The following is a 56546-nucleotide window of genomic DNA, read 5'->3' as shown; positions in this document are numbered from 1 at the left end:
GTCTCCCATTTCTCTTTCGGCCGTTGCACCGCGCGTTACTTCGACCTCTGAGTACAATCCGACACTCGGGTCGACAATTCCATCTGGTACGACTTCGCCTTGTAGGTCGTACAGCGCTGTAGCGCCGTCGGCTTGCTTGGGGATGTAGATGGCTGGGGCCGGCGAAATAACGGTGGAGACCGGGGAGGGGGATTCGGCCTGGCCCAATTGCGTCAGCACCGGATCCGTTCCGTCAAGATCGTGGTGCTGCCCTTCCAGGCCGTACGCACGCAACATGTATTCCGCACTGCCGACCGGAGCAGCCCAGTAATTGAGCGCTCGGAGAAGCTCGGCGACGCGCGAGGGCTCTGCGATTTTGATCCCGGAGAACTGGAATGGCGCTGTCGACACGAAGTTCTTGGCCGTGCCCGCTCCATCCCATGCCGGCAGTCTTGGCGAGGCGATCTCTGCGTCCGGATATTGACGTCCGAGGAATCCCCACACTGCATAGCTGCTGTGCTGGAGCACGATATTTCCTGCCGCGAACCAAGCCTGCGGATCTCCCCCCGTCAATGTTTCAGGGTGGAAGACACCGTCTTCGGTGTACATCTGCATTACAATTTCCAAGGCAGCTGCGTACTCGTCTGTCTCAGACTCGTGAGTGAAGCCGCCAGCGTCGTCCACGCGCCATCCGTTTGGCCCGCCCTGCATCTGTGCAACCACACGCACCCAGATCCTGTCCAGATTTTGTGCCATTGCCCAGCGATTGGCTGCAGGATCGGTCACGTCTCGGCACGCCTGTCGGAAGGAATCACCGTCCGACCAATCGAGGGATACACCGGCTTGGGAGAAGATGTCCGAGCGCGCGATCGGGATTGCTCCGAGTTTTCCGCGAACGATGGGAACCGTACGGATTCGCCCGCCATAGATACATCCCTCCCAGGCCCACGTTGGGAGCGCAGCCAGATTCGGGTAGTCCAACACGGCGTCGCCAGCCAGATGGTCAGTCAGGTCGGCGAATTTTGCCTCAAGGACTTGGGGCAGCTGCGGGATGGTATTCAGTTGGACGATGTCCGTGAGGTCGTCTCCCGCCAGCATGGTTTGCAACTTCTGGAGCTGATCTTCTCCGTTTGGGGCCACGATGAAGTCGAGTTCAGCGCCGCCCATGTCGGCGGCAACTGCCTGCCATAGGTCGTTATTGGACAGGGGGACGGCTGGTGCACCCTGTGTCCCGAACACCGAGACCGCCGTTCCTGCGGCCAATGGCGGATCGGAGACAGTACGCGGGGGCTCAGCTGGGTAGGACAGGAAGGCGGGCATCAAGTCGCTGGAGCCCTCGAGGTCGGCCACGACCGTTTCCGACGGCCTGAACGTCGGCATTGTGAACGCAGCGCCCGGCTGGCTGGACCCTCCGGCGCCTTGGGGAGATGGTTCATCCGCACGGCAGGCAGCGAGACCAAATGCACTCCCCATCGCGATCCCACCACCGGCAAGCAGCCCACGCCGCGAGATCGGTCGCTGTGAGAGCGTCCTGTACGTGTGAGCTTCCTGTGATTCGGTCATAAGAGCCTCCTTTTGATCTTGTTGAACGCGTCCGTCTGGCGCACCTTCGAGCGACGGCGCTGTTTCCTCGCACTTCGTTACTCCCCTCAGCTCCTAGCGCCCGCACGTGCCGGATCCACTTGCTCAGGAGGTGCTCGCACACGATCAGTTGACTTCAGCCGATCCCGCCACGAGATGCTCGAGAAGCAGAAACTAGCACCGCGACTGCACGATGTCTAGCCTCAATACCGTTCAGTTAAGGTGACAGCGGTGTAGTTCGGTGGCATGCCGCGTGCGGGACAGAGGAATCCGGAGACCGAGCGACGGGGTCTGCTGCACGGGTAGGTCACACCTGATCTGTGGTGCCGAGAGGCGCCGCGGGAGAGGATGTGCATCGTGCCCAAGCCCTACCCCGAGGAGTTTCCGCGAGGACGTGGTCCGCGTGGCTCGCAACCGTGAACCTGGTGTGCTGCTGAAGCAGGTCGCCGCCGACTTCGGGATCAGCGAGTCCTGTCTGACGAACTGGCTCTCGAGTGCCGATGCCGATGACGGTGGCCGACCGGTGGCGGCCGGGTCCGAGAACGCTGAGGTTCGTGATCTCAAGCGCCGGAACCGGCTGTTGGAGCAGGAGAACGAGGTGCTGCGCCACGCGGCCGCCTACTTGTCGCAGGCGAACCTGCCGGGAAAATGATGTACCCGCTCGTCCGCGAGCTAGCCGCGGCCGATGCCCCGATCAGGGTGCCGGTCGCGGTGACGTGTCGGGTACTGGGGCTGGCCCGCCAGCCGCCCTACAGGTGGCTGTCCCGCCCGGTCGGCGACGCCGAGCTCGAGCAGGCGTATCGCGCCAATGCGCTGTTCGACGCCCACGCCGATGACCCGGAGTTCGGCTACCGGTACCGGGGCCAGGAGGCCCGCGATGCCGGGCAGGTGATGGCGGAGCGGACCGCGTGGCGGATCTGCTCTGACAACGGCTGGTGGTCGGCTTTCGGCAAGAAGCGCGGCAAGAACAGCAAGAAGCCCGGCCCGCCGGTGCACGATGACCTCTGCGCCCGTCTCCGACGAGCACGGTGTGATCCGTCACGAGTTCAGCGCCCAGGCCCCCAACGAGCTGTGCATGTCGGACATCACCGAGCACCCCACCCGCGAGGGCAAGCTCTACCTGTGCGCGGTCAAGGCTGCCTACTCCAACCGGATCATGGGCTACTGCATCGACTCCAGGATGAAGTCGCGGATCGCGGTCAACGCGCTCAACATGGCCGTCACCCGCCGCGGCGAGGTCGCCGGCTGCATCCTGCACACCGACCACTGGTCGCAGTTCCGCAGCCGGTAGCTGGTCCACGCTCTGGGCCGGCACGACATGGTCGGCTCCATGGGCCGGGTCGGCGCAGCCGGCGACAACGCCGCCATGGAGAGCTTCTTCAGCCTGCTCCAGAAGAAGGTCCTCGACCGCCGCGCCTGGCCCACCCGCCAGGAACTCCGAATCGCGATCGTGACCTGGATCGAGAGGACCTACCACTGACGCCGCCGACAGACAGCCCTCGGCCGATTGACCCCCATCGAGTTCGAGACCATCATGACCACACCAGCCCGTCAGGCTGCGTGACCCACCGTGTCACCTACCCGTGCAGCAGACCCACCCCCACCTATACTTCATCGCGTAGAGCGCAGATGTACGAGAGGAGTCGCGCGTGACTCGACGCCGCGCCGCGTTGGCTCGGAGACGAGCTCTGGCTGATCACCTCAGGACACTCTGCGCGAGCGGCGATCTCCGCCCGGGCGACCCACTTCCAACGATGCGTGAACTCCAGGAGCTGTTCCACCTCTCTCCGACCTCTGTCGAAGCCGAACTCGCGCACCTCGCTGCGGAAGGTCTTTTGCGGACCGTGCCTCGCGTTGGGATATTCGTAAACGAGCCTGTCGCCCAACGTGGACTCGCATTCTTAATGGTGACGCCGCCACCGCGGCTCCGCACTCGGTACTGGGAACGGGTTCGCCTCGGATTCGAGGAGCGAATCACCCACGTTGGTGGCTCGAGTCTCGTCGGTGAATACTCGGTGATTCTTCATCAAGCCTCGCAGGGAATGCTACCACCGCTCGCTGGAGCGTTCCTAGTGACATCAGATCCAGCGATGAATCCCACCGCGCTCAAAATGGATGACCTCCCAGTCGTGCGCCTCTCACCGGAAGCGACGGTAGCATCGCCCTCTGAACCAATCGTCGATACGGTGTATATGGATGACGTCGACGGAGGCCGACGTGCGGCCCGATGGTTGGCCCAACAAGGACACCGCCGGATTGCATTCCTCGGATTGCACACATCGCGCGAACTGGGACTTGCCTATCGGTGGTCGGCACTTCGCGAACAGGGATGGCGGCAAGCGATGTCGGAGCTGGGGGAGCCGGTCGCTGGCCTCGTGTTCCTTCCACGCAAGTTGCCTGAAACATTCTCCCGCGAGATGGAGACCGCAGCGGCCGCGGCGAAGTCTATACTCGGACGCGCGGATATTACTGCCGTCGTTTGCGCCAATGACGACACTGCCATGGGTCTGCGCAACGTCTTGGAGGAGTCGGGTGTGCCACCAGCCAACCGTCCGTCGCTGATCGGCTTCGACGACGCGGCTTCTGCGGATGGCGGAACCCTCACTTCGATGCGATTGCCTTGGGAAGACATCGGCCGCAAGGCTGCTGAATTACTCTTCGGACGCGCGAGCGGGCGATTGATTGGGCCGCCGCAACACCATGAACTGCCGATGACGCTGGTCTCGAGGATCATGATCGGGTGATTTCTGCAATAGTCTTCAAATCCCAATCTGCGCGCCGGCACCCCGAGCTCGGGACCGATCCAGTCTTGACCACGGCGTTCTTCACGCCGCTTGGTCACGATGGCTTCCTCGACCTCGACTGGGGTCTGCGACGGGCAGTGGTACGGGCGGGAGGAGCGGTCGCGCAGACCAGCCTCGCCTTCTTCGCGGAACCGGTTGATCCAGCGGTGGGCGCACTGCCGAGAGGCACCCTGGGCCTTCGCAGCATGGGCGACTGCCCAGCCCTGCTCGCAGACCCGCTCGGCGAGAAGTTGCCGACCACGCACATTCGGCCGGGCATTACGGTGGGACACGAGGGCCTCCGGACGGTAGGCGACTTAGACATCACCCACCGCACCCGGAGGTCGTCCCTACGTCAACAACCCGGCGGGTGTGTCACCAACGTCCCGGCCCGAGTACAGCTAGCCGCTGCCGAGCCACCGCCTTCAGCAGCTCCAGCTCGACATCGTCGTGGGGGGAGCCGATGTGCTCGATGTCTCGCGATCCCTTTCGGTTGGAGTGCACGATCTGCACCGCCCGCGCCCCGGAGGCGGTCTTGACGGTGCGGATATGGGCCACCGCGCCACCCTAGAGCCCGGAACTAGTACACAAACTCAGCCGCCTGTACCGGCAACACCGCAGGTCAGCGCGTCGGCGCCCGCGTCACACCGAAATCTTGGCCCAAGTCAGGCGCACGCAGTTGTCCACAGGCGGGCTGCTCGTCCGCGCATCGTGTCGGCACCAGGTGACACGGTGGCCTCACCAACGCAGAATAGGCGAGTGATCACCGTGACCGAACCGCAAGTTTGGACCCTGATCGGCGTGCTCGCCGCAGCGTTCGCGGGCATGATCGCCGTCACCACCCCACTGGTCATGCGCACGATCACGGCGCAGGTCCAGGGGGTCGGCACACAGGTCGAAGGGCTGCGCACGGAGATGGTGCTGCGGTTCGAGCGGGTGGACCAACGGTTCGAGCGGGTGGACGAACGGTTCGAGCAAGTGGACCAGCAGTTCGAGCGGGTCGACAAGCGGCTCGGCACCGTCGAGACCCGCCTCGATGGCCTCGACCGCAACGTACAAGCACTCACGCGACGTGTCATGCCCGAGTGAGCACAGCCGCTACCCCATGCTCTTCGCCCCGTCCAGGGACTCCCGGATGATGTCGGCGTGCCCGGCGTGCTGGGCCGTCTCGGCGATGATGTGGCCGAAGGCCCGCCGGTTCGACCATGCCGTGTCAGTGAACCACGGCGCCTGCGGGAGCTCCTGCACGAGGTCGAGGTCGGCCTCGGCGAGCACTTCGTCGGTGCGTGCGGCGATCTCGGCGTAACGGTCCAGCACGCCGGCGAGCGTCTCGGTGGGCAGCAGCCGGAACTCGCCGGCCCAGTCCTCGAACGCCTCGGGCGGGAGGGACTCGAAATCAATCCCGTCCCACGGCATCGCGGACCGGCCCTGCAGAACGAACTCGCGCCAGTTCTGCTCGGCCGCGCTCACGTGCTTGATCAGCCCGCCGATCGTCAGCTCGCTCACGGTCGTGCGGGTGCGAGCCTGCTCGTCGGTGAGGTCGCGGGCGGTGAAACGCAGGAAGTGCCGGGCGTTTGCCAGGACCTGCAGCAGGTCGCCGCGCTCCCCGGTCAGCTCGGTGGTGACGGTGGCCATCGTGGATTCGCTCATGGTTCTTTCCCTTCCTCCGGCGGCCCTTGGCCGCCTCTCGTGGCTGGTATCTCCACGCTAGGGAGTATTAGTGTCAGTTCTTGACCTGAATCGGCGAGAGGGTGGGAGTCATGAGCACGAGCTCGCGCACCCTCCGCCTGTTGTCCCTGCTGCAGACCCATCGCTACTGGTCCGGGGACGAGCTGGCAGACCGGCTGGAGGTCTCGATCCGCACCCTGCGCCGGGACGTGGATCGGCTCCGTGACCTCGGCTACCCGGTGCAGGCCGATCGTGGTGTGGGTGGTGGCTACCAGCTCACCCCAGGAGCGGCGATGCCGCCGCTGGTGCTCGACGACGAGGAGGCGGTGGCCCTGGTGGTGGGCCTGCAATCCGCAACCACCTCGAGCCTGGCCGGCGTGGCGGACGCCTCGGTGCGGGCGCTGGCCACGGTGGTGCCGGTGCTGCCGAAGCGGCTGCGCCGCCGGGTGGAGGCGATCGGTGCGGCCACGGTGACGCTCGGACCGGAGGGCCCGATCCGGGACCTGACCGACCCGGGCACGTTGGTGGTGCTTGCGCAGGCGTGCCGGGATGCCGAGCGGGTGCGTTTCGGCTACACGAGTGCTCGTGGGGACTCCACGCACCGCTCGGTGGAGCCGGTCCGGTTGGTGACGATCGGCCGGCGCTACTACCTGCTCGGGTTCGACCTCGATCGCGCGGACTGGCGCAGCTTCCGGCTGGACCGGCTCAGCGATCCGGAGCCCACCGGGCACCGCTTCCGGCCCCGCGAGGTGCCTGGAGGTGACGCTGCCGCGTATATCCGCCGCGGCCTGCGCCGGTCCGACCAGGGACCGCAGGTCAGTGCCGTGCTGGCCGCGGACGCCGACCGGGTGCGCGAGCAGATCGGGCGCTGGTGCGAGGTCACCGAGCTGGGGCCGGGGCGTTGCCGGGTGCGGGCCGAGAGTGCGCACCCGGAGTGGATGGCGTTCGCGCTGGCACACACCGGCGCCGAGATCTCCGCGGTAGAACCGGAGTCACTCCGTGCGGTGATGCGCACCTGGGCGAGCCGGTTCACCCAGGCCGTTGGGCCGCCGTCGGGCCGATCAGGCTGAGCCGATCAGAGCCTCGAACGCGCGGAACGCCTCCGGCGGCTGCGGCGAGGTCCACATCCTGTTGGTGAGCAGGATCCCGGTGCGGCCGGTCACCGGATCGGTGAACCAGCGTGAGCCGAGGCCGCCATCCCAGCCATAACTACCCGCCGAGAGCCCGGACGGCGCCGGCCGGACGAGCACACCGCACCCGTATCCCCAACCGGACCCGCCGTCCGGGGCGGGGCCGCCGCGGGCAAGCACGTCGACGGCGAGCTGGTTCGTGGTCATCGCCTGCACCAGGTCCTCACGCACCAGGCGTCGATCGCCGACGGCGCCCCCTCCGTGCACGAGGTCGGCGAAGCGTACGTAGTCGCTCACCGTGGAGACGAGACCGGCGTCCCCGCCGTCGGCCGGGGGGTGCTGGGCCCACTGCCCGTCGGCCGAGTCGTAGACGTCCTCGCCAACGGCAAAACACGCGCCGAACCGGTCGACCCCGTGGGCGGGCACCCGGAAAGCGGTGTCGTGCATGCCCAGGGGCTCGAAGATGCGCTCGGCCATCACCTCACCGAGCCGGGCGCCGGCGACGCGTTCGATCAGCATCCCGGTCAGCAGCGAGGAGGTGTTGTAGAGCCAGCGCTGACCCGGCTGGGCCTGCAGCGGCAGGTCGCTCGCGGCGGCCAGCCACGCATCGGTGGGGAGCGCTCCCGCGGGAGCGGGCGGGCCGGGGGCGGTGCCCCGCTCGGCCCACGCCTGACTGAGCGGCGTGGGCGAGAAGTCGGTGAAGTCCATCCCCCAGCCGGAGGTGTTGGTGAGCAGGTCGGTCACGGTGATGGGCCGGTCGGCCGGGACGGTGTCGTCGAGCTCGGCGTGCGGGTGGCGCAGCACCCGGCGTTCTGCCAGCTCGGGCAGGTAGGTGTCCACCGGCTCGGTGAGCTGGAGGGCGCCGTCGGTGACCAGGATCAGCGCGGTCAGCGCAGTGACCGGTTTGGTCATCGAGGAGATCCGGAAGATCTCGTCGGTGGTGAGCGGCTGGGTGCCACCGAGGTCACGGTGCCCGAGGGCGCCGGAGACGACCTGGTCGCCGTCACGGGCTAACCAGGTGAGCCCAGGGATCGCGTCGGCGCCCACGTGCGGGGCGAGGACATCGTTGACATTCGCAGTACTCAGGGTGCTCATGCTGGGATGGACCCGTGACCTCGTCGAAACTCATCGCTCATCAGCCCAGTGTGCCTCGACCCACCGACGCCCAGTTGGCCTGGCAGCAGTTCGAGCTGGGCATGTTCTTCCACGTGGGTGTCAATACCTTCGCCGGAAAGGAGTGGAGCGACGGCACCCTGCCGGCAGCCTCGTTCGCCCCCACGGATCTGGACGCGAACCAGTGGGTGCGCACAGCCGCCGAGGCCGGTGCGCGGTACGTGGTGCTCACGGCCAAGCATCACGACGGGTTCTGCCTGTGGCCCACCGCCACCACGGACTACTCGGTGGCGTCGTCGCCGTGGCGCGGCGGGGAGGGCGACCTGGTGGCCGAGGTGGCGGCCGCCTGCCGGGCGGAGGGCATCGGCCTGGGCCTGTACCTCTCCCCGTGGGACCGGCACGCCCCGGAGTACCCGGACCCGGAGGCTTATGACGCGCTCTACCTGGCCCAGTTGCGCGAGCTGTGCACGCACTACGGCGAGCTGGTCGAGCTCTGGTTCGACGGGGCCGGGTCAGCCGGGCGCGCCTACGACTGGGAGTCGATCATGGCGGTCGTGGCTGAGCTGCAGCCCGGAGCGATGGTGTTCAACATGGGCACCCCGACCATCCGGTGGATCGGCAACGAGGACGGGTTGGCGGCGGATCCGGTGCGCTACGCCGTCGACAGCGCCAGCCTGGACAACTACACCGATGCGGTGATCGAGCTCGGCGAGGCCCGGTACGTGCCGCCTGAGGCGGACGTCTCGATCCGGCAGGGGTGGTTCTGGGCCGCCGAAGACGGACCGAAGAGTGTGGACCATCTGCTGGCGATCTATTACCGGTCGGTGGGGATGGGCGCGAACCTGCTGCTGAACGTGCCGCCGGACACCCGCGGGCTGATCGATGCCGCGGACGTGGCGCGCCTGCGGCAGTGGCGCGCCGAGCTGGACCGGCGGTTCGGCTCGCCTGTGCCGGGCGAGCTGGCACAGATTTCCGACGGCGTCTGGGAGGTGGTCTTCGAGGCTCCGATCACCTTCGATCACCTGGATCTGGCGGAGCACCTCACCGGTGGGCAACGCATCGAGACCCACCGGGTGATCGCCGTCGGGGGCGAGACGGAAGGCACCCTGCTCGCCGAGGGGCAGACGATCGGGCACCGCCGGATCCACGCCCATCCGGAGGTGACCGCGGACCGGCTCCGGGTCGAGCTCACCGGTGACGGCGCACGGCTGGCGGGTGCGTGCGTGCACCAAGCCGGCACGCACGAGGTGCCGGAGGTCGCGTACCTGGCGTCGACGGAGGAGCCGGAGTAGGGCGGGGCCGCTGGGGCCCCGAGCACAGCCGCGATGGTCTGAACTACCCATCGGCGGACCCGTCCGCGCGACATAGGCTGGGCACCATGCCAGATGTTCGCATCGACTACCAGGTCCTCAATCAGATCGCAGGCTCACTCAAGAATCTCTCCGTGGATCTCGCAGCGAACACCACCTGGGAGGACGACATCGCGGAGTTGGCTGGCACCGTCTGGGACGCCACCACCGCGAACCACGTCCGCGAAGCGGTCGAGACGATGATCGGCGACTGGGACTACGCCCGGTCGGTCCTCTCGCTGCAGGCGATGACAGCGGCGCAGAAGGCCGACATCATCGGCGCCGCCTGGGCGGACTGGGACTTCGGCGTGGGTGAACGAGGAGAGACAGCCCTGTACCCCGGCGCCTGGGAGTCGGCCGGGGGCGAGAAGTGAGCGACACCCTCACGATCCGCAGCCCGGAGGGGCGCGTGATCGTGGAGTTCATCTGTGACGTGGACGCCATCGCCGATCGTGCGATCCAGCTGCAGACGACGGGTGAGGAGACATCCGAGCTGCATCTGTTCGTGATGAGCATCATCGAGGGCGATATTGCCGTTCAGGACGGGATCTCGATCGGCGCGCTCCAGGACATGGCGCTGACCGTGGGTGCCGGGCTCGGACCGCTCGGTGAGTACTTCTGCGAGCTCGCGACTTCCACCTGGACCTACGCGGACGCCTGCAGAATCGCCGGCGACCTCACGAAGTTCATGCCGGACCGCCTCTCCAACCTGAAGAACTCGCTGGCGACCCTCGTGACCGAACGGGAACACGCGGAGGGGTGGCTGTATCAGGCGCAGGGGCTCGACGAGGACGAGAAGATGAGCGGCGGCGGCTACCTCATCCCGTACTCCGTGCTCGGCGAGGAAGGGGACCTCAATACGCCGTCGTTCGCCGTCATGCTCGATGGCATGGAGAAGGAGAAGGCGGTCAGCCGGATCGAGACTCATCTCGGCAGCGTGCAGACCCTGCACGAGGCGGTGCACGACCGCAATGACGAGATGCTGGTGAAGTTCGACACCGCCGTCTCCGAGTGGGAGGCCGCCGCGGACCTCTACATCGAATCGCTCGACGGCATCCTCGGCACGCTCGCCGACACGGATGCCGAGAACGAGTACCAGAATCTCGGAACCGCTGCCGAGGTGGCGTCCTGGGTGGGTGCCGCTGCCGACGGCGTCACCGTCTTCATCCCGGTGCCGCCGGTGGTTGCGATCGGCATGGCGGCCAATGCCGTCGAGGTGGGGCTGTCCAAGGAGCAGGTGTCGCGTGCCCACGAGGCGCAGTACCAACCGGGCGAGGGCAGTATCCGGGTCGTCGAGGGGCAGCACGTCGGCGAACAGGGGGACGTGGCCGTGGCGGCCAGCGGCTTCATTCCCATGGGGGACCTGGCGAAGAAGGCATACCGGGGGGTCCACAACAAGAACCTGCGCGATTCGTGGGCAGACGTGGTCGATGCCGCTGCAGGCTCCACCACCAACGCACCGACCGCCTCTCGCCGCGATCGCGAGGCGGACGTTCCGGTCGACGTGGGTGTCTCCACCGATCCCATCGAGAGCTGGCGAGACGAAGCGGACGCCTCGAACCCCGAACACGAGTACGTCCCGAACCGGCCCATGCCGGAATCCGGGGAGCTCCACGAGAGTCAGCCGGTGCAGATCCCGACCGTCGAGTCAGATCCATCAACCGGTGAGACGGGCGCGGCACCGAAACCGACCGTCACGGTCGACGACACCGACGACGCCGACTGACATGCTCCTCCAGCTCGAGCTTCGGCTGCCAGAGGAATGGACCGCCGATCCGGACCCCCGCACCGTGCCGCCCTCGCCGCTGTTCGTCCGCGCAGGAATCAAGGCCCAACGGGTGTACCAGTTCGTCCACACCGGCGACGACGCACGGGTCGCCATCTATCGGCTGCGAGCGCCACGCTCCGCGCTCGACGAGGTCACCGACATCCTCGTCCGGGACGTCGGGGCCGGCCGCGTCCCGAACGGGCTGATCTGGCTCGCGACCGGGCCGGGTTGGTACTCGTTCAACGCCATTCAGGAGGGACGCGACGTTGCCGGGCCGGCGCTCCTGTGGTCGAGCTACCTCCCCGAGCAGGGCGCGCCGGAGCGGATGCGCGAGATCGGGGGCGCACTCGACAGCGCTGCCTGGACGCTGTAGCGCACGGCTGTCGCCTCGCTCCTCCCCATACGACCGGAAGGCATCCCGCAGACCGCGCCCCGGAAGCCCTGACACGGGCGGCGTGGGCACCGTAGCGTGGCACGGTCCACGCACGGCAGGAAGGGAGGTTCCATGCGACGTACCGCGGCGCTCATCGTGGCCATCGCGTTCGCAGCTGCAGGGTGCACAGGCGCCGACGACTCGGTGCCATCCACCGAGACATCGACGGCGGCGTCTGAGCCCGCACCGGCGGTCACCACCCCCGATCCGGTGGATCCGACGAAAGGCGTGCCTCCGAGCGGTGCCCAGGAGGTCGTGGAGCCATCCGGGAGCGACTCGTCGATCGACGAGACCGAGGGCTGCGTCGACGAACTGACCTACGCCGACGAGATGGACTGGTCGCTCCCCCAGCCCGATCCCGACGAGTTCGTCTCATACGATTTCGCCGGACAGATCCAGGAGCACGGCGGCGCTGGCCTCCAACTCACCGGGCTCCGGGCCGCGACCCATGACGGCTTCGATCGCGTGGTCGCCGAATACACCAGCGACGGGCCCACAACGCCTCCCGGGCTCTATGCGTCCTACGTCAACTGCGCCTATCGGGATGGGTCCGGCTTTCAGTTCGAGGTCACTGGTGCCGACATTCTTAAGGTCTCGATCCAGGGCCCCTCGATTTACTGGCTCGAAGACGGCACAACCTTCCCGGACCCGGAGGTCGACCCGCCCGGCACGGCCATCACGGATGTCGACTACCAGCAAGGCATGGGCGGCGGCTCCGGCCTCTACCTCGGCGTCGGCTACGAACGCGCCGACTTCCGCGTCTTCTCGCTCACCGACCCCTACCGCGTGGTGATCGACGTCGCACACCCGGACTGACCTGAGCCCACCCAACCCGGGCTCACATCCGTGACGAGAACGTACCGAGCCGGGCCCCGCGGAGGGTCATGCAGCGCCACAGTTCCCTGTGGATGGATCGACAGCATGTCGGCGCCGGTCCGTAGGGTGCTACACATGGCGGGCGAGATCATCCTCTACACCTCGGGAGACGGCACGCAGGTGCAACTGCGTGCGGTCGACGGTACGGTCTGGCTGACTCAGCAAGAGTTGGCCGATCTGTACGGCACGTCAATACCGAACATCACTCAGACCATCGGGCGCATCCTCACCGACGGAGAACAGACCGAGGCAACTATTAACTCAGAGTTAATGGTTCGGACTGAGGGATCCCGGCAGGTGCGTCGTCAGGTGCAGGTCTACAACCTCGACATGGTGCTGGCCGTCGGCTATCGCGTCACGACCGATCGGGCCGTGCAGTTCCGGCAGTGGGCAACGACCGTCCTCCGCGAGTACCTCGTGAAGGGCTTCGCGCTCCAGGACGAACGTCTGAAGGACCCTGCCGCCGTCGACTACTTCGACGAGCTGCTCGAACGCATCCGGGACATCCGGGCGTCCGAGAAGCGCTTCTATCAGAAAGTCCGGGACATCTTCGCCGCCACCAGCGCGGACTATCAGTCCGCCAGCCCCCTGGCACAGGAGTTCTTCGCAACCATCCAGAACAAGTTGCTCTACGCCGTCACCGGGTGCACCGCCGCCGAGCTGGTGGTGCACCGAGCCGACGCCGACGCACCACACATGGGGCTCACGAACTGGCAAGGAGATCGGGTACGCAAGCGTGACATCGCCGTGGCGAAGAACTACCTGAAGGCCGATGAGCTGAGCATGCTCAACCTGCTGACGACTCGCTTCCTGGACTTCGCCGAAGATCGCGCACGACGCCGTCAGCAGATCACGATGGCGGAGTGGGTGCGGCAGACCGACCGGTTCCTCGACTTCGACGAGCGCCCGGTACTCAGTGGCGCAGGCACAGTCTCGGCCCGATCCGCCGAGTCGATCACCGCTGAACGCTACCGCGACTTCGACGAGAGCAGGCGCTCACACGAAAGGGAACGCGCTCACGCCGAGGAGGAGCGTGACCTCGAACGTCTCCTCGCGGCGGAGCATCACCTCGCACGACGGGAACAAGAGCCGGAGTAGCGTCTTCCCGGCTGACGCCGGCCAGCAGGCGTCGTAGCGTGGGAAGGGCTCACCACCGCGGCAGACGGAGGATCATGCGACGCACACGGCACCTCGTGATGGCGCTGGGCCTCGTCTTGGTGGCCGCCGGATGCACCGATTCCGACGACCCGGCACCGCCCGCCGCGTCATCGACGTCGGCCTCGAAGCCCGCGCCGGCGCCCAGCACCCCCAGTGCTCCGGCGAAGCCGTCAGAGACTCCATCACCCGAACAGGCCCCAAGTTGCGAGCGCGGACTCACCTATGCCGAAGCGATGGACGACATCGCTGACCCTGCTACCACCCACGAGTTCCTCCCCTACGACTTCGCCGGCGGGATCCAGGAGTACGGCGATGGCGGTTTCGAGCTTGCCGACATCCGGGTCGCTGAGCACGACGGCTTCGATCGGTTCGTCGCCGAGTACACCAACCCCCACGGACCGGGCGGACAGGCCGGGCTCCATGCCGCCTATCAGGAGTGCGCATGGCTGGGCGACACCGGCATCGAGACCGAGATCATCGGGGCTGACATCCTCGGCATCTCCATCGTCGGCGCTTCCCCGCGCATCTCCGACGACGGCGTCTGGGCTGAGACACCTGAAGTCGAACCTCCCGGAGTCGCCATCACCGACATCGACTACCAAGAACAGACCGGCGGTGCCCACGGCCTCTACCTCGGCGTCGGCCACGAACGCGCCGACTTCCGCGTCTTCTCCCTCACCGACCCCTACCGCGTGGTGGTCGACGTGCGCCACCCGAGTGAGCATCACCTCGCGGGTTACCTGAATGTCGCACAATCGTCGCAGCACAACACTGAGGCAACCCACGAGCTCAGCCAGGCCGCGCCGTCAGGCCCCCGGCGGCCCGCTCGAGTCGCGCACCATCAGCGTCGGGCTCACCAGCACCCGATGCACCGGGCGGCCCGGGTCGGCCATCCGCGCCGCGAGCAGCCCGACGGCGGTGCGCCCGATGGTCCGCCGAGGTGGGCGAACCGCCGTCAGGGCCGGGGCGCTCATCGCGGCCACCTGATCGTCGTAGGAGACCACTGACAGGTCACCCGGCACACTCAGCCCACGCTCCTCAGCCCGCTGGATCAGGCGGATCGCCTCGGGGTCGGAGTGCACCAGTAGCGCTGTGGTGCCGGTGGCCACCACCTCGTCGATGATCGATTCAATCGCGGGCTCGAAACCCGGCTCACGTCGGTCCGGGATGAACCGGTCCACCACGGCCGCTGGATCAAGCCCATGCTCGCCGCAGGTGGCCAACCAGTCCGCGCGCAGCCGGGGCGTGTGCGGGGAATCCTGGCTCAGCGCCACGCCGACTAGGCGGTGCCCCAGGCCCACGAGATGATGCACGGCCATGGTCGTACCGTCCGCGTGGTCGGTGATCACCGACTCCACCGTGCGCTGCACCGAACCCACGGACGCGTTCCGTTCCATCAGCACCACTGGAACCGGCGCCTCGGCGAGCCACTCCCGCATCACATCCCCGCCGGCCCCGTCCAGAGTCGGTGCCACCAACAGACCACTGGCCCCGGCATCGATGAGTCGCTGCAGGTCTCCCCGTTCGTCGGTGGCCTGGTAGACCGACCCCCGCAGCGTGACCCGCAGCCCGAGTCGCTTCGCCTCTTCCTCGGCCCCGCGCGCCACGTCCGGCCAGTAATAGTCGAGCGACGGCACGAGCATCCCGATCGTGGCAGTCCCCTGCGCCACCGGCCCGCCCATCGCTCGCGCCCCGACGGCGGTCGCGCCCCCGTGCACACGACGCACCAGCCCGGCCTCCGCCAGCTCCGAGACGGCACGCCGCACGGTCACCGGGGTGACCCCGAGCTCAGCGGCGAGGTCGGTCACCCGGATCATCCCGCGCTCGGTAACGGCTGCCAGGACCTCAGCCTGTCTCGAGCTCGCGCCCATCAACCTCGCGTCGTCGCTCGACGTCTGCGTCATCACACCCCTTGTCCTGTGGTCCACGTCTCAGGCCAGCGTAGACAGTCGCCAGGGACCGCTCGACGCCGATGTCAGAACTGTTTGACAGCCCGAATGATCGATTCTACTGTGAGTGATCGTAACAGAACGCTTTGATTGTTTTTCGATCACACCGAAGGAGCTGCCGTGGCGACCCAACGCCCCCACACCACACTGGTGATGGCTCGTGGCACCTTCGAGCGACAGTTCGGCCTGGAGGAGCTCCGCCGGCTCGAGGCGATCGCCACCCTGGGCGACCCTGCCTACGCACCGGACCTGGACGCCGTCGGGGTGGACCGCCTGGCCACCACGGAGGTGCTCCTCACCTCCTGGGGATGCCCACCGATCACTGATACGCACCTGGATGCCATGCCGCAGCTGCGGGCCGTGCTGCACGCTGCCGGGAGCGTGCGGGCTCTGCTGCCGCCGAGCGTGCACGAGCGAGGCATCGCTGTGGCCACCGCCGCCGAGCAGAATGCCGTGCCGGTGGCCGAGTACACGCTCGCCGCGGTGATCATGGCCGGGAAGCGGGCTCTCCCGCTCGCCGCTGAGGGTCGCGTGAACCCCGGCACCTGGGAGTCCTCGTTCGACACGACCGATCTGTCCAACCGTGGTCGCACGATCGGCCTGGTCGGCCTGTCGAAGATCGGCCGCCGGGTGCTGGACCTGCTCCGAGTGCTCGACCATGGCCCGATCCTGGTGGCCGACCCGACGGCGGACCCGGACGAGGTGCGCCACCTCGGTGGCGAGCTCGCCCCGCTGGACGAGGTTCTCACTCGCGCCGAGATCCTCTCCCTGCATGCGCCCCTGCTGCCGGAGACCGCAGGAATGATCGGCGCCGCCGAGCTCGCCCGCATGCCGGACGGGGCCACCCTCATCAACAGCGCCCGGGGCGGCCTCGTGGACCACGAGGCCCTGCTGGCCGAATGCGCAGCGGGCCGGCTCGACGCCATCCTCGACGTCACCGACCCTGAGCCGCTGCCCGTCGGGCACCCGCTGCTCACCCTCGGCAATGTGACCGTGACCCCGCACCTGGCCGGGTCGCTCGGCACCGAGACCCGGCGGCTGACCCAGTTCACCCTGGACGGGCTGGAGGCGTTCGTCGCCGGTCGGCCGATCCCCGGCGCGGTCACCGACGAGATCGCACAGGTCTCGGCATGAACCGCCGCCACGACACCGCACTCGGTCACGCTCGAGTGCCCGACATTTCGGGAGTATCTCGCGATATGAGCGAAGAAGGCCGCACTCGCGTTCGGGGGCGGGAGGATCTGGCGACCTTCGCCGACCAACTGCTGGCCGCCGTCGAGCCGTACCGCTCCCCCGCCGGATCGCTGATCACCCTGCCGGGCACCCCCGGCGGGTACGGCACCGCCGTGGACGGCCTCGAAGGCTTCGCCCGCACCTTCCTGCTGGCCGGTTTCCGAGTGGCCGGCGAGCGCGGCGCCGACCCGCACCACCTGCTGGAGCGGTACGCCCGCGGATTCGCTGCCGGTACCGACCCGCACAGCGCCGAACGCTGGGTGCGCCCCACCGAGCACCCCCAGGCCAAGGTGGAGGCCGCCTCCCTCGCCCTCATCCTCGACCTCACCCGCCCGTGGCTGTGGGACGGCCTCGCCCCGCAGGTGCAGGAACAGATCGTGGACTACCTCGCCGAGGTGGTCGGCGACGACACCTACCCCCGCTGCAACTGGCTCTGGTTCCGGGTCACCGTGGAGACCTTCCTGCGCTCGGTCGACGGACCGCACCGGCTCGAAGACATCCGCGCCGACCTCGCCCTGCACGACGCGTTCTACTCCCGCGACGGCTGGTACCGCGACGGCGACGAGCGCTCCTACGACCACTACGTGGGCTGGGCGATGCACCTGTTCCCCACGCTGTGGGCGCGGATGTCCGGCGCCGCCGACCTCGCCGCACCCCGGGCCGAGCAGGACCGCGAGCGCCTGGACCAGTTCCTCAGCGACACTGTGCACCTGGTCGGCACCGACGGCTCCCCGCTGATCCAGGGCCGGAGCCTGATCTACCGGTTCGCCGCCGCCGCCCCGTACTGGGTGGGTGCGCTGGCCGAGGTGCCGTCTGTCTCCCTGGGACGCCTGCGCCGCGCGGCCCTGGGCGTGGTGGACCACTTCGCCGGCCACGGCGTGCCGAACGAGCGCGGCCTGCTCGACCTGGGCTGGCACGGGCCGTGGCGCTCGCTGGCCCAGTCCTACTCCGGCACCGGTTCGCCGTACTGGGCGAGCAAGGGCATGCTCGGGCTCGCCCTCCCGGCCGACCACCCCGTGTGGAGCGCTCCGGAGGAGGACCTGCCGCACGAGTCGGGCGATGTGGTCCGCACGATCGCCGCGCCCGGGTGGGCGGTCAGCGGAACAGCCGCCGACGGCGTGGTGCGGGTGAGCAATCACGGCACCGACCATGCCCTCGCCGGGAGTTCCGGGGGCGACTCTCCCTTCTACGCTCGCCTCGGGTACTCCACCGCGACCTTCCCGCTGCTGGACGCCGCCTCCTGGCAGGCCCCCGTGGACCAGTCCGTGGTGCTGGTGGACGCCTCCGGTCGGCGCAGCCACCGCAGCGGGATGGACACCCTGGCGGTCGAGGCCACCGGGGCGGCCGCTGTGGCGGCCTCTCGCGCCCGGGCGCACTGGCTGCGTCCGGCCGAGAAGCAGCAGCTGCACGGCTCCGGTGCCCAGGGTGAAGCCACCGACGCCGGCATGCTCACCACGATCTCCGTCCTGCACGGGCCGTGGGAGGTGCGTCTGGTGCACCTGGACGCCCCCGCTCCGGAGGCCGTCGCCCTGGAGGCAGGCGGCTGGGCCCTGGCCGAGGACGCCGGCGTGGTGAGCGAACAGACCGAGGCGAGCTCCGCCGTCGGGGTGGTCCTGAGCAGCCGCACCCACCAGGCGGGCCTGCACGGCCTGACCGGTTGGACGGCGGCCCGCACCGAACACCGGGACGACGCCTCTCCCCTGGGCGCCCATACCTGCGTCGGGGTGCTCAGCACCGGTCCGGCTCCGGGTTGGTACGCCCTGGCGCTCAGCCTGGCCGGCATCGGCCACCTGTCCGCACCTCCTTCCGTCCAGTTCGACGCGGGTCAGGCCCGTATCGGGTGGGCAGACGGCACCGGGACCGCCGTCATCCTCGGCGACCCATCCAGCAACGACCAGAACCACACACCCCCGCCCATCCGGGCACACGACCTCAAGGAGAGGACCACGCAATGAAGCGCATCACACTGACTGGCGCCGCCACCCTGGCCGCGGCCGCGCTCACCCTCACCGCATGCAGCGGTGACTCCGGAAGCGCCGCCGGAGGCGGCGGCGAGGGCGACGCCTCCGCCGTCGACACGATCACCCTGGCCGGGTGGAGCCTGAGCACCACCCCGGAGTTCCAGGTGCTCGCCGACGCCTACCAGGAGCAGAACCCGGACATCACGGTCGAGCTCAAGGAGTACGACGCCACCGAGTACGACACGCAGATGATCGCCGACCTGGCGGCCGGGTCCGCACCCGACATGTACGTGCTGAAGAACCTGAAGAACTTCTTCACCTATGAGGACGGCGACCAGCTCCTCGATCTGTCCGAGGTGGCCGCCGGGGTGAGCGACGAGGTGACCGGGTTGGACGCCTACACCGTGGACGGCGCCACCTACGCCATCCCGTACCGTCAGGACGCCTGGTACCTGTACTACAACAAGGACCTGTTCGACGCTGCCGGGATCGAGTACCCGGACGGTTCCTGGACCTGGGACGACTACGCCGCCACCGCGGAAGAACTCACCACCGCACTCGACGGGGACGCGCTCGGCACCTACCAGCACAGCTGGCAGTCCACGCTGCAGGGCTTCGCGAACGCCCAGGCCCCCGGCGCCGACCTGCTCTCCGGCGACTGGGAGTACCTGGTGCCGTTCTACGAGCGCGTGGTGGAGCTGCAGGAGGCCGGCGCCCAGATGGACTTCGGCGCCGTGACCACCAACTCGGTGACCTACCAGTCCCAGTTCGGCACGCAGCAGACCGCGATGATGCCGATGGGCTCCTGGTACGTGGCCACCCTGCTCGCGCAGCAGGAGAGCGGCGACGCGGACGAGTTCGCCTGGGGCTTCGCCCCGGCACCGCAGGTGGACGCCAGCACCACGGAGATGCCGGTGACGTTCGCCGACCCGACCGGGATCGGCATCAACCCGGCCGTGGACGCCGATGTGGCGGCCGCAGCGAAGGACTTCCTGGCCTTCGTAGCCAGTGAGGACGCCGCCGCAGCGCTGGCCGAGATCGGCATCACCCCGGCGATCACCAGCGACACCGTGACCGAGAGCTTCTTCTCGATCGACGGTATCCCCACCGACGAGACCTCGCAGTTCGCCTTCTCCACGCACGAGGTGCTCCCGGAGAACCCGGTCGCTGAGGAGACCGCCGCCCTGCAGAACATCCTGAACGATGCTCACTCGGCGATCCTCGCCGGGACGGTCTCCCCGGCCGACGGCATCGCCGAGGCGATGGAGCGGGCGCAGTCCGAGGTGCTCGGCTAACCCCACCCACTCTCGCACCGGCCGGCCGCGCACCGCGGCCGGCCGGTGCCCCTTGAATCGACGAGGAGAACCATGGCGACGACGGCTGTGGACGCCTCCGCTGCACCGACGCCACCACGGCGCCGGGCCCGCAGCAGCAGGCTCACGCTTCGCAACACCTTCATCGGGTGGACCTTCATCCTGCCCAACTTCATCGGCTTCGCGGTGCTCACGCTCGTGCCGGTGCTCATCCTGTTCTACCTCGCCTTCACGTCCTGGAACGCGTTCGGGCAGGCGGACTGGATCGGCTTGGAGAACTTCGAGCGGCTGCTCACCGACGGCACGTTCCACACCGCGCTGGCCAACACCGCCTACTACGCGCTGATGCACATCCCCCTCACGCTGGCGGCCTCGCTCGGTCTGGCACTGCTGCTGAACCACAAGATGCGTGGGATCGCGTTCTTCCGCACCGTGGCGTTCTTCCCCTACATCACCTCGATCGTGGCGATCGCGGTGGTCTGGAACATGCTGTTCTCCCCCGACTCGGGTCCGATCAACCAGTTCCTGATGGCGCTGGGGATCGACAACCCGCCCGGATGGACCACCTCGGCCAGCTGGTCGATGCCCTCGATCGTGCTGGTGAGCGTGTGGCGCGAGATGGGCTACTACATGCTGCTGTTCCTGGCTGGGCTGCAGGCCATCCCGCGCGAGCTGTACGAGGCCGCCCGGGTGGACGGTGCGCACGCGGTCCAGCGGTTCTGGAACGTGACCGTGCCGAGCCTACGACCCACCACGTTCTTCGTGACTGTGATCCTGACGATCCAGAGTTTCAAGATCCTCGACCTGATCCTGGTGATGACCGACGGCGGCCCCGGCACCTCAACCCTGGTCCTCGCCCAGTACATCTACCGCAAGGGCTTCGAGGAGAACGACTTCGGCTACGCCTCCGCCGTGGCGGTGGTGCTGTTCTTCATCTGCCTCGCCCTCACGGTGGTGCAGTTCCTGCTGAACAAGAGGAGGGAGGTCTGATGGCCACCGTCACCCTCGATCGCCCCAGCACGGCCACTCCCCAGCTGCGCAAGGACCCCAAGGCGGGCCGCAGGCTCGTCGCCCGGGTGCTGCTGTACGTGGCGCTGATCGTCGCAGCGGCTGCGATCATGCTGCCGTTCTTCTGGATGGTGACCTCCTCGCTGAAGATGAACAACCAGGTCTTCTCCGTCCCGATCCAGTGGCTGCCCGACCCGGTGGTCTGGCGCAACTACCTGGACATCTGGGCCAAGGCCGACATGCTGAACTGGGTCAAGAACACCCTGATCCTGTCGGTCTCGGTGACCTTCCTGCAGGTCCTCACCGGCAGCTTCGCCGCCTACGGCTTCTCCAAGATGCGCTTCCCGGGCCGGGACGTGCTGTTCCTGACCTACGTGGCCACCATCGCGGTGCCGTGGCAGGCGTACATGATCCCGCAGTTCATCATGCTCTCCAAGGCCGGACTGTCGAACACGTTGTGGTCGATCCTCGCGCTGCAGACGTTCAGTGCGTTCGGGGTCTTCCTGATGAAGCAGTACTACGAGTCCATCCCGGAGGAGCTCTCCGAGGCGGCCCGGATCGACGGGCTCTCGGAGTACTCGATCTGGCGCAAGATCGTGCTGCCGCTCTCCGGCCCGGCCGTGGCCACGCTGACGCTGCTCACGTTCGTCAACACCTGGAACGATTACCTCGGCCCGCTGATCTACCTGCGCGACCGGGACATCTGGACCATCCAGATCGGGCTGAAGTCCTTCGTGTCCCAGTACAACGCCGAATATGCGCTGATCATGACCGGCTCAGTCATCTCGGTGCTGCCGATCGCGCTGATCTTCATGCTCGGGCAGCGCTACTTCGTCCAAGGAATCGCCACCGCGGGGCTCAAGGGCTGACGATGGTGACCATGGTGGGCACGGAACGGGGCCAGCGGCCGGAGCGGCGACGCTTGCGGATGCCCTCGGCCCAAACCTGGGAAACAGTGATCGGCATCGGGTACCTGGTGCTCGGCACCAACGCGATGTTGCTGGTCGGCGCCCTGCCACTGGTGGTGCTGCTGGTCAGCACCGATCCGGTCACGTCCTGGCCGGCGCTGCTGGGTGCGGGTGTGCTCGCCACACCCGCACTCACCGCCGGTTTCGCGGTCTTCACCCACTACTCCCGCACGCATGGCACCGAGGTGATCCGCACCTTCTGGCGCTCCTGGGCGGCGCACCTGCGTCGCTCGCTCGCCGTCGGACTCCTATGGACCACGACGGCGGTGGTACTGGTGGTGGACGTGCTCGCCCTGTGGGGCGCCACCCTGGGCGCCGTCCTCACCCCTGTCTTCGTGGTGCTGTTTCTGCTCGCCACCGCGACGGCGTTGCTCGCCCTGGTGGCGAGCGTCGAGCGCCCGGACGCCCGGCTCCGGGACGTCCTGCGAGCCTCGCTCTACCTGGGCCTACGACGCTGGTACCTGACCGCGGTGTCCTTCCTGGTGCTGGGCCTGCTCGGCGGGACTCTTCGTGATCCACCCGGCCCTCGCCGTCGGGCTGGCCGCGACCCCGCTGCTGTACGCCGTGTGGGGGAACTCCCGCTACACGCTCAAACCGGTGCTGCCCCAGGGATCGTCGCTCCAGATGTAGGCACATCCGCTTCTGCACCGTCCCCCGCTCGCGTTCGAATCCGGTTCCGTCGTTGGAATCCCCGTCTGGCTGCCCGCACAGGGACTCCCATGACGGACGTGGGTTCCCACGAGGTCTGGCAGACCGGGAGAGCCGTAGCAGCCGTGCGGCGAGGTCGCGCGACCTCGGCGCCAACGTTGGGCGGTCAGGAAGCGTCGGCGAGCAGCGGAGTGAGGGTGACGTCAGGATGGGTGCGCCCGATCGACCGGGCGAGGTAGATGTCCCGCAGCAGGGCGAGGGTGACGCCGTCGTGCCGCCTGGCGATCTCCACCCCGGCGAGGTGGGAGATCGAGGTGGCGTCCTCGGCGGCGACCTGCTGGGCCACGGAGTAGGGCAACGTGTCCAGCACGATCCGGGCACCGAACTCATGCTCCATCCGGTGCGAGGCCACCTCGAACTGCAGCGGCCCGACGGCGGCGAGGATCGGGTTACCGTCCCCGCGCAGCTCGGAGATGAGGCGTTGCACCACACCCTCCTGCACGAGCTTGTCCATCCCACGGCGGAACTTCTTCGCATCGCTCGGGTCCGCCACCCGGGCGGCAGCGAAGTGCTCCGGTTCGAACACCGGCATCGGCGGGAACGTCACGGCCGGCCCGTCCGGGTCGTAGAGCGTGTCACCCACGGCGAGGTTCGCCGCGTTCACCAGCCCGACGACGTCCCCCGGGTAGGCCCGTTCGGCCACCTCCCGGTCCCTGCCGAAGATGGACAACGCGTACTTGGTGGCGAAGGCCCGCTTCGTGGGCTCGTGAGTGAGGATCATGCCGCGTTCGAAGGTGCCCGAGCAGACCCGCACGTAGGCGACGTGGTCACGGTGTTTGGGGTCCATCCCGGCCTGCATCTTGAACACGAAACCGGAGAACGCCGAGTCGACCGGGCGCTCGGTCTCGGACTGCGTGGGCCGGTCGCCCGGTGCCGGTGCCCACTGGTCGACGGTGGCGAGGAGCTGACGGACCCCGATGTTGCCGAGAGCGGCGCCGAACAGGATCGGCATCACCGACGCTTTCGGCGCGTCCGAGTCGAGGGCGGGCAGCAGCTCGGCCTCCTCGCGGGCGCGGAGAGCGTCCTCACCGAAATGCTCGTCCGCGGCAGCCGGGCTGAGGGTGTCCTCCTCGGCGAGATGGGCGCCACCAGGGGCCTTCCGGTAGGCGTGCACGTCCCCGGTGGCGGCGTCCAGCAGACCGAACTCGGAGCCGCCGATCCCCACCGGCCAGGTGACCAGTTGCGGTTCCCGGTCGAGCCGGTCAGTGATCTCGTCGATCAGCTCCAGCGCCTCACGGCCCGGCCGATCCCACTTGTTGATGAACGCGATCACCGGCACGTTCCGGCGGCGGCACACCTCGAACAGCTTGTAGGTCTGCGGTTCGAGGCCCTTGGCCGAATCGATCAGCATCACGGCGCAGTCGACGGCGGTGAGCACCCGGTAGGTGTCCTCGGAGAAGTCTGCGTGCCCGGGGGTGTCCAGCAGGTTGATCACCAGATCGCCCCAGGCGAACTGGAGGGCCGCGGAGGTGATCGAGATTCCGCGCTTCTGCTCCATCTCGAGCCAGTCGGAGACGACCCCGCTCCGGTTGCCCTTGCCATGCACCGCCCCGGCCTCACCGATCACCTGGGCGTGCAGCGCCAATGCTTCGGTCAGCGTGGACTTGCCGGCGTCCGGATGGGAGATCACGGCAATGGTGCGGCGGCGGGCCGCCTGCTCATACAACGTCACTTGGGCACCCTCCGGCCTCAACCCTACCGGTGGGTGCAGGGCCGACCGACCGTGACCGATGAGATATTCCGCACCCTGAGTACACTCACGTGGCGTCAGAGTGTTGGGGATGGAACACCAGGGCACGAGCGCTCGGTGCGTTCGTCGCCGATGCGCGGTCAATGGTCGATACTTGCTCTGACGAGGTGGAGCTCGAGTAGCAGTGCGGATCGGAGAGTCGTGTCGCAGGTACGCGTGAGCGGGCAGCTCGTCTGCACCGACGCAGACCAAGCCGCTCTCGTGCTCCGGTACCTGCCGGAACATGTGGCGCTCACCCGCGCCGAGGCCGGCTGCCTGTCCTTCGAGGTACATCGCAGCCAGGATCCGCACGTCTGGCGCGTTGATGAGCTGTTCCGCGACCCTGCCGCATTCCGTGCACATCAGGAGCGGGTGGCTGCCAGCGAGTGGGGTCGCGCCACAGCGGGGATCGAACGCCGTTACACGGTCGAAGACACCACCTGACCGTTCGGTTTCCGAAAGAGCGACACACCGGTGGAGCGCGGCGGTACCGCCGTTCAGCGGCTCTCCCGACCGCCGTCGGCCGGTTCTGTCGGCTCGGCGCAGTAGGCCAGCTCCCCGTCGGCACCCGCGTGGTAGGCATAGGTCTCGCCGCGGTGGTCGAGGAGGAGCCGGTACCCGTCCACCAGGGCCTGAGTGTAGGACTGGTCCGGTTGCGGGCAGCCGAGCGCCCCGTCCGGCCAGGTGACCTCTTCGAGGGGGGCGGGAGAGATCTCGTGGTAGGCCACGTCGAGCCGTTCAGCGAGGTCGTCGACGGCGGCCCGCTCCTGGTCGGAGAGGTCACCGAAGCGTTCGTCCCAGTCGTCCTGGTTCGCGGCGGTGGGGTCTGCCGGATCGTCCGGGGACTCTGCCGGGCTTTCCGTGGGATCGGCCGTCGATGGATCGGTAGGTTCGAGTGTGGTCACCTCTGGTGACGGCTCGTCCCCGGGGGAGCCGCACCCCACCAGCAGCAGGGCTGCGATGGCGCCACCGATCATGCGACGCATGGGCGACACCTCCCTCGCCTCCATCATAAGTGGCGCCCGGCTGGAGGGCGCGGCGCCAGGGCGGCGGAATTACCGACGGCCTGGAGCGATCTCCCGCCTCATTCGGCAGCAGATCGTTGAGCACCGTCGATAGTTGCAGCTCAGTCGTTGCGCACGTTGGCGAACTCCACCGATCGCACACCGGCCACATCAGCAGCCGCGGCCAGGAAGAGGGCGACGTCGGCATTGTTCTGCGAGCGCAGCTCGATCGTGGCCTGCACCCGCACCGGCTTACCGGCCTTGGAGGTGTTGCGACTCTCGGAGACGAGCGCTTCGAACCCGTGCTCGGCGGCGAGCGCCAGGGTCTGCCGCAGGGCGCCGAAGCCCTCGCGGTACCGGATCAGCACGGTGGTGTCGAGCGCGCGCGCACGCAGCCGTCGACCCAGTTTGCCCAGACCCCACACCGCGATCATGTAGAGGGCCGTGGCCACGATCGCCAGTGCCGGCGCGCCGGCTCCGCAGGCCATCCCGATCGAGGCGGTCACCCAGATCGATGCTGCGGTGGTCAGCCCGGAGACGATGTTCTGGCGCACGAAGATCACCCCGGCGCCGAGGAAGCCGATCCCCGAAACGATCTGGGCCGCGATACGCGACGGGTCGACGATCGTGTCGGGACCGGTCAGTCCCTGGAAGCCGTAGGCCGAGACCAGGGTGAACACGGCCGTACCGACTCCGACGAGCGTGTGCGTGCGCAGTCCGGCACTCTTCAGCCTGCGCTGACGCTCCAGACCGATCGCTGCCGACAGGACGAACGCCAACCCCAGCAACGTGAGCTCGGTCAGGGTTGTCTCACTGAACCAGACGATGTCCACAGTTCCTCCAGTGCCATCAACTGCGCCGTTTGGTTAAATCTTCTCACTGATCGTGTGTCGAAGCACCCCTCTCGCCTCGACTGGCATTGGGCGGGCAACCGGCCAACGATGCGCGATGCCCACGTGAATCGCTGCCACAGCAGCCATAACTCAGGGAATCAGCGCATCGGAATCGCCCAAGAGGCCACGATCATCGAGTGTGATAATTATCTTGTCTTATCCCACCTAATCGGTATACGCTCACCGTGGGGATGCCAGCGCAGGTGTCTCGATCTGACGAGGAGGAGATGGTCGTTGACTTCTCAGGACGTGATGTCGCAACGATCGGCACCTCAGCCGATGGCGTACCACTCGCGCGAACGCCGCCGCGGACGGCGGCGACGGAACCGACGTGAGTACGCGCTGTTCGCCCTGCTCCTCCTGCCGAACATCTCGCTGGTCGCCACGTTCGAGTACTGGCCCGTGCTGTACAACGCCTACCTGTCGCTGACGGACTGGAACATGATCTCCGGCGCCCCGGAATGGGTGGGGCTGGACAACTACGTCGACCTGTTCACCAGCAGCGCTTTCCACCAGGTGCTGTCCAACACGGCCTACTTCGCGGTCGTGGTGATCGTCGGCAGCGTCGTCCTCGGCCTGCTCCTGGCACTACTGCTGAACCAGAAGCTCCGGTTGCGCGGCGTCGTCCGCACAGCAGCTTTCGCCCCGTACGTCATCAGCGGGGCCGCCGTCGCCACCCTGTGGCTGTTCATCTTCGATCCGAACTACGGGCTCTCCCGGTTCATCTTCTCCGGTCTCGGAACGACCTCTCCACGGTGGGTCACCGACGGCGAGTGGGCAATGCCTGCCTTGATCATCGCCTACCTGTGGAAGGGAGTGGGCTTCGTGGCGATCGTCTACCTCGCCGGCCTGCAAGGCCTGCCGGAGGAGTATGACGAGGCCGCCAGGATCGACGGCGCGGGGCGCTGGACGATCTTCCGCAAGATCACCCTCCCACTGCTGTCCCCGGTGACGTTCTTCGTCTCCGTGATCACCACGATCGGCACCTTCCAGGCATACGACCTCATCGCTGTGCTGACCGGCGGCGGCCCCGGGATCTCGACCACCACCCTCTCCTGGTACGTGTACGAGCGCGCCTTCAAGGCATCCGACGCGGGTGGGGCTGCGGCATCGGCGATGATCCTGTTCGCCATTCTCCTGGTGATCACTGTCGTCCAGAACATGTACTCCCAGCGCAAGGTGCACTACCAGTGACCACCACCGAGACGCGCGCGTCCACGAAAGGCCGCAACGACGTGACACGTGCCCCAGACCGGCAGACCAGCCCACGCCGACCGATGTCGGACAGCAGAGTGCGCCGCACCCTCCTGTACGTCGCATTGATCGTTGCCGCACTGACGTTCCTGGTACCGGTGTACTGGCTGTTCTCCTCAGCGCTCAAGGAGAACTCCGAGATCTACCAGTTCCCACCGCAGTGGTTCCCGAATCCGCCCGTCTTTCAGAACTTCGGGGACGCGTGGGAGGCGGCACCTTTCGGGAACTTCCTCGTCAACTCCCTGATCGTGACAACCGCCGGGGCCGTCATCAAGCTCATGAACGCGACATTCACCGCGTACGCGTTCACATTTCTCCGCTTTCCGTTCAAGAATGTTCTCTTCCTTGTGATGCTCGGTTCTCTGATGGTTCCGAACAACGTGACCTTGATCGTCAACTACATCACGGTGGCCAACCTGGGATGGATCAACACCTACATGGGACTCATCCTTCCCAGCGCCGGATCGATCTTCGGGATGTTCCTGCTCCGCCAATACATGATGACGTTGCCGGTGGAGATCACCGAAGCCGCCAAGGCCGATGGCGCAGGGCACATGCGCACGCTTTTCCAGATCATTCTTCCGATGTGCAAACCGATGCTCGTCACAGTCGGCGTGATCGCCGTCGTCGACATGTGGAATGACTTCATCTGGCCCCTCATCGTGACCAACACGGTCGAGATGCGCACCCTTCCGATCGGGTTGTTGTACCTCCGTTCCCAGGAGGGCTACAACGACTGGGGAGCGATCATGGCCGGCACCGTCATCGTCGCACTGCCGATGCTCATTCTCTTCCTCTTCACGCAGCGACACATCGCTCGTGGCCTGACGTCGGGTGCAGTCAAAGGCTGACCGCACCTCCCGTCGTCTCACCGTTAGAAAGGAACTGGTCCATGACCATCGAACGATTCACACCGAACCGCCGCACGTTCCTCGGGCTCGGCGCTGCGGGGCTGGGCGCACCCCTGCTGGCTTCCTGCGCCGGAAATGTCAGCTCAGGCAACGGCAACGATCTCGGCCAGGTCGACTTCAGCGCGCCCTCGGAGTACAGCGACCGCGACATGAACGTGGTGCTCTGGAGCGCCACAGGCGGAACGAACGGCGAGACGCTGCAAGCACTGATCGACGGCTTCAACGAATCGCAGTCCGATATCTATGCCGAGGTGCAGTATCAGGGCGGCTACGAGGAGTCCGGCCCCAAGGTCACGGCCGCCCTGCAGGCCGGCAGCGTCCCCGACATCGCCATGTTCGCCGACACCTGGTGGCCGCGGTTCCTGCTGAACGATGTGCTCGAGCCCATGGACGACTACTTCACCGACGACTACAACAGCGATTCCTATGTCGGGCAGGTGTTCGACGAGGGAGTGGCGTCGGGCTCGACGTACTGGATCTCCTTCGGTCGAAGCACCCCGTTGTTCTACTACAACAAGGACCTCTTCAACGAGGTGGGACTGCCCGATCGGGGACCGGAGACGTGGTCCGAGCTGCGAGAGTGGGCCGCCGAGCTGAACCAGCTCCAGGTCTCGGGCCAGGCGTTGCCGGCCCATGCCTTCTCCTCGGGCGACGACTGGCCCTTCATGGCGATGATCTGGCAGTTCGGGGGCCGGATCTCGGACGGTCTGGAGATCCACATCGACGGCGCCGAGGCGATCGAGGCCGGCGAGTGGGCACAACGTTTCATCCACGAGGACAACTTCGGATATCTGGCACAAAGCCCGAACACGGACTTCGGTGCCGGCGTCGTGGCGACGACCGTGGGGTCGACCGGGTCGTTGCGCGGAATCTACGAGGAAGCGGACTTCGAGGTCGGCTCCGCGTTCCTGCCGCAAGAGGCCACCCATGGAGTACCCACCGGAGGGAACGGCTTCTCCATGTTCAAGAACGTACCCGCCGAGCGAAAAGAGGCGGCCTTCGAGGTACTCAAGTACCTCGGCTCCCCGGCCAGCTCCGCAACCTGGACACTCGGCACGGGCTACCTGCCCGTGGTCACCGCGGCCCGCGACGAACCGGAGCTCGCCGAGGTCCTCGCTGAGGACCCGAACTTCAACGCGGCAGCCGAGCAACTCGAGATCGCCCAACCCACAGACGCCGTGCGCCAGATGGTCACCGACTCGACGGCAACGATCATCAGCGGGGTCCAGGAGATCTTCTCCAACGGGAGCACAGACGTTCGTGCCACCTTCGACAACGTCGCGGCCCAGTTGCGCGATGGCGCGGAGTCCGTCCGGGACGACTACGAGCAGTGGTTCGGGTGAACCAGGATCCGACCATTCGAGCACTCTGAGGAGAACCCCTGTGCCCTGTTTCATCGTCGGCCACCGTGGCGCTGCCGACCTTGCCCCCGAGAACACGCTCGCCGCCATGGCTGCCGCCGTGCAGGTGGGTACCCACGAACTGGAGACCGATCTGCGGCTGAGCCGAGACGGCGAGATCGTGATCATGCACGACGAGACCGTGGATCGAACGACCGACGGCCACGGAACGGTGAACGACCTCACGCTGGCCGAACTGCGTGAGCTCGACGCAGGCAACGGCGAACAGGTCCCGACCTTCGCCGAGGTCCTGGACGCCACCTCGATCCCGCTGCAGATCGAGATCAAGGACCCGACGGTCATCGAACCTCTGCTGGAATTGCTTCGCACGCGTCCCGGTGATGTCGATCGTCTCCGTCCCACCTCTTTCGAGCGCGACTCGGTGCAGCGGATGGCGGCAGGACTCCCGCAAGCCACCGTCGGCCTGATCAGCAAAGCGTCGCCGACCAGCCTGCTGGATGAGGCAGCCGATCTCGGCGCTCGACGCGTCCTCGTGGGATACGAGGCAGTGACGGAAGCTTTCATCGAGACGGCGCACGCACGCGGGTTCCGCGTGGACCTATGGCCCATCACGACGCCCGAGCAGGTTCGCCGCACCGTCGACCTCGGGGCGGACGGCTTCACCACAGATGACCCGCGGATCGTCGGTGCGGCGGGGTATGCGGTAACACCGCACGGATTGGTCGACATCGGCGCCAGTGAACGAGGCGCCTGAACCCAGGCAAATCGACATCAGGAGGATCGAGATGACGCACCGTTCGACAGGGATGAACCGGAGGCAGTTCCTCCGGGCCGGAAGCGTGACTCCACTGGCTGTGGCTGGACTCGGCGGGACGCCGGCGATGGCTGCCGCCGGGCCACCACACCCCGTTCTTGCAGACGGTGCGATCGATCTCGCCGCACCGGCGACTGCGCTGTTCACCCACAGATATCTCACCTGCGTGCGCACGGTGATGCAGTCCTTCGCTGTCGACCCCGGCGCTGGTCACGTCTACGTGCTTCAGATCGTCCAGGCGAACACGCCGCTGCCGGGCGACGAACCAGGTGATGAGGCCTACGCACGCCGCACCGAACGGGGCGATCTGGCGCTGACGAAGCTCGACATGTCCGGCCACCGCCTCGGGCACATGTACCTCAAACATTTCGGCCACGGCGTGTCCATGGGTCTGGAGCACGACGGCGATCAGGTCTTCCTGTGGACGGAGATCGACACCCTCCCGAACGCCGCCGGGGACGGACGCGGTTCGCGGCTGACCCGTTTCCCCTTCACCGACGGTGCGGTCCTCGACGCCGAGCGGGATGCCGACCTGTACCGCCGCGAGCTGATCGCCGGCGCCACCCAGACCACCTGCACCATCGACCCCGTGAACCAGCGTCTGGCGATGCGGTACTACCGTGACGGGGAGTTTCGGTACGCCCTGTTCGACCTGGCCCATGTCAAGCAGGAGCGGCCGGCCTACGAGCCGGTGTTCGACGTCGGCACGCCTGCAGAGGTCGACGGCGTCTTCCAGGGGTATGCGAGCCTCGGCGACCACCTCTACATGATGGTGGGCACCAAGTACGGTGCCGGGAACCCGCCACCGCCGGAGGGCGTGGGCGATGCGGCGTTGACCCGGCTCCGGTGGAGCACCGGTGAGGTCGACGCGCACACCGACGAACAGTCCGGTCTCGACCTTCACCGGCGCGAGCCGGAAGGACTGGCCGTGGCGCTCACCACTCCAGGGCGCTCGGGCAGCACGGCTCGGGCCACAGCGAGGCTGTATTCAGGGTTCGCCACCAGCGCGCACGAGAGCCCCGACGCGGACCGGCTGTGCACGCTCTTCTACCGGAGCAGCACCGGTCGCTGAATCCGGTGCCCGCTCGGGATGTCAGGAGGCCCCGCGGACATCGATCACCGTGGTGCGCACGTGTTCACCCACGGACCGGATGAACTCCGCGTCCTCGGGGTCGGTGATCACGAGTTCGTCGAACGCGCTCGTCGGCGCCAGCTGGTGCAGCGCCGTGTGCTTGATCTTCGTGGGGTCCATCAGCAAGAGCCGCCGATCCGCGGCTTCCATCATGGCGCGCTTCATGGTCACGATGTCCTGGTCCTGGTGAAACGTCAGGCGGGGCGTCATGGACGACGTACTGAGAATGGCGAGATTCACGTGGAGCGACTCGGCCATCTCCACGGCGTTCATTCCGAAGAACGACTCGTGATTCGCGTTATAGGCACCACCGATGATGATCAGATCGATGTCCTCGCAGCCGCGAAGCGTCTGCAGGATCGGCACATAATTCGTGATCACTGTCAACTGCATAGGTCCCGCGCGCGCGATATGTCGGGCGAGAAACAGGTTTGTCGTCGACGTGTCGAGCATCAAGGACATTCCCGGCTCGATGCGCTGCATCGCCTCCCCGGCCAGTGCTTCTTTGTGCTCGGGTTGCACTTTCATCCGGAAGGCGGAACTGCTCTCGAAGACCGACGACGGTGTTGCTGACACTCCGCCGTGAAACTTGCGGATCAAACCACGTCGCGCGAGCTCATCGAGATCGCGATGAATGGTCATCAAGCTGGCACCGACAACTTCGGTCAGCTCGTTCGGTGTCGCAACACCATGGGTGAGGACGTAGGAGGCTATTTCCTCTTGTCGCACCATTCGAGTTCGACTACGAACCGAGAGTGGACGATCAGCGCGGGATACAGCCATCCGATCGCCTCCATCGTCGGGGAAATATTACCCGTTCAGAGTACCGGTTCGGCCGGAACGTGGGTATCCCGACAGGCCTCCGCTACATCTCGGTGACGGTGTCACTGACCACACCCTCAGCCTCGATCGACGCGAGCAACACCTGCCAACGACCGTTGTCGAGACCCACCATCTCCAGGTCCCCGGAAGACATCGAGAAAGACTCTTCGGACTCACCGAAACCGGCGGCCCGCAGGGCCTGCTGTGCGCGCTCGAACGCACCCTCACCCGTCGCCTGAATCTGAACGGCCCACCCCGACGCCCCGTCGGACTGCATCGCCGAGGCACTGAGGATGTCACCGTCGATCAACGGGATGTCTGCGGGGAAGCTCTCCGGGAGATCATCCCCGACCGAGAAGGAGCCGTCCTCGCTGTCCACCTGGAAACCGCCATCGTCGGTATCGACGTTGACATCGACGTTCTCGCCCTCGCTCTTCGGCGGCTCGCTCGATGCCTGCCTCGATCAGGCTGTCCACACTGCATCCGGACATTGCGCCCAGCGCGATCACTATCGCCACCGCACATCCCGCGCTCTTCCTGCCCCGGTGACGAGTCATCGACCCACTCCTTCGCTTCGGCGGGCCCCACCCGTGCCGGGAGCCACTGACTCCCCTCAGGTGCGTGGCCGGGCCGTCCTGATACGGCAGCCCGCGCGCATCACTCCACCCCAAGCGCACGCAATCCTGCCGTGCTGGCTGCGGCCACCACCAGCACGGCCGGCAACGGCACCCCGCGCCAGGCCAGCACCCCGGCGAGCGCCACCCCGGCCGGACGCGCCCACCCGGCGAATGCTGCGCCGTCGGTGAGGGCAGTGGTGGCCATCACGGAGGCGAGCACGAGCACGGCACCATCTTCCATCAGCTGCTGGACGCGCGGCCGGGACTCGAGCAACCCTCCGGCTGCGCCGCCGGAGGCACGGATGGCAAAGGTGCCCAGGGCCAGGCCGAGACCGGCCAGCAGGATGGTCCACAGCTCAGGCATCACGCCACCTCCGGATCAGTAGCAGCGGCAACGCGACCAACCCCAGCACCGGTGCCAGCCCGGTGGGCGCCCACGCCGAGGCCGCCACCGAGACGACCACGGCCACCAGCACCGGCACTCGCAGCCGGGACTCCCGCAGCGCCGGCAGCAGCAGCGCGAGGATCACCGCCGGGAACACCGCATCCAACCCCCAGGCGTTCTGGTCGATCACCCGGCCGAGCAACCCACCAGCGAGCGCCCCCACAGGCCATCCGACCAGCACGGAGAGACCGGCGATCGTGTATGCCCGGCGGGCCCGCTCGGGGTCGCGCTGGGCGAGCCCGTAGGCCACGGACTCATCGTTCATCACGTGCGTGCGCACCACCCGCCAGAAGCCGGTACCGAGCAGCCGCCGCACGGCCATCCCGTACGGCAGGTGCCGCGTGTTCACCAGCAGCGCCGCCGCCATCGCCAACCACGGACTCGTCCCTCCCGCGGCGAGCCCGACGAAGAGCATCTCCGACGCCCCTGCCAGCACCAGCACCCCGAGCAGCGGGGCGAGCCAAACCGGTAGGCCACCGTCGACGGTGAGTGCCCCGTAGGCGATCCCGATCAGGGCCACCGCGAGTCCCATCGACACACCGCCGCGGACGAGCGGGTCCCGGAGAGCCGAGTCAGCCATCTCGATCACCCCACCTGTTCGCCGTTCCGAACGCATGATCGTTATGATGAACCATCGGCGTCGTGTTCGGCAAGCCGAACAGATCGGAGGATACAACGAACGTGAGCGAAGGACTCCCCCGTGCGGTGATCGCCGCCAGCATCCACCGCGAGCGCGTGCGCTGCGGGTACAGCCTCACCGAGCTCGCCCGGCTCGCGAACGTCGCGAAGTCCACGCTCTCCCAGCTCGAAGCCGGAGCCGGAAACCCGAGTCTGGAGACCATGTGGGCCCTGGCCACGGCGCTGGGCGTGCCCCTCTCTCAACTCATCGCGCCGCCTCGCGCATCCGTGGACGTGATTCGCGCGGGCTCAGGCCCCTCGGTCCAGGCCACCGACGCCGACTACCTGGCCACTCTGCTGGCGGCATGCCCGCCCGGGGCGCGCCGCGACCTGTTCCGCATCACTGCCGAGCCGGGGCAGCCGCACCTGGCCGCCGCACACGCCGCCGGCACGGTCGAGCACGTCTATATCGCGGCAGGGCAGGTCCGACTGGGGCCGGTCGGCGCCGAGGAGACCTTGGCGGCCGGGGACTTCATCAGCTACCACGGCACCGAACCGCACACCTTCGAGGCTCTCGACGGGCCGGCACACGCGCTCCTGGTGAGCGAGCAGCGCTAGCGGTCTGGTGTGGGGTGCGTTTCGGTCGGGATACCGCGCAAACACGACATCAACGCACCCCACAGGGTCAGCTGTCCCGCTTCTTCCGTGGTGCCGCGCGCAGGTGCGCCCGCTCCCCCTGAGTGCCGAACAGGCTGAGGAACTCCACCGCCGCACCATCGGCGGAGCCGAACCAGTGCGGCACCCGGGTGTCGAACTCGGCTGCCTCCCCGGGCTCCATCACCAGGTCGTGCTCGCCGAGCACCACGCGCAGCCGTCCGTTCAGCACGTACATCCACTCATAGCCCTCGTGCGTCTTCGGCTCCGGCTGCTTGACCGGCCCGGCAGCGATCACCAGCTTGTACGCCTGGATCCCACCGGGGCGCCGGGTCAGCGGCAGCATCGTCATGCCGTGCTGGGTGATCGGCTTCAGATGGATCCGCGGATCGCCGGTGGGCGGCGCGTCCACCAGCTCGTCCAGCGAGACCCCGTACGCCCGCGCCAGCGGCAGCAGCAACTCCAGGGTCGGTCGGCGCGAGCCGGACTCCAGCCGGGAGAGGGTACTCACCGAGATCCCGGTACTCCTGCCCAGGTCCGTCAGCGTGATGTCGCGCTCGGTGCGCAGGCTCCGCAACCGGGTCCCGACGCCGTCCAGTGCGTGCTCGAGCTCATCGTCCATCCACTCAGTTTGCCATAGCAGCAATGATGTTTGCTACTCGCCTGTACTGAGGGCATGCTCCGAGGCGGAGGTGGTCCCCATGACCCAACTGAAGGATTCGTACGAGGTCGTCGTGATCGGCGGCGGCGCTGCCGGGCTGAACGGTGCGCTGATGCTGGCCCGCTCGCGCCGGAGCGTGGCCGTGATCGACGCCGGCCGGCCCCGCAACGCCCCGGCAGACGCCGTGCACGGACTGTTCGCCCGCGAAGGCACTCCCCGGCCGAGCTGCTCGCCCGTGGCCGGGAGGAGGTGCGCGGCTACGGGGGCGAGGTGATCTCCGGGGAGGTGAGCGACGTCGTCGGGAGTGTGGACGACTTCGAGGTGCGCCTGGCCGACGGACGCACCACCCGGGCCCGGCGCATTCTCGTCACCGCCGGGGTGGTGGACGAGCTGCCACCCGTGCCCGGACTCGCCGAGCAATGGGCACGCGGCGTGGTGCATTGCCCGTACTGTCACGGCTGGGAGGTCCAGGACCGGGCGATCGGCGTGCTGGCCACCGGCCCGATGACCGTGCACCAGGCCCTGTTGTTCCACCAGCTCTCCGACGACGTCACGGTCTTCTCCCACCAGGCCGCCCTGCCCGCCGAGGAGCTGGAGAAGCTGGCCGCCGTCGGCATCCGCGTGGTCGAGGGGAAGGTGACGGCGGTCGAACAGTCCGAGGGCACCATCACTGGGGTGCGCCTTGCTGACGGGACGGTCGTGGCCCGGGAGGTGATCGCCGTCGCCACTCGGATGGTGGCGCGGGCGGGCTTCCTCAGCAGCCTGGGTCTCATCCCGACCGAGCACCCGAGCGGGATGGGCGTGCACATCCCGGTCGAGGCAATGTCCGGCAAGACCGCCGTGCCCGGGGTCTGGGCGGCTGGGAACGTCACCGATATGGCAGCTCAGGTCGGGCCCGCGGCAGCGGCGGGCGGTCAAGCAGGTGCGATGATCAACGCGGACCTGGCGATGAGCGACGCTGCTGCTGCGGTGGCGCAGTACCGGGACGTGTTCTCGCCGGAGTCGGAGGCCGAGGTGGCCCGGATCGTCGCCGGGGACCGCGGGCTCTAGTCGACCGCGGCGATGGCCTCCCCGATCACCACGTTCGGGGGTGCGGTCGCGTCCACGACCTCCCCGGGCTCGTCCTCGCGCAGGTCCTCGAGCGTGTCGAACTGGGAGGTGAGGAGCGCCGGCGGCATGAAGTGCTGCCGGGCCTGCATGCGCGCGTGGATCGTGTCGTAATCGGCCACCGGGTGCACGAAGAACAGGCCGGGCATGCCGGCGCGGAGGCGGTCACGGTAGGTGTGCCGCAGTGCCGAGCAGGCCAGCACGGTCCGTTCCCCTGCCTTGTCCCGGCGCGCGATCTCAGCGGCAAGCGCGTCCAGCCAAGGCCACCGGTCGTCGTCGGTGAGCGGCGTGCCGGCGCTCATCTTCGCCACGTTGGCCTCGGGGTGGAAGTCGTCGCCCTCGAGGAAGACGGCGCCGAGATGGTCCGCGAGCGCCGCGCCGACGGTGCTCTTGCCGTTGCCGGAGACGCCCATCACCACGACGTGCCGAGGAGTGTGTGCCATGTCCGCCATTGTCCCGCCGAACGCAATGCTGTGCGGCACTGTCTCGCGAAATCGCCGCACAACGTTGCGTTCGGCGGGAGAGGGGTGGGCCGTGGGTGCGCGTGGTTAACGCCCGACGGCGTAGCCCTGCATGCCGCGGGGGTTCGCCGCCGCGTGCAGCATCCCGTCCGGGCGGGTGCCGGCCGCGCTGATCCGGCCCAGCGACCAGTCGCCTGCGTCCTCCACCTGATGGCCGCGGGCGCGCAGCTCGGCGAGCACGTCCGCACCGAGCCGGGACTCCGCCCGCATCCCCCGCGGCTGGGCCACCCGCGGCGCGAACGAGCTCGGCCAGTGCATGGAGTGCCAGGACGGCGCATCGATCGCCGCCTGCAGGTCCATCCCGCGCACCAGGTGGTTGATCAGGAACGGGACTGTCCACTGGTCCTGCTGGTCGCCGCCCGGAGTGCCGAACGCCAGCACCCGATCAGTACCCAGCAGCAGGCCGGGGCTGAGCGTGGTGCGTGGCCGGGCCCCCGGCACCAGCGAGGACGCCAGCCCCTGCTCCAGCCAGAACATCTGCGCCCGGGTGCCCAGCGCGAAGCCGAGCCCCGGGATCGTCGGGGAGGACTGCAACCAGCCCCCGGAGGGGGTGGCGGCCACCACGTTCCCCCACCGGTCGGCCACGTCCAGGTGGCAGGTGTCGCCGCGGGCGACGGTGGGTTCCCCCTGACCAGGGGTGGCCAACCCGTCCGGCCAAGCTCCGCCGTCGGCCATCGCGGCGACCACCCGCGCCGGCAGGCGCGGCGCCCGGCCTCCTGGGCTCCCGGGGCGCAGCTCACCGCTGGCGTCGGCACCGACCAGTCCCACCCGCTCGGCGGCATACCCGGCGCGGAGCAGCTCCTCGACGGGCACGTCGCTGTGCTCGGGGTCCCCGTACCAGGCCTCCCGGTCGGCGAAAGCGAGCTTGGCCACCTCGGTGACCGTGTGCACCAGATCCGCGTCCGACATCTCCGCCAGGTCGAGCTGCTCCAGCATCGCGAGCTGTTGCAACAGCACCGGTCCCTGCCCCCACGGCTGGGTCTTGGCCACCTGTACCCCAGCGAAGTCGACCGTGAGCGGCTCCTCCTCGCGCGCCCGCCACACGTCCAGGTCGGCGCCGGTCAGGAAGCCGCGGTGGGCACCGGAGCCGACCCCGTCGAACTGCTCGCTGGCTGCGAAGATGTCGATCTGCTCGGCGACGAAACCCGAGTAGAACGCCTGGCGGGCCCCCTCAATCTGCTGCTCCCGTCCGGGCCCGGCCGCCTCCCCCTCGGCCACCAGGCGCTCCAGGGTGGCCGCGAGCGCGGGATTGCAGAACCGCTCCCCTGCCTCGGGAGCCCGTCCGCCCGGTAGGTAGATCTCGGCCGAGGCGTGCCAGTGGCCGGTGAACACGTCCTCCAGGGCTGCGACCGCTGTGGCGGCCTGAGCCAGGAACGGGTACCCGTCACGGGCGTACCCGATCGCATACTGGGCCACCTCCCTCAGGGTCAGGCTCCCGTACCGCTCCAGCATCAGCATCCAGGCGCCGAACGTGCCGGGAACGGTGGCCGCGAGCAGTCCGGTGCCGGGGATTTCCTCGATGCCGTGCGCCGCGTAGGCCTCCGGGGTGGCCGACGACGGCGCCACGCCCTGGCCGCAGACGGTGAAGGTCCGGCCCGTGGTCGCCTCGTGGCAGAGCACCGGCATGTCCCCGCCGAGTCCGTTCAGGTGCGGTTCGACCACGTGCAACACCAGCCCGGAGGCGACGGCGGCGTCGAAGGCGTTACCACCTGCCTCCAGGACCGCCATCCCGCTCGCCGAGGCGAGCCAGTGGGTGGAGGCGACTGTGCCGAAGGTGCCAACGATCTCGGGGCGGGTGGTGAAGGTCACCTCGCCCACTCTAGAGAGTGATCGATGCCCGGACCGCGTTGGAAGATTCATTCCAGCACCGGATGTCCAAGGGAACGTACCTTCCATTCTGTTTCGCCGTCACCGGTTGCTCACCTTCCGTTCCTAGCGTCGTCGCCATGCCGACCCAGGTCGAACAGAGCACACGGGACGTGCCGATCGCCGAGGTGATCCGCTCCCAGCTGCCCCGCCTCACCCCGACCGTGCGCGCAGTCGGCGAGGCGATTCTCGCCGACCCCGACCGCGTGCTCGCCATGTCGGCAGCCCGGCTCGCCGACACCACCGGAACCTCCGTCGGCTCCGTGGTGCGGCTGTGCCACGCCATCGGCCTACCCGGCTACCTGGACTTCAAGCAACGCCTGGCCGCCGATGCACGGATCGGCGGCTACGACCTCGATGCGGTCATCGACCCGTACCGATCACGCAGCGTGGCCGGCCAGGTGCTCGGCAACGTCCTCTCCGCGATGGCGCAGACCCTGGTCAGTATCGACCTCGTGGCGGTGCAGCGGGCAGCCGACGCCATCCGGGGCGGCCGCCGCATCCTCATCCCGGCGGCCGGCCCCTCCCAGCCGGTCGCCACTGCCTTCGGGATGTGGCTCAGCTGGGCCGGATTCTCCGCGACCCATCCCACCGACCGCCACACTCAGCAGGCCGTCGCCGAGCAGCTGACCACCGAGGACGTGGTCTTCGCGATCAGCCACTCCGGCACCACCAAGGACACCCTGCGTCCCGTCCACATCGCTCGCGAGCGAGGCATCACCACCCTCGCCCTGACCAGTTTCGCCGGGTCCGACCTCGCGCGCCTGTGCGATATCACCATCGTCGCCGGTGCTGCCGCCGACGAGCACCGCACCGCCGATATGGCCAGCCGACCGGTCCACCACGCCGTGCTCGAAGCCGTCTGGGCCCAGGTACGCACCCCCACCCCCACCGAGACCGCCTGACCTCCCTGCCCGACCGATCATCCCGCCTCGAAGGAGCCCTCGATGTCCCGTCATCGCCGCACCACCCTTGCCCTGACCACCCTCGCCGCGTCCTCCCTCACGCTCGCCGCGTGCACCAGCGCCGCCGACGCCGGCACCAGCGAATCCGGCGAGATGCCCGAGACCCTCATCGTTGCCGTGATCCCCTCCGAGGACCGCACCGAGCTCGACCCGAACGACTCCCTGCCGCTGCGCATCCTCGAGCGTGAGCTCGATATCGAGGTCGAGTACCACCTCGCCACCAGCTACGCCGCCACCATCGAAGCGCAGCGCTCCGGGCAGGCGCACATGGCGCAGTACGGCCCGTTCTCCTACGTCCTCGCCCACGACAGCGGCGTCGATCTGGAGCTCATCGGGTTCATGGGCGAAGGCCCCGAGGACGAAGGCGGCTACCACTCGGTGGCCAGCGTGCGCGCCGACTCCGAGATCGAATCCCTCGAGGACGCTGCCGGACAGACCGTCTGCTTCGTGGACCCGGCCTCCACCTCCGGCTACCTCTTCCCGACCGAAGGACTGATCTCTGCCGGCCTCGACCCCGAGACCGACATCAACCCGCTCTTCGCCGGTGGCCACGACGCCTCGGTGCTGGCGCTCGCGGACGGGCAGTGCGACCTGGCGTTCAGCACCGAGGGCATGGCCACCGAGCAACTGCTGGAGACCGGTCAGATCGCCGACGGTGAGATCCGCCAGATCTGGCAGTCCGAACTGATCCCGTCCTCACCGCTGACCGTCAGCGGGTCACTTCCCGAGGGCATGACCCAGCAGATCCGCGAGATCTATCTGGAGCAGATCAACGTCGACGCCCTGCGTGAGTCCGGCGAGTGCGACGAGAGCGCCGAGGACGGCATGTGCGGGCTCGGCAACTGGGGCTACATCGGCGTCGAGGACTCGCTCTACGACGGCGTCCGGCAGGTGTGCGAGGCCACCGAGGCCGAGGCCTGCACCGCCACGGAGGGCTGAGGCGTGGCGACCGTGGCACCCAGCCGCACCGCCCCCACGACCGGGCCGGATCAGCCCCCGGCCATCGCCCTGACCGGCGTCACCAAGCAGTTCACCGAGACCGTCCGCGGGCTCGACGACGTGAGCGTGGAGATTCCCGTCGGGCAACGCACCGTGCTGCTCGGACGCTCCGGCTCCGGGAAGTCGACGATGCTACGCCACATCAACCGGCTGCAGGAGCCCACCGCCGGCACGGTGGCGGTGCACGGCACCGCCCTGTCCTCCCTCTCCCGGCGCGGCATCCGGGCCGTGCGACGCGACATCGGGTTCATCTTTCAGAACTTCCATCTCGTGGGCAGCATGACCGCCCTGGAGAACGTGTGCACCGGCATGCTCGGCTCTCTCTGGGGCCCACGGATGGGGCTGTGGTCCTACCCGCGGGAGGGACGCCGTCGGGCGCTCGACCAGCTCGACCGGGTGGGCCTGGCCGACCGCGCCTTCCAACGGGCCGACACGCTCTCAGGCGGGCAGCAGCAGCGGGTGGCGATCGCCCGCGCGCTGATCCAGGAACCCTCGATCCTGCTCGCGGACGAACCGGTGGCCTCGCTCGATCCGGAGTCGAGTGCCGGCGTGCTCGAGGTGCTCACCCGCATCAGCGCCGAGGACCGGCTGACCGTGGTGTGCAGCCTGCACCAGGTGGACCTCGCGCTCGGCTTCGCCGAACGCGTCATCGGTCTGCGCGAGGGGAAGGTGGTCTTCGACGACAGCGCCGACGACCTCACCCGCGAGCAGGCGATGGCCATCTACCGCGCCGAGGCCACCGCGTGAGCACCGCCACCTCGACGACGTCGCCCGGGTCGGGCCACCGGCCCGGCCCGGGCGGTGATGACCTGCCGCTGCGCCCCCGCACCGACACCAGCACCCGGTTGCTCACCCTCACGCTGCTGGTGGTCCTCGGGGCCGCCTGCTGGTCGGTCCAGGCGCTGCACATCAACATCGCCACCCTCATCGACGGCTGGGACAACACGGTCGACTTCCTCAGCCGCACCTTCCCGTTCACGCTGCCCGGCCCGGGCGAGATCTGGGACATGGTCGCCCAGACACTGGCGATCGTGGCCCTGGCGACCGTCCTCGGACTCATCGTCAGTGTGCCGCTGGCGTTCCTCGCCGCGAAGAACACCTGCGGGAACCGCTCGGTGCGGACTGCCGCCCGGGTCCTGATCGTGCTCGAACGCGCCGTCCCGGACTTCATCGTCGCCACCTTCTTCGTCCGCGCCGTCGGCCTGGGGGCACTGCCCGGGATCATCGCCCTCGGGCTCGGATCTGTCGGGATGATGGGCAAGCTGTTCGCCGATGCGATCGAGGAGATCGACCCCGGACCACGGGAGGCGCTCCGTGCCGCCGGCGCAGGTCAGGTCCAACAGATCGTCGGCGGGATCCTGCCGCAGCTGCGCCCGCAGATCGTGGCCACCACCCTGCACGCGTTCGACATCAACCTGCGCGGCTCGGTGATCCTCGGCTTCGTCGGCGTCAGCGGAATCGGCATGCACATCTCGGCCGCACTGGAAACGATGAACTACCGGCTCGGCATGGGGTTGTCCGCCGTACTACTGGTGCTCTGCCTGCTCGCCGAGCTGGTCTCGGGGCTGATCCGTAAGCAGATGCTCGGCGGTACCGACACCTCCCGCCCCTCCCGGTGGTCGTCGGTCTTCCGGGCCCACCTGCCCAGCCCCTCCTGGATCCGCTCCGAGGGCTCGACCGCCCGGGTGAGCCCGCCGTGGACCGGCCGACGCATCCGCACCACCGGCTGGAACGTGCTGATCGTCGTCGCCGTGATTGTCTCCCTCCTGGCAGCCGACATCTCCGTGCGCCAGCTCAGCAGCGGACTCGCGAACGCCATCGAGACGCTGGCGCTGTACGTACCACCGAGCACCGGCGGCATCGGCGAGAAGCTGCTCGCCACCATGCTTGAGACCATCCAGATGGGCCTGGCCGGCACCCTGGTGGGCCTCGTCCTCGCCATCCCGTTCGGCCTGCTCTCCGCCCGCAACGTCTCTCCGGGGCCACGCGTGGCAGCCACCTTCCGCGCCTGTGTGGTGGCGATCCGCGCCATCCCAGGGATCATCATCGGCATCTGCTTCGTGGTCATCACCGGCCTCGGCGCAACCGCCGGTGCACTCGCACTGTCCATCGGGGCGATCGGGTTCTTCGCGAAGGTGATCGCCGACTCCCTGGAAGAGGTCGACGTCCGCGTCCAGGACGCCGTCCGCGCCTCCGGGGCGGGCGACGTGCAGGTGTTCTTCGCCGCCACCTTGCGTCAGGTCGCCCCCGCCCTGGCCGCACACACGATGCACCAGCTCGACACCAACCTGCGGGCCGCGACCGGCCTGGGCGTGATCGGCGCCGGCGGCATCGGCTTCTACATGACCAACGCCTCCCGCGTTCTCGAGTTCGGGGTGGTCACCACCTGCCTGATCCTCGTGGTCGCCACCGTGCTGCTCTCCGAAGCACTCGCCCTGTGGACCCGCAAGAAGGTCCAGTGAGACCCCGCCCAAGCCCCGTTCACGAGGCTCCGTCCCTACGAAAGGCCACCATGACCACACCACTCATTCCCGCCTGGGTGAGTTCCGAGCTCAACCAGGCCGACGCCGCCGAGGTCATTGCCCTGGCCTCCGCATGCCTCACCGACGACCCCGACATCACGGTGACCCGCCCGGCCACCGTCGGAGTCGTCGTCACGCAGGTGCGCGAGCCCATCGCCGAGGAGCGGTTCATCCTCGGCGACACGATGGTCTGCCGCGCCGAGGTCACCCGCCGGGGCTCCCCGGGCTGGGCGATGCGGCTGGGCGGCGACAAGATGGCCGCCCTCGCCGCCGCCATCCTCGCGGCCGAGTACACCAGCGACGGACCCCGGGCCGGTGAGGTCGGCGACCTGTGCACCCGCAGCGCCGAACAACGCCGGGCCGGCCGCGCCCGGGAGTGGGAGCGCCTGGCCCCATCCATCGTCGAGTTCGAGGAGATCCCGTGACCATCACCACCACCCCGCTCGCCCCGGTCGAGTCCTGGCCGGTGCTCCGGGAGCTCTCACCCACCGTCTCCCAGCAGGTCTTTCACGCCTCCATGGAGGCACTGGCACGCCCCGGCACCCTGCACCGCCTCCCCGCCGGGGCGGTGCCCGAGCCCGTCCCGGCGGCACTCGCACCGCTGCTCGCTCTGGTGGACCTGATGGCTCCGCTCGCGGCGCTGCCCGCCGGTCCCGACGATGCCACCACCCGGGCGGTCGCCACGGTCGGCCGGCTGACCGGTGCACCCGTGGTCAGTCCTGGGCGGGCCCGCTTCGCGCTCGCGCTCGCCGAGCCCTTGGACTGGGTCGAGCTGAGCACCGGCTCGCACTGGTCGCCCGAGCAGGGCGCCGTGCTGGTTCAGCGCGTGCACTCCCTGACGGCGTCCGGTCCCTGGCAACTACGCGGCCCGGGCATCCCACCGGCCACGCCCGCGACGATCGCGGTCACCGGCCTCAGCCCGGCCTGGGTGACCCAACGTGCGGCACTCGTGGCCGACTACCCCGCCGGCATCGACTGCCTGCTCGTGGCCGACGACGGCACGCTCGCCGGTCTGCCCCGCACCACCACGATCGAGGTGATCTGATGTACGCCGGAACGAACAAGGGCGGGACCGAGGCGATCGTCGCCGCGGAACGGCTCGTGCTGGAGCGGCGCGCCCAGCTGGACGGCGCCCTGACGGCCGCGTCCGTCGTCGAGAGCTTCCCGCTCGCGATCGACCGGATCATGGGCGAGGGCGGACTGTGGTCCCCGGAGACCGCAGCCTCGGCCTTCCTCCAGGCCAATGGTGATATCACCGAGGCGGTCCACCTGATCCGCGCCCACCGTTCGACCCTGCCCCGCCTGGAGTTCAGCGAACCGTTGGACCCGCGCGAGCTTCAGATTCTGCGCCGGGTGGTCTCCACCCAGCGCCAGCCCGACGGTCCGATCCTGCTCGGCGAGACCGTCGACTACACCGCCCGGATCATCCATGAGGGCACCGACCTGCCACTGCCGATCGTGGACGAGCTGGACGGCGAGCCCCTCTCCCACCCGCCGGACGAGCCCTTCCTGCGGTTCCGCGATCAGCTCGCCGAGAAAGGAGTGCTGGTCGACCGCGACACCGGCGCAGACGCGGAACCCTTCGACATCCAGCTCAAGGCCGCCGAGCTACCCGCCCAGCGTTCGGCATGGCTGTCCGCGATCGCGCAGGCCGACACCGGCGGCCTGATCAACATCTGGTATCAGTCGATCCTCGGCACCGATGGGTACGCCACCGAGAACGTCACCCTCGGCGAGGTCCGCCACGGCCGCCTCCCGGTCCGCGTGCAGCACCCGCACACCGGCGAGGCCGTCGAGATCGGGCGGATCCGGGTGAGCGAGACCGAGGCCGTCGCCCACCTGGGTGGGCTGCGCGGAGAGGACCCGACCACCTACGACGTCGGGTACGCCATGGCGCTGGGCCACAACGAGCGCAAGACCATCTCGGGAGCCACCCTCGACATCGCCGCGCACCGGTTCCGCGGCACCGAGGACGGCAAGCGCCTGCAGCAGATCCTCATGCACACCACCGACGGGCTCTCGGCCAGCGGCTTCCTGGAGCACCTGAAGCTGCCGCACTACGTGACCTTCCAGTCCGGGCTGGATGCCGCCATGGCCGCACGGGCGGAAGCCGACGCACTCGAACACCTCGCCGAGGATCCCGACGAGAACGCCACGACCCCCATCGCGACGGCTGCCGCCACCGAGAGGAACGACCGATGACCGCCACGACTGCCGCACCGACTCTCGAGACCCTGGTGGCCGAGTCCGGGGCTGAGAACCGGCCCGTCGTCATGGACGAACAGGCCAAGCGCGAGGTCCGGCGTGCGGTCCTCTCCGGCATCTGCGTGCCTGGCTATATCGTGCCGTTCGGATCACGGGAGATGCCGGTCGCTCGCGGCTGGGGCTCCGGTGGCCTCCAGGTGACGCTCGCGATCGGCGGGCCTGACGACACCGTCAAGGTGATCGACCAGGGCGACGAGGAGGGGGTCAACGCAGTCAACCTGCGCCGGCTGCTCGTGGGCGTGCTCGGCTGCTCGGCCACTGCCGATACGGCGGAGTCGACGATCGTGCAGTCCCGTCACCGGGTGCCGGAGGAGCACCTGGGCAACCACCAGACGCTGGTGCTGCAGGTGCCGCAGTCGGAGCCGCTGCGCGCGGTCGAGCGCTCGGTCTATGAGTGCAAGCGCCGCCACGCCGAGGCCGACTACGCCAAGATGTGGGTGGCGCTGTACGAGCGGCTCTCCCTCACCGGCGTGATGGGCACCGGGGCCGGTCACCCGGTGCTCGTGCACGGGCGCTACCTGATGTCGCCCAGCCCGATCCCGCGCTGGGACGTGCCGCGACTGCACCAGAGCGACAGTCTCACCCTCCTCAGCCACGGCCGCGACAAGAAGATCTACGCCGTCCCGCCCTACACCGACGTCGAACCGCTGTCCTTCTCCGATGTGCCCTTCGAGGTCGAGCACCTCGACGGCGTCACCTGCGCCCAGTGCGGGACCGCCGAGTCGTTCATGGTGGAGACCAGGACCGGCGAGTTCATCTGCTCGGACGTGCAGTGGTGCCTGAAGGTCCGCGCCGGCGAGGCCGACCTCGACGCCCATGAGCGCCTCGTGCCCCGGCACTACTACCCCGACCCGAATACCCGTGTACGGGCCCGGGCGAAGGTCGATCCCACCGAGCACGTCCCACCGCCGGCCGGCGTGACCGCCCCCGGGCAGGACTGGTCGTTACGGGTAGACGGGCTCGGCAGGATCTTCCCCGGCGGGCGCGGATCCTCCGAGGTAGTCGCCGCGGCGGATGTCTCCTTCGACGTCGCCCCCGCTGAGGCGCTCGGCGTGATCGGCGAGTCCGGGTCCGGCAAGTCGACCGTGATGCGCTGCATCGTCGGCGACGAGCTCGACGCCACCGGCAGTGTCCGGATCGGGGCCGTGGACCGCGGGGAGACGAACCTGCTCCAGCTGACGCCGTCGGAACGGCGCGCGCTGCGCACCCACGTGCTCAGCGTGGTCTACCAGGATCCGGCCGCCGGGCTCGATCTGGCGATCTCCGCCGGCGGGAACATCGCCGACGCGCTGGTGGCCGCCGGCTGGCGGTCCTACCACCGGATCCGGCGCCGGGCCGCCGAGCTGTTGGAACGGGTCGAGGTCCCGTTGAACCGGATCGACGACGTCGTGGGGCAGTTCTCCGGAGGGATGCGCCAGCGGGTGCAGATCGCCAAGGCGCTCGCCACCGATCCGCAGGTGCTGCTGCTGGACGAACCCACCACCGGACTGGACGCCGCAGTGGCGGCCGGCGTGCTGGACCTGCTGCGTGAGCTGCTCGCCGAACGTGAGCTCGCCGTCGTCGTGGTCAGCCACGACTTCGCGGTGATCGACGCGCTCACCGACCGTGCCGTCGTGATGCGCCACGGGCGCGTCGTCGAGTCAGGACTGACCGACCAACTGTTCGCCGACCCGCACCACCCCTACACCCAGCAGCTCGTCGCGGCGGCACGGGCATGACACCGGAAGAGCACATGATGACCTCACCCCACCCCGAGCCGATCCTCACCGTGACCGAGCTGACGAAGTCGTTCACGCTGCACGCCATCGACCGGCGGGTGCAGTCGCTGCGTTCGGTCTCCTTCACCCTGCGCCGGGGCGAGCACCTCGCACTGGCAGGTGCCAGCGGGGCGGGCAAGTCGAGCCTGCTGCGGTGCATCTACCGCAACTACCTGCCCGACTCCGGCACGGTGGTGCTGCACGACGGGCACAAGTCCGTGGACCTGACGGCGCTGGACGACCGGTCGATGGCACGCCTGCGCGGGCGGGACTTCGGCTACGTCTCCCAGTTCCTCAACGCCCCACCGCGGGTGGGACCGCTGCGACTGGTCAGCGATGCGGCGCTGCGCCGGGGCCTCGACCGCGGACAGGCACGGGAGGCCGCCGCCGCTGCGCTCCTGCGGCTGGGCATCGAGGAGCGGTTGTGGGACGTGGACTGCTCGGTGCTCTCCGGTGGTGAGCGCCAGCGGGTCAATCTGGCTGCCGGAACCGTCAGCCCGCCACGGCTGTTGTTGCTGGACGAACCGGTCTCGGCTCTCGATCCGGCGAACCGGACCCTCGCGCTGGAGGTGATCGAGGCCCTGCGCCACCAGGACGTCTCCGTGCTGGCCGTCTACCACGACATGAGCATCATCCGCCGGGTGGCCGGACGGGTGCTGGTCATGGCCGACGGTCAGATCACCGCGGACGGACCACCGCAGGACGTGCTCGTCCCCGGGCACGCCGTCCTGGAGGAGGCCTACGCATGAGCACGACCATCTCAGCAGTGCGGCAGGGCTGGCGGTTCGGCACCACCCCGGCCGACTACGTCATCTCCGACGTCCACGTAGTGCTTCCCGGGCGGGTCACCGATCGGGCGGCGGTCGCCGTCGAGAACGGGCTGATCGCCGAGGTGGTGGAGTCGGCCAAGATCCGCGGTGACGTGGACGGCGGCGGGCTGCTGCTCGCGCCTGGCCTGATCGATGTGCACAGCGATGCGCTGGAGAAGGAGCGCACCCCGCGTCCGTCGGCCGAGCTGCCGTGGGACTACGCGATGGCGTCCTTCGAAGGCAAGGTGGTGGCCGCCGGGATCACCACGGTCTTCCACGGCGCCGGCTTCCACAACAAGGTCTCCGACGGCGTCGCTCGCCGGCCCTCGCTCGCCCTCGAGCTGTGCGACGTGGTGGACGCCTTCACCAGCACCCGGGTGGACCATCGGGTGCTGCACCGCTTCAACGTCCGCTCCGACCAGGGCGCCGAGCTGATCGGCACCCGGATCGCGGATCTGTCACCCGGCACCGGCCCGATCCTGCTCTCCCATGAGGACCACACACCCGGTCAGGGCCAGTATGCCGACGTGGGCCACTTCATCGACACACTCGTCGAGTCCGGCGAGGACCGCGCCGAGGTCGAACGTCGCGTGCAGGAGCGGATGGAGCAGGCCGCCCGGACCGAGCACGTGCGCGAGGCGAACCTCACCTGGGCGGGCGAGCTGGCGTCGTCGGGAAGGGCCCGGTTGCTCGGGCACGACCCGGACACGGCCGAGGCGATCGATCAGCTCCTCGCCCGCGGGGGTGCGGTGGCGGAGTTCCCGACCACGCTGGCCGCGGCCCGCCGTGCGAGGGAGTGTGGGCTGCTCACCGTTGCTGGAGCTCCGAACGTGCTCCGAGGTTCCTCCCACTCGGGCAACGTGAGCGCCGCCGAGCTCATCACGGCAGGGCTGGTGGATGCACTCGCCTCGGACTATCTCCCGTCCGGGCTACTTGGCAGCCTCGCGGTACTGCGCCGCGATCTGGGCGTCGAGCCGCCGGAGGCGTTCCGGCTGCTCACGGCAGGTCCGGCCGCCGTGGCCGGGCTGAGCGACCGAGGTCGAATCGAACCCGGGCTTCGCGCCGATCTGGTACTCGTCGATCTCGACAGGCAGTGGCCGACGGCGGTCTCCACCTTCTCGGCCACGGGTGTGCGGGCATGACGGTTACCGCGCTGCCCGAGCCCGCACTCCCTGCCGATCTGAACCCCATACTCGCGGAGGCGTGCCGGGCGGCGTCGACCGCAGCGCGGCACGCATGGTCGGCACTGGATCGCCAGGCGCGGGCGGAGGAGGTGCGGATGGGGGCAGACGGCACGCCCACGATGCGCATCGACGAACTCGTCGAGGACGCGATCGTCGCCGTCGCCGAGGCTCACCGGATCAACGTGCTCAGCGAGGAGGTGGGTTTCCTCGATCACGGCAGTGCCCGCACCCTGGTGGTCGATCCGCTCGACGGCTCCGCGAACGCGGCCGCCGGTGTACCGCTCTCCTGTTTCTCCGGTGCGCTCGTGGCGGACGGCACGCCGGTCGAAGCCCTCACCTGCTGGTTGGAGACGGGGCGCAGCATCAGCGCGCGGGCGGGTGTGCCGGTGACGTACCGGACCAGCGGCCGGACCGCCCTGGCCGGGTCCGCATTGTCGATGCTGCGCCCGAAGGTCGGGGCACGGGGCGACACCACCGGGGTCTGGACGGCCCTGAGCGGACGGGCAGGCCGGGTGCGGATCCTCTCGACCAGTTGCCTGGAGTCGATGCTGGTGGCGGACGGCTCGATCGATGCGTTCGCCGACCCGGGATCGGACACGCACCGCCTCGTGGACCTGATCGCGGCCCAGCTGATCGTGCCGGCGGCCGGCGGGCACGTCTGCGACGCCTTCGGCCGCGACCTCGACTTCTCCCATGACCTGACCCGTCGCTACTCGGGTGTGGTGGCAGCCAGCCGCGACCTGGCCGAGGAGATCGGCGCGCTGATCACTGCCACGATCTGACTCTCGGATTGCGGCGACCTAACCGGCTGGCGTAGGCATAGGTGGTGAGCCTCGACCGCCTCTTCCACCGGGACATGGTGCTGCTGCTGGTCGCCACCGTCGGCGCCCTCGCGAACTACGCCCTGATGCTCCCGGTCGCACCGTTGTGGGCGGCCGAAGGTGGTGCGAGCGAGGCCCTGGTCGGCACGATCACCGGCGCCATGATGGCCACCACGGTGCTCACCCAACTCTCGATGGGCTGGATCTTCCGGGTCGCGACACTGCGACAGATGATCCTGATCGGCTCACTACTTCTCGCTGCCGCCACCCCGTTCTACATCGCATCGACGGCCGTCGCCTCGCTGGTGCTGATCTCCGGTGTGCGCGGTGTGGGGTTCGCCCTCGTGGTGGTGGCCGGCGCCGCCCTCGCTGCCGAGCTCGCGCCGGCAGGCAAGCTCGCGACGGCGACCGGTGTGTACGGCGTGGCGGCCGGGCTTCCGAATGTGGTGGCTCTGCCTGCCGGGGTGTGGCTCGCGCAGACGTGGGGCTTCACGCCGATGTTCATCACCGCCAGCGTGCTGGCAGTGCTCGCGGTCCCGCTGGCGTTCGCGATCTCCGGCGGGCGCTCCCACGCCGGGTCCGGCAGCGGCAGCGGGCACCTGCCGATGCGCACCTGGGCGAAGTTCCTGGCTCCGACGGCGGTGTTCGCGGCGACGGCCGTGGCCCTGGGCGGCGCGACGACGTTCGTCCCGATCGCGGTGCCGGACCCGGGCGTCGCGACCCTGTCACTGTTCTCGCTCTCGGCGCTGATGGTGCTTGGGCGGTTGTTGGCCGGGCGGATCGGTGACCGAGTCAGTGCCGGACGGTTGCTCCTGCCGGCCGCGGTGCTCAGCGCCGTCGGGATGCTCGGGGTGGCGCTGACCACCGGACCTGAGGCCGGTGTGCTCACGGTCGTCGCGGCCGCCGTCTTCGGTCTGGGTTTTGGGGCGGTGCAGAACGACTCGCTGGTCACCGTGATGACACGGGCGGGGAGCAAGGGCCTGGGCTCGGCCAGCACGGTGTGGAACATCGCCTACGACGGCGGCGTCGGCATCGGTGCCGTGCTGCTCGGGGTGGTGGTGGCGGCGTCGAGCTACACCTGGGGCTTCGTGGTGCTTGCGGTCGCGATCGCGGCGCTCGCGCCGGTGGCGTTCCGGCTGCGGGGTGCCTCCGCGGCCTCCCCCGGTGGGGCTGCGGGAGTCATCGACGGCGATCGCTGACCTACGTCTCACGTGAGCGTTCTTCGGGGTTCACGGTCAGCTCAAGGCCGACAGCGCGACCACCGCGCCGGCGCGGCCGGCCCAGCAGCGTGACGATCGTGAACCACCGGAATCGGTTGCCGTACTTGGCCGTCATCGCCCGCTTCGCCACGCGCAGTTCTGCACCGGACAGGACCCGAGCCTCCCCTCGCCGCCAGGCGCCCGTCGGCACGCCGCGGAACGTCGATTCCGCGAACTCGACCCGCGGATCTCGGGCGATCCGGCGCACCTTCCACGAACGACCCGGCGTATACCCGTACAGTCGACCGCCCGCAGGGGCGAGCCAGATCGGCGTGGACACTGGTGTCCCATCTCGCCGGAACGTGGTCAGCGCAAAGTACTCATCGTCTCGATGACGGTCGCGACGTGGCATACCGACAGTGTGGCTGACGGCGCAGGCCAGGTATCTCCTGAGGTGCCGCCCACCGGCCGCGGCGCCCGCCCCGCTATCGGGACGGGCGCCGCGCACCTCCTCTGTGCCCGAGGTGGCTCCGCGCCGGCTACTCGGTGACGGTGAGCGTCAGGCTCGCGGTGATGCCACCTGTGCGGACCGAGATCGTGCTCACCCCTGCGGCCACCGCGGTGACCTCCCCCGTGACCGGGTCGATCGTGGCCACATCCGGGTCCGAGCTGGACCAGACGTGGGACATCGGATCGGCCACCGGCATGACGGGCGGATCGGTGATGTTGGAACCGTTCTCGTTCACGGCCGTTGCCGTGTACTGCCTGGTCGATCCGACCGGCACCGAGTCCACCCTGGTGTCGTCCAGAGCATCCGCCGTGCCTTGGTCGATGGTCACCGACTTCAGTATCGGCAGCACGCTGAACTGGACCGTACCGTCGGTGTTCACGTGGAACAGCGCGAAGTGGTAGAAGCCACCCTGATCCGCCGCCACATACGGCGGAGTGCCGATGTCGGCGATGGTGAATTGCGGAATGCCCGTCTCCGCATCGCCCGGATCACCATGCGGATCCAGCAACTGGTTCGCGAACCCGCGCGCGTGCCCGTACATGACCACCACGCGCTGGTCGGGATGCTCGACCCGGTAGTTCTGGATCACCTGCAGGAACTGTTCGGCCTCCCAACGGTTCGAGAACTGACTGGAGTTGCTCGGCGAGTGGTCATAGGCAGGCATATGGATGCCGACGAACACCACCGGGCTGGTCACGGACTCGAGCTGTTCGACGAACCACGGGAACTGCTCAACCCCGGGTACCTGCTGGGGGTCGGATCCGGTGATCGAACCCATCGAGTTGTCCAGCCCGATGAAGGTCATCCCGGGCCGGGTGAAGGTGAAGTGAGTGTCCTGACCGAAGACGGAGTAGAAGTTGCCGTCCGCCGGTTCGGAGCCCTGGCTGATCTCGTGGTTGCCCACCACGTCATACAGCGGCACCCCGAACTGCTCCCACTGTTCCTTCGCGAACACCAGGTCATCGAGGTTGCCGGTGTCCGAGATGTCCCCGAGGCTCAGCGCCACCTCCGGGCGCGCCACCTCCGGAAGCGGCTCAACGGTCTGGCCAGCCGAGGTGGTGTACGCGGTCCCCGCGGTGCGCTGGACCATCCCCTCGATGTTCACCGCACTCGTCGAATCAGGCTCGGCCGCAATGAGGTGTCCGTCATCCCCGATCACGAAGGTCTGGCCGCCCGGTTGGAAGTTGGCGGGATCCTGTTCGTAGGTCAGCCATTCCGGGTTATCGGGGTTGATCGCGGTGTACGGGGCTTCGTCAACCGGCGTGCCGGCGGGGTAGTCGACCCGCAGGTCGGCCAGCGTGAAGGTCCCGGTACTAGCATGCGTGGCGTACTGCCCGACGAAGCTGATGTCCCGGATCGTCAAGGGGTACTCCGTGAAGACACCGCGATTGATGCTCTTGTCCATCTCCACCCAGGTGCCATAGTCGCTCGGTTCGAGAGCGGTCCACAGACCCATGGTGTGACCGGCAGCGTCGGTGACGTTGAACACGATCCACGACTGTGGCGGTGCGTCACTGTCCACTTTGAACCGGAAGTGCAAGTTCTCCGGCACCTGACCGAACTCGTTCCGGTCGGCCAGGACACCGGCACCATTGTTCGGGCTGAGCCAGATCCGGTGCTGAACGGGGGCATTCGGGAAGGAGTAGTCCACCTCGATGGCCGTGGACTGGGTGGCGTCCGGCGGGACATCGGTGGTTTCGGCCGGATGGTCGCCCGAGGGGACTGTGGTGACCCCCTCGCCGGTGGATCGCAGCTCCCAGTCCGCCGCGCTGTCGGCCACGACCAACGGTCGCATCACCACACCCACGTTGATCTCGGCAGTCGCGCTCAGACCGCCTGCGGTGGCGGTCAGCTCGACCGCGCCGCTGCCCGAGGACGCTGCCGCAAATGTGCCGGTCGCGGAATCCATCGAACCCAGGTCGTCACGGTCCAGCTCCCAGGTCACCGAGTCCGCTTCCACTCTCACAGGTGCGGCATCGCCGGTGGAGCCGTGCACCACGAACTGCTGCGACTCACCGTTCGACACGCCATCCTGCTCCGGGGTGATCGTCAGGTCGCTGAAGGCAGGGTCGACCTTGATGGAGATGCTGGACATGGCTGAGCCGGCGCGCACGATCAGCCTGCCCGCGCCCCTGTTCGTCGCGGTGAACACCCCGTCTTCCCAGGTGCCCAGCCGCTGCGGGCGTACCGTCACCTCGACCGGGTCAGCGCTGGGGTTGCCGAACTCGTCCAGCGCATAGGCAGGGAGAGGCGTGGACGCGCCGACGGCGGTCGAGACAGTGGTCCCGTTACCCACGACGACGTCGGTCGCCGTGGCCGGAGCCTCGGCCGTGGAGTAGACGAACAGGCCATTGGCGACCGGACGCTCGGCCAGGTCGGACGGGCTGTTGGCGACGGACACGTCGGTGTCGCCGGGCTGGCGGACCACCAGCTCCGTCGATCCACCACCGTCGAGCAGGATGGCATCCGTGACGCCCAGAGACTGCAGGTAGGAGGCGACCTGGGCCCAGCCGACACCGACGGCAGTATCGGCGTGACGCTGCCCGTCGAGGGCGACCATGACCAGGCGCCCGTCCGCTGTGGTGCCTACGGCCGACTCCGGGTGCAGGCTGGAGGGCATCTGCTCGGTCGGGTCCTGGTAGATCGCGCCGTCCTTGAGGATCCGGCCCGCACCCTGGATGAGCTGCTCGATGTTGTCGTTCGGACTGATCTGGCTCGTCGTACTCAACGTCATCCCGACCTCGACATTGTCGAGGATCCAGCGTCCGCCGGCGCTGTCCGCAGTGCCGGCCACCAGACCGTAGAAGCCGTCATCAAGTGCGGTCGCGGTGGACACCTCGGCGATCTCGATCGTGGCGCCACCATCCGAAGAGGTGCCCAGTGCCACGACGTGCGACCCGTCGAGCCAGGTGTCGGCCACGGCCCCCAGACGAGGAGTGATCATCGTGATCCCGTCCTCGGAGGCGTCATCGAGGGTGTTGATCGAGGACACCTCCCGGGTCGCGTCACCGGCTGTCACCGAGCCGCCGAACTCCTGCGTGCCGTACGCGAGGGAGCCGTCCTCCAGCACGGCGATCGTTCCCTCGTAGTCCGGCCGAGGGCTCTTCCAGATCTCGCCGTCGACGATCTCGCCGCCGGTGGCCTGCCCGGAGGCGTGGATCTCGAAGTAGTCACCGTTGATACCCGCCACCGCACCCGTGCGGTCAGCCATCGAGGTCAGCGTCTCGTTTCCCGGGTCGATCACCGAGTCGTTCGAGACCACCGTGCCCAGTCGAACGTTCGGGTCCTGGGTGTCGGCCGTCACCAGGTGGATCGGGACGCGACCCGCCACCGCATCGATGACTTCGCTGGAGGCCGTGACTCCGTTCGTCACGGGCACCGGATCAGTGGCGGTTCGCCGTGTGATGCTGGACCAGGAGTCCAGTTGCTCGGGCATCCACTCCGTCTGCGGAGTGGGCTCCACCGCTGCGGTCGGCGCGGAAAGGCCGCCGGCGAGCATGGCCAATGCGGCGAGCGTGGCAGCTGCGGCAGCGATACGGCGGAGCGGACTCTCGGAGGGTGAGGCGGGTTTCAACCGTGTGAACGTCTTTTTGTCTCCCATGGTGAGGAGTCAACCGACCGGTGACCTGAGACTCAACGCCCTCTGAACTAACGCTGGGTGAACCTCCCGTTGTGCTGGTTAAGGAGTCTAGGTCCCGGTGAGTTCGTGGGTCGCGGACACGAGCGCGCCGATGGAGGGCCGGTAGTACGCCCACCGGCCCCGCTGTTCCCGCTGCACCAGCCCGGCGTCGACCAGCACCTTCATGTGGTGGGAGACCGTGGGCTGGGACAGTCCGACGGGTTCGGTCAGGTCGCACACGCACATCTCGCCGGCTGCGCTGGCGGTGATGAGGGCGAGCAGCGTCACCCGGGTGGGGTCGCCAAGTGCCTTGAACACGGCAGCGATTCGCTCCGCGTCACTCCTCGAGGGGACTGGGCCGACCTCGGTGCAGCACGCGACAGTCCGGGGTGTGCTCATAGCGACCAGTCTGCCCCTCATATTGACATATGTCGATCTGAAGCGGATGCTCGACACATCGAAGAACGTCGATGAATGGAGCGCAATGATGGACCCCGTCGTCATCGTC

At 68.3% G+C, this 56546-nt stretch carries 54 protein-coding genes and 5 pseudogenes (2 of these 59 cut by a window edge); 40 read left to right on the top strand and 19 right to left on the bottom strand.

Features of this window, described 5'->3' with window-relative positions:
- Positions 1-1542: the 5' portion of a type 2 periplasmic-binding domain-containing protein gene (locus BLU77_RS15440; protein ID WP_139177796.1), read on the bottom strand. It extends 126 nt beyond the left edge of the window; only the first 1542 of its 1668 coding nucleotides appear in the window; the start codon lies at positions 1540-1542; the stop codon falls past the left edge of the window.
- A gap of 334 nt (positions 1543-1876) precedes the next feature.
- On the opposite strand from BLU77_RS15440, the pseudogene BLU77_RS15435 reads away from it, so the two are divergent.
- From BLU77_RS15435 to BLU77_RS22750, 3 genes and pseudogenes are all read left to right on the top strand, one after another.
- Positions 1877-3124: pseudogene (locus tag BLU77_RS15435) on the top strand (IS3 family transposase).
- Between the two features lie 85 nt (positions 3125-3209).
- Positions 3210-3416, top strand: a pseudogene (locus BLU77_RS23255) (GntR family transcriptional regulator); the annotation flags it as partial.
- Between the two features lie 234 nt (positions 3417-3650).
- Complete coding sequence (locus BLU77_RS22750; RefSeq protein ID WP_245708892.1) at positions 3651-4304, top strand: LacI family DNA-binding transcriptional regulator; 654 nt, start codon at positions 3651-3653, stop codon at positions 4302-4304.
- A gap of 71 nt (positions 4305-4375) precedes the next feature.
- On the opposite strand, the pseudogene BLU77_RS15425 reads toward BLU77_RS22750, so the two are convergent.
- Positions 4376-4636: pseudogene (locus BLU77_RS15425) on the bottom strand (leucine zipper domain-containing protein); the annotation flags it as partial.
- Positions 4637-4742: 106 nt separating this feature from the next.
- A pseudogene (locus BLU77_RS15420) lies at positions 4743-4901 on the bottom strand (IS1634 family transposase); the annotation flags it as partial.
- A 201-nt stretch (positions 4902-5102) separates the two neighbouring features.
- Between BLU77_RS15420 and BLU77_RS15415 the strand changes: the two are divergent.
- Positions 5103-5432, top strand: coding sequence for a hypothetical protein (locus BLU77_RS15415; RefSeq protein ID WP_089773951.1), 330 nt, complete (start codon positions 5103-5105; stop codon positions 5430-5432).
- Between the two features lie 9 nt (positions 5433-5441).
- Here the strand turns inward: BLU77_RS15415 and BLU77_RS15410 are convergent, their stop codons facing one another.
- Positions 5442-5993: a DinB family protein gene (locus BLU77_RS15410; RefSeq protein WP_175477137.1), complete on the bottom strand. Its 552-nt coding sequence runs from the start codon at positions 5991-5993 to the stop codon at positions 5442-5444.
- A 110-nt stretch (positions 5994-6103) separates the two neighbouring features.
- On the opposite strand from BLU77_RS15410, the gene BLU77_RS15405 reads away from it, so the two are divergent.
- Positions 6104-7081, top strand: a complete 978-nt coding sequence (locus tag BLU77_RS15405) for a helix-turn-helix transcriptional regulator (RefSeq protein ID WP_089773950.1) — start codon at positions 6104-6106, stop codon at positions 7079-7081.
- Here BLU77_RS15405 and BLU77_RS15400 read toward each other — a convergent pair.
- On the bottom strand, positions 7073-8236 hold the full coding sequence (locus BLU77_RS15400; protein WP_089773949.1) for a serine hydrolase domain-containing protein: 1164 nt from the start codon (positions 8234-8236) through the stop codon (positions 7073-7075). The two genes, BLU77_RS15405 and BLU77_RS15400, sit on opposite strands and share 9 nt — an antisense overlap.
- A 50-nt stretch (positions 8237-8286) precedes the next feature.
- On the opposite strand from BLU77_RS15400, the gene BLU77_RS15395 reads away from it, so the two are divergent.
- The 7 genes and pseudogenes from BLU77_RS15395 to BLU77_RS23250 form a co-directional block, all read left to right on the top strand.
- Positions 8287-9546 carry an alpha-L-fucosidase gene (locus BLU77_RS15395; protein WP_245708891.1) on the top strand — a complete coding sequence of 420 codons (1260 nt, stop codon included), beginning with the start codon at positions 8287-8289 and terminating at the stop codon, positions 9544-9546.
- A gap of 86 nt (positions 9547-9632) precedes the next feature.
- Positions 9633-9977 carry a hypothetical protein gene (locus tag BLU77_RS15390; protein WP_089773948.1) on the top strand — a complete coding sequence of 115 codons (345 nt, stop codon included), beginning with the start codon at positions 9633-9635 and terminating at the stop codon, positions 9975-9977.
- Positions 9974-11329, top strand: a complete 1356-nt coding sequence (locus BLU77_RS15385; RefSeq protein ID WP_089773947.1) for a hypothetical protein — start codon at positions 9974-9976, stop codon at positions 11327-11329. Before BLU77_RS15390 ends, BLU77_RS15385 begins: the two co-directional genes overlap by 4 nt.
- Before the next feature lies 1 nt (position 11330).
- Positions 11331-11744, top strand: a complete 414-nt coding sequence (locus BLU77_RS15380; RefSeq protein ID WP_089773946.1) for a hypothetical protein — start codon at positions 11331-11333, stop codon at positions 11742-11744.
- A gap of 132 nt (positions 11745-11876) precedes the next feature.
- Positions 11877-12620 (top strand): AMIN-like domain-containing (lipo)protein, encoded by a 744-nt coding sequence (locus BLU77_RS15375; protein ID WP_089773945.1) that lies wholly within the window; start codon positions 11877-11879, stop codon positions 12618-12620.
- Between the two features lie 135 nt (positions 12621-12755).
- Positions 12756-13778, top strand: coding sequence for a virulence RhuM family protein (locus BLU77_RS15370; protein WP_089773944.1), 1023 nt, complete (start codon positions 12756-12758; stop codon positions 13776-13778).
- A gap of 74 nt (positions 13779-13852) precedes the next feature.
- A pseudogene (locus tag BLU77_RS23250) lies at positions 13853-14491 on the top strand (AMIN-like domain-containing (lipo)protein); the annotation flags it as partial.
- Positions 14492-14644: 153 nt separating this feature from the next.
- Here BLU77_RS23250 and BLU77_RS15360 read toward each other — a convergent pair.
- Positions 14645-15742 (bottom strand): LacI family DNA-binding transcriptional regulator, encoded by a 1098-nt coding sequence (locus BLU77_RS15360; protein ID WP_217632474.1) that lies wholly within the window; start codon positions 15740-15742, stop codon positions 14645-14647.
- A 165-nt stretch (positions 15743-15907) separates the two neighbouring features.
- On the opposite strand from BLU77_RS15360, the gene BLU77_RS15355 reads away from it, so the two are divergent.
- The 6 genes from BLU77_RS15355 (at position 15908) to BLU77_RS15330 (ending at position 23157) form a co-directional block, all read left to right on the top strand.
- Positions 15908-16921, top strand: a complete 1014-nt coding sequence (locus BLU77_RS15355; protein WP_245708890.1) for a hydroxyacid dehydrogenase — start codon at positions 15908-15910, stop codon at positions 16919-16921.
- A 65-nt stretch (positions 16922-16986) separates the two neighbouring features.
- The gene (locus tag BLU77_RS15350; RefSeq protein WP_089773942.1) at positions 16987-18975 is read left to right on the top strand and encodes a DUF2264 domain-containing protein; all 1989 of its coding nucleotides are present in this window, start codon (positions 16987-16989) and stop codon (positions 18973-18975) included.
- Positions 18972-20276: an ABC transporter substrate-binding protein gene (locus BLU77_RS15345; protein ID WP_089773941.1), complete on the top strand. Its 1305-nt coding sequence runs from the start codon at positions 18972-18974 to the stop codon at positions 20274-20276. Before BLU77_RS15350 ends, BLU77_RS15345 begins: the two co-directional genes overlap by 4 nt.
- Before the next feature lie 72 nt (positions 20277-20348).
- Positions 20349-21284: a carbohydrate ABC transporter permease gene (locus BLU77_RS15340; RefSeq protein WP_089773940.1), complete on the top strand. Its 936-nt coding sequence runs from the start codon at positions 20349-20351 to the stop codon at positions 21282-21284.
- Positions 21284-22171: a carbohydrate ABC transporter permease gene (locus BLU77_RS15335; RefSeq protein WP_089771292.1), complete on the top strand. Its 888-nt coding sequence runs from the start codon at positions 21284-21286 to the stop codon at positions 22169-22171. Before BLU77_RS15340 ends, BLU77_RS15335 begins: the two co-directional genes overlap by 1 nt.
- An 11-nt stretch (positions 22172-22182) precedes the next feature.
- A complete protein-coding gene (locus tag BLU77_RS15330; RefSeq protein WP_175477136.1) occupies positions 22183-23157 on the top strand; it encodes a DUF624 domain-containing protein in 975 nt (324 codons plus the stop codon).
- On the opposite strand, the gene BLU77_RS15325 is transcribed toward BLU77_RS15330, so the two are convergent.
- Positions 23085-24650 carry a peptide chain release factor 3 gene (locus BLU77_RS15325; protein WP_245708889.1) on the bottom strand — a complete coding sequence of 522 codons (1566 nt, stop codon included), beginning with the start codon at positions 24648-24650 and terminating at the stop codon, positions 23085-23087. The genes BLU77_RS15330 and BLU77_RS15325 overlap by 73 nt on opposite strands.
- A gap of 234 nt (positions 24651-24884) precedes the next feature.
- Between BLU77_RS15325 and BLU77_RS15320 the strand changes: the two genes are divergently transcribed.
- Entirely contained in the window at positions 24885-25151 is a 267-nt protein-coding gene (locus tag BLU77_RS15320; protein ID WP_175477046.1) for a putative quinol monooxygenase, read from the top strand.
- A 53-nt stretch (positions 25152-25204) separates the two neighbouring features.
- Here the strand turns inward: BLU77_RS15320 and BLU77_RS15315 are convergent, their stop codons facing one another.
- Positions 25205-25693, bottom strand: a complete 489-nt coding sequence (locus tag BLU77_RS15315; protein ID WP_139177794.1) for a flagellar basal body L-ring protein FlgH — start codon at positions 25691-25693, stop codon at positions 25205-25207.
- A gap of 140 nt (positions 25694-25833) precedes the next feature.
- Positions 25834-26544 (bottom strand): MgtC/SapB family protein, encoded by a 711-nt coding sequence (locus BLU77_RS15310; protein WP_089773935.1) that lies wholly within the window; start codon positions 26542-26544, stop codon positions 25834-25836.
- A gap of 294 nt (positions 26545-26838) precedes the next feature.
- Between BLU77_RS15310 and BLU77_RS15305 the strand changes: the two genes are divergently transcribed.
- Genes BLU77_RS15305 through BLU77_RS15285 form a run of 5 tightly spaced genes read left to right on the top strand, consistent with a single transcriptional unit; the run spans position 26839 to position 32016 of the window.
- Positions 26839-27798: a carbohydrate ABC transporter permease gene (locus BLU77_RS15305; RefSeq protein WP_089773934.1), complete on the top strand. Its 960-nt coding sequence runs from the start codon at positions 26839-26841 to the stop codon at positions 27796-27798.
- Positions 27795-28709, top strand: coding sequence for a carbohydrate ABC transporter permease (locus BLU77_RS15300; RefSeq protein WP_245708888.1), 915 nt, complete (start codon positions 27795-27797; stop codon positions 28707-28709). The genes BLU77_RS15305 and BLU77_RS15300 overlap by 4 nt, the downstream gene beginning before the upstream one ends.
- A 41-nt stretch (positions 28710-28750) precedes the next feature.
- A complete protein-coding gene (locus tag BLU77_RS15295; protein WP_089773933.1) occupies positions 28751-30112 on the top strand; it encodes an ABC transporter substrate-binding protein in 1362 nt (453 codons plus the stop codon).
- A 40-nt stretch (positions 30113-30152) separates the two neighbouring features.
- Positions 30153-30884: a glycerophosphodiester phosphodiesterase gene (locus tag BLU77_RS15290; protein ID WP_175477135.1), complete on the top strand. Its 732-nt coding sequence runs from the start codon at positions 30153-30155 to the stop codon at positions 30882-30884.
- 31 nt (positions 30885-30915) lie between these two features.
- Complete coding sequence (locus BLU77_RS15285) at positions 30916-32016, top strand: phage baseplate protein (protein WP_139177793.1); 1101 nt, start codon at positions 30916-30918, stop codon at positions 32014-32016.
- Positions 32017-32037: 21 nt separating this feature from the next.
- On the opposite strand, the gene BLU77_RS15280 is transcribed toward BLU77_RS15285, so the two are convergent.
- The 4 genes from BLU77_RS15280 to BLU77_RS15265 all read right to left on the bottom strand — a co-directional run bounded on the left by BLU77_RS15280 (position 32038) and on the right by BLU77_RS15265 (position 34540).
- Complete coding sequence (locus BLU77_RS15280; RefSeq protein WP_089773930.1) at positions 32038-32859, bottom strand: DeoR/GlpR family DNA-binding transcription regulator; 822 nt, start codon at positions 32857-32859, stop codon at positions 32038-32040.
- 82 nt (positions 32860-32941) lie between these two features.
- The gene (locus tag BLU77_RS15275; RefSeq protein ID WP_089773929.1) at positions 32942-33277 is read right to left on the bottom strand and encodes a hypothetical protein; all 336 of its coding nucleotides are present in this window, start codon (positions 33275-33277) and stop codon (positions 32942-32944) included.
- A gap of 278 nt (positions 33278-33555) precedes the next feature.
- Entirely contained in the window at positions 33556-33879 is a 324-nt protein-coding gene (locus BLU77_RS15270; RefSeq protein ID WP_089773928.1) for an AzlD domain-containing protein, read from the bottom strand.
- Positions 33872-34540, bottom strand: coding sequence for an AzlC family ABC transporter permease (locus BLU77_RS15265; RefSeq protein WP_089775873.1), 669 nt, complete (start codon positions 34538-34540; stop codon positions 33872-33874). Before BLU77_RS15265 ends, BLU77_RS15270 begins: the two co-directional genes overlap by 8 nt.
- 101 nt (positions 34541-34641) lie before the next feature.
- Here BLU77_RS15265 and BLU77_RS15260 point away from each other — a divergent pair, with 101 nt between their 5' ends.
- On the top strand, positions 34642-35196 hold the full coding sequence (locus BLU77_RS15260) for a helix-turn-helix domain-containing protein (protein ID WP_089773927.1): 555 nt from the start codon (positions 34642-34644) through the stop codon (positions 35194-35196).
- A 67-nt stretch (positions 35197-35263) separates the two neighbouring features.
- On the opposite strand, the gene BLU77_RS15255 is transcribed toward BLU77_RS15260, so the two are convergent.
- Positions 35264-35854, bottom strand: coding sequence for a helix-turn-helix domain-containing protein (locus BLU77_RS15255; protein ID WP_089773926.1), 591 nt, complete (start codon positions 35852-35854; stop codon positions 35264-35266).
- 79 nt (positions 35855-35933) lie between these two features.
- On the opposite strand from BLU77_RS15255, the gene BLU77_RS23085 reads away from it, so the two are divergent.
- Both BLU77_RS23085 and BLU77_RS15250 read left to right on the top strand, forming a co-directional pair.
- Complete coding sequence (locus tag BLU77_RS23085; RefSeq protein ID WP_342741471.1) at positions 35934-36167, top strand: FAD-dependent oxidoreductase; 234 nt, start codon at positions 35934-35936, stop codon at positions 36165-36167.
- Positions 36143-36943 carry an NAD(P)/FAD-dependent oxidoreductase gene (locus tag BLU77_RS15250; protein ID WP_342741470.1) on the top strand — a complete coding sequence of 267 codons (801 nt, stop codon included), beginning with the start codon at positions 36143-36145 and terminating at the stop codon, positions 36941-36943. Before BLU77_RS23085 ends, BLU77_RS15250 begins: the two co-directional genes overlap by 25 nt.
- Here the strand turns inward: BLU77_RS15250 and BLU77_RS15245 are convergent.
- Both BLU77_RS15245 and BLU77_RS15240 read right to left on the bottom strand, forming a co-directional pair.
- A complete protein-coding gene (locus BLU77_RS15245) occupies positions 36940-37443 on the bottom strand; it encodes a gluconokinase (protein ID WP_089775870.1) in 504 nt (167 codons plus the stop codon). The two genes, BLU77_RS15250 and BLU77_RS15245, sit on opposite strands and share 4 nt — an antisense overlap.
- Before the next feature lie 105 nt (positions 37444-37548).
- Positions 37549-39381, bottom strand: coding sequence for a gamma-glutamyltransferase family protein (locus BLU77_RS15240; protein ID WP_089773925.1), 1833 nt, complete (start codon positions 39379-39381; stop codon positions 37549-37551).
- Between the two features lie 86 nt (positions 39382-39467).
- Here BLU77_RS15240 and BLU77_RS15235 point away from each other — a divergent pair, with 86 nt between their 5' ends.
- Genes BLU77_RS15235 through BLU77_RS15180 form a run of 12 tightly spaced genes read left to right on the top strand, consistent with a single transcriptional unit; the run spans position 39468 to position 51908 of the window.
- Positions 39468-40292, top strand: coding sequence for a MurR/RpiR family transcriptional regulator (locus tag BLU77_RS15235; RefSeq protein WP_175477134.1), 825 nt, complete (start codon positions 39468-39470; stop codon positions 40290-40292).
- Positions 40293-40334: 42 nt separating this feature from the next.
- Positions 40335-41291, top strand: coding sequence for a phosphate/phosphite/phosphonate ABC transporter substrate-binding protein (locus BLU77_RS15230; RefSeq protein ID WP_089773923.1), 957 nt, complete (start codon positions 40335-40337; stop codon positions 41289-41291).
- Positions 41292-41294: 3 nt separating this feature from the next.
- Positions 41295-42098 (top strand): phosphonate ABC transporter ATP-binding protein, encoded by an 804-nt coding sequence (gene phnC / locus BLU77_RS15225; protein ID WP_245708887.1) that lies wholly within the window; start codon positions 41295-41297, stop codon positions 42096-42098.
- A complete protein-coding gene (gene phnE / locus BLU77_RS15220) occupies positions 42095-43813 on the top strand; it encodes a phosphonate ABC transporter, permease protein PhnE (RefSeq protein ID WP_217632472.1) in 1719 nt (572 codons plus the stop codon). The genes phnC and phnE overlap by 4 nt, the downstream gene beginning before the upstream one ends.
- 50 nt (positions 43814-43863) lie before the next feature.
- Positions 43864-44298, top strand: coding sequence for a phosphonate C-P lyase system protein PhnG (locus BLU77_RS15215; RefSeq protein ID WP_089773922.1), 435 nt, complete (start codon positions 43864-43866; stop codon positions 44296-44298).
- On the top strand, positions 44295-44918 hold the full coding sequence (gene phnH / locus BLU77_RS15210; protein WP_089773921.1) for a phosphonate C-P lyase system protein PhnH: 624 nt from the start codon (positions 44295-44297) through the stop codon (positions 44916-44918). Before BLU77_RS15215 ends, phnH begins: the two co-directional genes overlap by 4 nt.
- The gene (locus BLU77_RS15205; RefSeq protein WP_217632471.1) at positions 44918-46075 is read left to right on the top strand and encodes a carbon-phosphorus lyase complex subunit PhnI; all 1158 of its coding nucleotides are present in this window, start codon (positions 44918-44920) and stop codon (positions 46073-46075) included. The genes phnH and BLU77_RS15205 overlap by 1 nt, the downstream gene beginning before the upstream one ends.
- Complete coding sequence (locus tag BLU77_RS15200) at positions 46072-47856, top strand: alpha-D-ribose 1-methylphosphonate 5-phosphate C-P-lyase PhnJ (protein ID WP_089773920.1); 1785 nt, start codon at positions 46072-46074, stop codon at positions 47854-47856. Before BLU77_RS15205 ends, BLU77_RS15200 begins: the two co-directional genes overlap by 4 nt.
- 17 nt (positions 47857-47873) lie before the next feature.
- On the top strand, positions 47874-48644 hold the full coding sequence (locus tag BLU77_RS15195; RefSeq protein WP_089775863.1) for an ATP-binding cassette domain-containing protein: 771 nt from the start codon (positions 47874-47876) through the stop codon (positions 48642-48644).
- Positions 48641-49846, top strand: a complete 1206-nt coding sequence (locus tag BLU77_RS15190; protein WP_089773919.1) for an alpha-D-ribose 1-methylphosphonate 5-triphosphate diphosphatase — start codon at positions 48641-48643, stop codon at positions 49844-49846. The genes BLU77_RS15195 and BLU77_RS15190 overlap by 4 nt, the downstream gene beginning before the upstream one ends.
- A complete protein-coding gene (locus BLU77_RS15185; RefSeq protein ID WP_089775860.1) occupies positions 49843-50670 on the top strand; it encodes an inositol monophosphatase family protein in 828 nt (275 codons plus the stop codon). Before BLU77_RS15190 ends, BLU77_RS15185 begins: the two co-directional genes overlap by 4 nt.
- 44 nt (positions 50671-50714) lie before the next feature.
- A complete protein-coding gene (locus tag BLU77_RS15180; protein WP_139177792.1) occupies positions 50715-51908 on the top strand; it encodes an MFS transporter in 1194 nt (397 codons plus the stop codon).
- A 1-nt stretch (position 51909) separates the two neighbouring features.
- Here BLU77_RS15180 and BLU77_RS15175 read toward each other — a convergent pair whose 3' ends face one another.
- From BLU77_RS15175 to BLU77_RS15165, 3 genes are all read right to left on the bottom strand, one after another.
- Positions 51910-52320 (bottom strand): PPOX class F420-dependent oxidoreductase, encoded by a 411-nt coding sequence (locus tag BLU77_RS15175; RefSeq protein ID WP_089773917.1) that lies wholly within the window; start codon positions 52318-52320, stop codon positions 51910-51912.
- A gap of 127 nt (positions 52321-52447) precedes the next feature.
- The gene (locus BLU77_RS15170) at positions 52448-56020 is read right to left on the bottom strand and encodes a phosphodiester glycosidase family protein (protein ID WP_089773916.1); all 3573 of its coding nucleotides are present in this window, start codon (positions 56018-56020) and stop codon (positions 52448-52450) included.
- Between the two features lie 87 nt (positions 56021-56107).
- Positions 56108-56437, bottom strand: a complete 330-nt coding sequence (locus BLU77_RS15165; RefSeq protein ID WP_089773915.1) for an ArsR/SmtB family transcription factor — start codon at positions 56435-56437, stop codon at positions 56108-56110.
- Between the two features lie 88 nt (positions 56438-56525).
- Here BLU77_RS15165 and BLU77_RS15160 point away from each other — a divergent pair, with 88 nt between their 5' ends.
- Positions 56526-56546: the 5' end (the start) of an NAD(P)-binding domain-containing protein gene (locus BLU77_RS15160; RefSeq protein WP_089775858.1), read on the top strand. Its footprint extends 1278 nt past the window's final position; only the first 21 of its 1299 coding nucleotides appear in the window; its start codon is at positions 56526-56528; its stop codon lies off the right edge, out of view.

It is taken from the genome of Ruania alba, assembly GCF_900105765.1.
Classification (GTDB): Bacteria; Actinomycetota; Actinomycetes; order Actinomycetales; family Beutenbergiaceae; genus Ruania; species Ruania alba.
Note: the sequence above shows the minus strand (reverse complement) of the source record. Positions and strands in the feature narration are given on the sequence as shown.

Excerpts from the sequence above, each read along its gene's own strand:
- BLU77_RS22750 (WP_245708892.1), top strand. The coding sequence starts at position 3,651 with ATGAATCCCACCGCGCTCAAAATGGATGACCTCCCAGTCGTGCGCCTC.
- BLU77_RS15360 (WP_217632474.1), bottom strand. The coding sequence starts at position 15,742 with ATGACGCAGACGTCGAGCGACGACGCGAGGTTGATGGGCGCGAGCTCG.
- BLU77_RS15335 (WP_089771292.1), top strand. The coding sequence starts at position 21,284 with ATGGCCACCGTCACCCTCGATCGCCCCAGCACGGCCACTCCCCAGCTG.
- BLU77_RS15265 (WP_089775873.1), bottom strand. The coding sequence starts at position 34,540 with ATGGCTGACTCGGCTCTCCGGGACCCGCTCGTCCGCGGCGGTGTGTCG.
- BLU77_RS15270 (WP_089773928.1), bottom strand. The coding sequence starts at position 33,879 with ATGCCTGAGCTGTGGACCATCCTGCTGGCCGGTCTCGGCCTGGCCCTG.
- BLU77_RS15235 (WP_175477134.1), top strand. The coding sequence starts at position 39,468 with ATGCCGACCCAGGTCGAACAGAGCACACGGGACGTGCCGATCGCCGAG.
- BLU77_RS15165 (WP_089773915.1), bottom strand. The coding sequence starts at position 56,437 with ATGAGCACACCCCGGACTGTCGCGTGCTGCACCGAGGTCGGCCCAGTC.
- BLU77_RS15405 (WP_089773950.1), top strand. The coding sequence starts at position 6,104 with ATGAGCACGAGCTCGCGCACCCTCCGCCTGTTGTCCCTGCTGCAGACC.
- BLU77_RS15280 (WP_089773930.1), bottom strand. The coding sequence starts at position 32,859 with ATGGCTGTATCCCGCGCTGATCGTCCACTCTCGGTTCGTAGTCGAACT.
- BLU77_RS15185 (WP_089775860.1), top strand. The coding sequence starts at position 49,843 with ATGACGGTTACCGCGCTGCCCGAGCCCGCACTCCCTGCCGATCTGAAC.
- BLU77_RS15200 (WP_089773920.1), top strand. The coding sequence starts at position 46,072 with ATGACCGCCACGACTGCCGCACCGACTCTCGAGACCCTGGTGGCCGAG.
- BLU77_RS15205 (WP_217632471.1), top strand. The coding sequence starts at position 44,918 with ATGTACGCCGGAACGAACAAGGGCGGGACCGAGGCGATCGTCGCCGCG.
- BLU77_RS15370 (WP_089773944.1), top strand. The coding sequence starts at position 12,756 with ATGGCGGGCGAGATCATCCTCTACACCTCGGGAGACGGCACGCAGGTG.
- BLU77_RS15240 (WP_089773925.1), bottom strand. The coding sequence starts at position 39,381 with ATGAATCTTCCAACGCGGTCCGGGCATCGATCACTCTCTAGAGTGGGC.
- BLU77_RS15245 (WP_089775870.1), bottom strand. The coding sequence starts at position 37,443 with ATGGCACACACTCCTCGGCACGTCGTGGTGATGGGCGTCTCCGGCAAC.
- BLU77_RS15230 (WP_089773923.1), top strand. The coding sequence starts at position 40,335 with ATGTCCCGTCATCGCCGCACCACCCTTGCCCTGACCACCCTCGCCGCG.
- BLU77_RS15400 (WP_089773949.1), bottom strand. The coding sequence starts at position 8,236 with ATGAGCACCCTGAGTACTGCGAATGTCAACGATGTCCTCGCCCCGCAC.
- BLU77_RS15330 (WP_175477136.1), top strand. The coding sequence starts at position 22,183 with ATGGTGGGCACGGAACGGGGCCAGCGGCCGGAGCGGCGACGCTTGCGG.
- BLU77_RS15350 (WP_089773942.1), top strand. The coding sequence starts at position 16,987 with ATGAGCGAAGAAGGCCGCACTCGCGTTCGGGGGCGGGAGGATCTGGCG.
- BLU77_RS15195 (WP_089775863.1), top strand. The coding sequence starts at position 47,874 with ATGACCTCACCCCACCCCGAGCCGATCCTCACCGTGACCGAGCTGACG.
- BLU77_RS15375 (WP_089773945.1), top strand. The coding sequence starts at position 11,877 with ATGCGACGTACCGCGGCGCTCATCGTGGCCATCGCGTTCGCAGCTGCA.
- BLU77_RS15190 (WP_089773919.1), top strand. The coding sequence starts at position 48,641 with ATGAGCACGACCATCTCAGCAGTGCGGCAGGGCTGGCGGTTCGGCACC.
- BLU77_RS15340 (WP_089773940.1), top strand. The coding sequence starts at position 20,349 with ATGGCGACGACGGCTGTGGACGCCTCCGCTGCACCGACGCCACCACGG.
- BLU77_RS23085 (WP_342741471.1), top strand. The coding sequence starts at position 35,934 with ATGACCCAACTGAAGGATTCGTACGAGGTCGTCGTGATCGGCGGCGGC.
- BLU77_RS15345 (WP_089773941.1), top strand. The coding sequence starts at position 18,972 with ATGAAGCGCATCACACTGACTGGCGCCGCCACCCTGGCCGCGGCCGCG.
- BLU77_RS15215 (WP_089773922.1), top strand. The coding sequence starts at position 43,864 with ATGACCACACCACTCATTCCCGCCTGGGTGAGTTCCGAGCTCAACCAG.
- BLU77_RS15170 (WP_089773916.1), bottom strand. The coding sequence starts at position 56,020 with ATGGGAGACAAAAAGACGTTCACACGGTTGAAACCCGCCTCACCCTCC.
- BLU77_RS15410 (WP_175477137.1), bottom strand. The coding sequence starts at position 5,993 with ATGAGCGAATCCACGATGGCCACCGTCACCACCGAGCTGACCGGGGAG.
- BLU77_RS15255 (WP_089773926.1), bottom strand. The coding sequence starts at position 35,854 with ATGGACGATGAGCTCGAGCACGCACTGGACGGCGTCGGGACCCGGTTG.
- BLU77_RS15390 (WP_089773948.1), top strand. The coding sequence starts at position 9,633 with ATGCCAGATGTTCGCATCGACTACCAGGTCCTCAATCAGATCGCAGGC.
- BLU77_RS15175 (WP_089773917.1), bottom strand. The coding sequence starts at position 52,320 with ATGCCACGTCGCGACCGTCATCGAGACGATGAGTACTTTGCGCTGACC.
- BLU77_RS15380 (WP_089773946.1), top strand. The coding sequence starts at position 11,331 with ATGCTCCTCCAGCTCGAGCTTCGGCTGCCAGAGGAATGGACCGCCGAT.
- BLU77_RS15295 (WP_089773933.1), top strand. The coding sequence starts at position 28,751 with ATGACCATCGAACGATTCACACCGAACCGCCGCACGTTCCTCGGGCTC.
- BLU77_RS15285 (WP_139177793.1), top strand. The coding sequence starts at position 30,916 with ATGACGCACCGTTCGACAGGGATGAACCGGAGGCAGTTCCTCCGGGCC.
- BLU77_RS15315 (WP_139177794.1), bottom strand. The coding sequence starts at position 25,693 with ATGCGTCGCATGATCGGTGGCGCCATCGCAGCCCTGCTGCTGGTGGGG.